Origin of the sequence: Humitalea rosea (assembly GCF_003253705.1) — a bacterium.
GTDB classification, from domain to species: Bacteria; Pseudomonadota; Alphaproteobacteria; order Acetobacterales; family Acetobacteraceae; genus Humitalea; species Humitalea rosea.
The window spans coordinates 1-56684 of the sequence record NZ_QKYU01000023.1 but is presented as its reverse complement, the minus strand read 5'-3'; the positions used below and the strand labels follow the sequence as shown (position 1 = coordinate 56684).

Genomic DNA, 56684 nt, shown 5'->3' with positions numbered 1-56684 from the left:
CGACGCGACCCGGCTCTCCTACACCCCGGACCCGGGCTTCATCGGGGATGACGCCTTCGCCATCCGCCTGATGCCCGACAGCCGCCAGGTGCAGGTCGCGGTCACGGTGCAGGCCGGCCCCGCCGCGGTGGTCACCCCGCCGCCGCCCCCGGCCGCCGCCCCGGCGGCGCCGACGCGCCCCCGCCGCCGCTCCTGATCGCATCTGGGAGGGCTGCGGCCCTCCCGGATGCCGCTCACACCACCCGGATGTTGCTGAACTGCCAGGGATCGGCGTCCAGCGCCTCGGGGAACAGCGCGCCGCGGCCGGCAAGTGGCGTCCAGTCGGAATAGACGCCGACCATCTCGCCCAGATAGGGCGCCGCCACCTCCAGCACCCGCGCGTGATCCAGGGCATCGGCCTCGCGCAGCCCGGCGCGCGGATTCTCGATCGCCCAGACCATGCCGCCCAGCACCGCCGCCGCGACCTGCAAGCTCGTCGCATTGTTGTGGGGCGCGAGTGCGCGGGCCTTGGCGATGGTGAGCCGCGAGCCATACCAATAGGCCCCGCGCGCATGGCCGAGCAGCAGCACGCCCAGCTCATCCATGCCGGTTTCGATCTCCGCCATCATCAGCCGCTTCTGCGGCTGCATCCGCCAGGTCTTGCCGGCCAGCTCATGGATCGAGAGCACCGCATCGTCGCAGGGGTGGTAGGCGTAATGCGCGGTCGGGCGGTAGCGCACGGCGCCTGAGTCGTCCCGCACAGTGTAATAATCGGCCAGCGAGATCGCCTCGTTGTGGGTGATCAGGAAGCCGTGGAACGGGCCCTCCAGCGGCGTCCAGCTCCGCACCCGGGTCGCGGCGCCGGGGCGCATCAGATAGATCGCGGCATCGCAGCCGAAGTCGTGGCGGTGGCCATCGGCGGGCAGGGCCGTCTCATGCGTGCCCCAGCCGAGTTCGGCCGGCTGGCAGCCCTCGCCGACGAAGCCGTCGATCGACCAGGTGTTCACGAATTCGCCGCGCTGCTTGGGGAAGCCGGCCGACTGGGTGTCGCGCTCGGCAATGTGGATCGCCTTGACGCCCAGGGTCTCGGCCAAAGCGGCCCAGCCCTCCCGCGCCTCGGGGACCGCCACCGGCAGCCCGGCATCGGCGGCGAGGTTCAGCAGCGCCTGCTTCACGAAATGGCTGACCAGCCCCGGATTGGCGCCATGGGTCAGCACCGCCGTCGCCCCGCCGGGGGCCAGCGCCAGCGCGCTCTCCCGCAGCGCGTAGTTGGAGCGTTGCGAGGGCGAGAGCGCGGGGTCGGTATAGCCCCCCGCCCAGGGCTCGATGCAGGTGTCGAGGTAGAGCGCCTCCTGCTCCTGCGCCAGGCGGATCAGCGCCACCGAGGACACATCGACCGAGAGGTTCAGCAGGAAATCCCCAGGGCCCAGCAGCGGCCGCAGCAGCCGGTCCAGGTTCTCCCGCGTTACCGCCTCCTGCACGAAGGCGAGGCCATAGTCCTGCGCGACCTCCTGCCCCCGCGGCTCGGCGGTGACGATGGTGATCGCCGAGCGCGGCAGGTCGATGTGGCGCAGGATCAGCGGGACCACCCCCTGCCCGATGCTGCCGAAGCCGAGGATGACCAGCCGGCCGTGGAAGGGGATCTGTGAGGTCATGCGGCGCGGACTCCAAGGGGCGGCCCGGGCCTGCCACCGGGGCCGGTCGCGGTCCACCATCAAATCAAGACAAATGGCGTCGGCGCGCGAGCGGCCCCGTCACCAGCGCCAGATATTCCCAGACCACGGTCGCCGCGGCCAAGGCGGTGATTTCGGCGACGTCATAGGCGGGCGAGACCTCCACCACATCCATCCCCCGGAAATCCAGCCCACCCAGCCCGCGCAGAATCGCCTGCGCCTGCCAGCTTGCGAGGCCGCCGATCTCGGGCGTGCCGGTGCCGGGGGCGAAGGCGGGGTCCAGCGCGTCGATGTCGAAGGAGAGGTAGGCGGGCACCTCCCCAAGCACGGCCCGCGCCCGTTCCGCCACGGCCTCGGGACCCATGGCATGGACCTGCTGCGCGGTCAGGATCGTCACCCCCCGCTCCAGCGTCCAGTCCCAGGTGTCGCGCTGCATCGGCGCGCGGATGCCGATCTGGATGCAGCGGGCGGGGTCCACCAGCCCTTCCTCGATGGCGTGGAACAGGAAGCAGCCATGGCCGAAGACCTGGCCGAAATTGTCGGGCGCGGTATCGGGATGCGCATCGAACTGCACGAGGCCAAGCGGCCCGCCCACCCGCTTGGACAGCGCCCGCAGCAGCGGCAGGGTGATGCCATGCTCGCCGCCCAGCGCCAGCAGGTGCTGGATGCCCCCGGCCTGCCGCTCGATCAGCTTATGCGTGTTGGGGATGTCGCCCAGCGCGATGGCGAAATCGCCAAGGTCGGCGATGGGCATGTCGGCGGGCTCGCGCCAGCTCACGGGATGGGCGCCATCCACCAGCATGCGGCTGGCGGCGCGGATGGCGCGGGGGGCATCCCGGGCCCCGGCGCGATTGGTGGTCCCCACGTCCAACGGCACGCCCGCGACCGCAAAGGCCCCCGCCTGATCGCGGCGGGAGACACCCAGAAAGCTGGGAGGCAGGGAGAATGTCGGCGGCGTGGTCATCGGCAGTCCTTCAACGCGGGGCGGGATCGCAACGCGCTGGACCAAGGCAATGTTGCGGTAGGCAGGATCATCGGTGACCTCGGTGCCCGCCCAGGGGGGGATTTCGACCGGCTGATCGGCGCTGGACAGCTCTACCTCGGCCAGCACCAGCCCGGCCAAGGCGCCCTCGAAGACATCGACAGTCCACTCCAGCCCTGCATGGCGCAGCCCGTGGCGCCGTTTGCCCAGCACCGGCCCGCAGAGGGTCGCGAGCATCTCCTCCGCCTCGGCGACCGGGATCACATATTCGTATTCCGCGCGGGTCAGCCCGCCCGGGCCCTTCACGGTCAGGCTGCCGCGATCCCCCTCCCGCCGCACCCGCGCCGAGGCGCGATCCTCTGCCCCGCTCAGATAACCCTGGCGGATCGGGACGCCGGGGCCGGCCTCCAGGCGCCAGGCGTCGTCCCGCACCAGGAACTTCCGTTCGATCTCGACGCCCAAGCTGCCCTCCCTTTGTCGTGTTGCCGCGCTCATGCCCCGTGGCGTGGAATCCGCCCGTTCATGCCTGACGGCATGAAATTCGCCCCCGTTCATGCCTGACGGCATGAAATTCGCCAGGGTCCTCGCACATTCGCGGAGAACGCCCTCATGAATATCGCCCGTCGATCCCTCGCGGCCCTGCTGGCCGCGCCCTTCGTCGCGCACGCGCAAGGCCTGGAGCGGCTGCGCCTCGTGCTGAATTTCCACCCCGATGGCGGCACCGCTGCCTTCTTCCTCGCCAAGGAGCGTGGCTACTACCGCGAGGCGGGCATTGATCTGACGCTGGATGGCTCCTCCGGTTCGGGCGATGCGATCACACGGGTGGCCTCGGGCGCCTATCAGGTCGGGGTCGGCGACATGGCGACGCTGGCGCAATTCCTGGTCCGCAACCCCGATACGGCGCCGCGCGCGGTGATGCCGCTGCATGACAGCTCGCCCCAGGCCGTGGTCAGCCTCGCCCGCTCCGGCATCGGCAAGCCGTCGGATCTGGTCGGGCATGTGATCGGCCAGGGCCCCTCGGATGGTGCCTCGCGCATGTTCCCGGCCTTCTGCCGGCTCAACGGCGTCGATATCAGCAAGGTGAACCTGCGTCAGGTGACATCGCAGCTGCGCGACAGCCTGTTGCTGACGCAGCAGGTGGATGGCGTCACCGGCTATGACTACACGGTCTTTTTCAACCTCAAGGCCAATGGCACCAAGCCCGAGGACATCCGCATCATGCGCTATGGCGATCATGGGATGGATTTCTACGGCAATGCGATCCTGGCCTCGCAGTCGATGATCGCGGAGCGGCCGGATGTGCTGCGCCGCTTCCTCGCCGCCAGCGCCCGCGGCTGGCGCGAGACCCTGGCCGATCCCGCCGCCGGCGCCGCCATCATCAAGAAGGAAGTGCCGCTGCTGGATGAGGCGATCGAGACCGAGCGCATCACCTTCCTGCGCGACAATCTGATCTGGACGCCGCGCACCCGGCTGGAGGGGATCGGCACCATGGACCTCGCCCGGCTGCGGGAAGGGCTGGCCGTGGTCAAGGAAGGCTTCGGGCTGCCCCGCGCGCCGACCGAGGCGGAGATTTTCGACGGGCGGTTCCTGCCGCCGATCGCGGAACGCCGGGTGGGGTGAGACGGCCGAGGGGCGTCGGCCCTCGGGCACCCCAGCGGAAACAAGGCGCGTCCGCACCTCCCTATGGAGGGCGCGGGAGGGCCGAGCCCTCCCGCCGTTACGCCGTGAGCCGCCGCACCTCCTCCCGCTTCTCCAGCCACCAGGCATAGGAGGGCGGCAGCAGCGCCAGCGGGTCCGCCCCGAGGGCGGCGGCGGCATGCGCCGGCCAGTTCGGGTTCCACATCATCTCCCGCGCCAGCGCCACCAGATCGCAGGCGCCGGCCTGGAGGTAGCCCTCCGCCTGCTGCGCCTCGGTGATCAGCCCCACGGCCATGGTCGGCACCCCGGTCTCGGCCTTGATCCGCGCGGCATAGGGCACGTGGTAGCCGGGCACGCGCGGCACCACCGCGAGCGTCAGCGGCCCCTCGATCCCACCCGAGGAGCAGTCGATCATGTCGATGCCGCGCGGCTTCAGCGCATGGGCGAAGGCGATGCTGTCCTCCATGCTCCAGGCGCCGCCGCGGCCGTCGGTGCAGGACAGCCGCAGCAGCAGCGGCTTGTCGGCGGGCCAGGCCTCGCGCACCGCCTCGGTCAGTTCCAGCCCGAAGCGCATCCGCGCCTCCAGCCCGCCGCCATAGCCATCGGTGCGGTGATTGGTGATGGGGGAGAGGAACTGCTGGATGATGTAGCCATGCGCGGCATGGATCTCCAGCACGTCGAAGCCCGCATCCAGGCTACGTTTGGCGGCATCGGCATGCAGGCGGATGACGTGGCGGATGTCGTCCTGGTCCATCTCCTTCGGCAGCATCGCGCCGGGCTTGAAGGCGACCGGCGAGGGGGCGAGGCCCGACCACGGTGGGCGGCCCATCGCCGCATCGGCCTCGGTCAGCGGCGAAAACCCGTCCCAGGGGGCCCGCGTCGCGACCTTGCGGCCCGCATGGCCGATCTGCATCGCCATCACCGTGCCCTGGGCGTGGCAGAAATCGGTGATGCGGCGCCAGGCGCGGGCCTGTTCATCGGTCCAGATGCCGGGGCAGTCATAGGTCTTGCGGCTGCGCTCGCTGACCGAGGTTTCCTCGCAGAACACCATCCCCGCCCCGCCCATGGCGAACTTGCCCAAGTGCACGAGGTGCCAGTCCCCCGGCAGCCCGCCGGGGTCGGAGCGGTATTGTGACATCGGCGAAACGACGATCCGGTTGCGCAGCGTGACGCCACGCAATGCATAGGGGGTGAACAACAGCGGCGTCGGCGTGGCGGTCACAGAGGCTTCTCCTGGGGGGGGCGGCTTCGCGCGGGCCGCATGCGATGCAAGATACGTGCATGAAGCAGGATCATGCCGGTTGGATCGGCGCCAGCCCCTTGCGGCGCGAGGATGCGCGCCATCTGCGCGGCCAGGGCGAATTCGTCGCCGATGTCGTGCCCCCCGGCACGCTGGAGGTGGTCTTCCTCCGCAGCCCCGTCGCGCATGGCCTGCTGCGCGGCGTCACCCGCGCGGCGGGGGTGGTGCGGGCCGCCGATTTGCCGCCGCTGACCCTGCCCCCGGCGGGGCCGGACATGCCGGGCTTCCGCCAGGCAGCCTTGCCGCCGCTGGCGACCGACCGGGTGCGCTTCGTGGGCCAGCCGATCGCCGCCTGCCTCGGCGCCACGCGCCATGCCGCGCAGGACCTGGCGGCCAGTCTGGCGCTGGAGATCGAGGAGCTGCCCGCCATCACCGATGCGCGCGCGGCCCTCGCCCCCGGGGCCACGCTGCTGCACCCGGCCTGGGCCGACAACCGCTATGCCGAGGGCCAAGTACGGGCCGGCGACCCCGCCGGGCTGGACGCCCCCATCCGCCTGACCCGCCGCCTGCGCCTCGGCCGGCAGTCGGTCGCGCCGATGGAGACGCGCGGGGTCATCGCCTGGCCCGACCATCGCACCGGGGAGCTGGTGGTGCGGATCTCCAGCCAGGGGCCGCATACGCTGCGCCACGCCTTGGCCGCGACTCTGGGGATGCGGGAGGCCGATCTGCGCGTCATCGCCCCCGATGTCGGCGGCGGCTTCGGCGCCAAGAACCGGCTGATGCCGGAGGAGATCGTGGTCGCCGCCCTCGCCCGCCGCCTCGGCCGGCCGGTGCGCTGGATCGAGGAGCGGAGCGAGCATTTCCTCGCCTCCCCCCAGGCGCGGGAGCATGACTATGACCTCACTGTGCTGGCGGCGCGGGACGGCACCATCCTCGGGCTGACCGGGGAGCTTTGGGTCGATGCCGGCGCCTATGCGCTCTGGCCGACCGGCGCCTTCGCCGAGGCGGCGATGGCCGCGCGCAACCTGCCCGGCCCCTATGCCATCCGGCACCTGGACATCCGCCACCACACCGTCGCGACCAACAAGCCGCCGATGGGGCCGTATCGCGGGGTCGGGCGCACCGGGGCCTGTTTCGCGATCGAGCGCATGGTCGATGTGCTGGCGGGCGAGCTGGGGCTGGACCCGCTGGTGGTCCGCGCCCGCAACCTGATCCCGCCCAGCGCCATGCCCTATGAGACGGCGGCGGGGATGCGGCTGGACACCGGGGACTACCCCGCCGCCTTGGCCGCCTGTGCCGCGATGATCGACCGCCCCGCCATCGCCGCGCGGCAGGCGGCGGGCGAGGCGGTGGCGGTGGGCTTCGCGATCTACACCGAGCAATCCGGCCATGGCGTCGCCGAATGGGCCGGGCGCCGCGCCCGCGTGGTGCCGGGGCATGAGACCGCGACGCTGCGCATGCATCCCGATGGCAGCCTGACCCTGCTCACCGGCATCCAGAGCCATGGCCAGGGGCTGGAGACGGTGCTGGCGCAGATCGTGGCGACAGAGCTGGGCCTGCACCCGGATGCGATTGCCGTGCGGCATGGCGATACCGCGCTGTCGCCCTTCGGCTTCGGCACCTTCGCCAGCCGCAGCCTGGTCTTTGCCGGGGGCGCGGCGCAGGCGGCGGCGCGCGAGTTGGGGGCCAAGCTGCGGCGGATCGGCGGGCATCTGCTGCAAGCGGCCGAGACGGTGATCCGCGATGGCGCGGTGCATGCCGGTGCGGCCAGCATCGGGTTTGCCGCCATCGCCGAGGCAGCCCATCTGCGCGCCGAACGCCTGCCCCCCGGCGAGGCGCCGGGGCTGGACGTGACCAGCAGCTACGCGCCCCCCGAGGGCGGCGGTGTCTTCTCCTATGCCGCCCATGCCGCGACCGTGCATGTGGATCGCGACACCGGCGCGGTGACCTTGCTCGATTACGCCGTCGCCGAGGATTGCGGCACGGTCATCAACCCCACCATCGTCGATGGCCAGGTCCGGGGTGGGATCGTGCAGGGCATCGGCACGGCGCTGGCCGAGCATCTGGTCTTCGATGCCACCGGCCAGCCGCTGGCGACCACCTTCGCGGAGTATGCGATGCCGCGCGCCGCCGACCTGCCGCCCATCCGCATCGCGCATCTGGTGACGCCCGCCCTCGGCACCGTGCATGGCGCCAAGGGCATGGGCGAGGGCGGCGCCATCGCGCCCCCCGCCGCCATCGCCAATGCGATCGGCGCGGCACTGGGGCTGGAGGTCAATATGGTGCCGGCCACGCCGGCGCGGGTCAGGGGCTGGATCGCCGCCCCGAGTCGGTCCCCGAGTCGCCCCCTGATTCGGCCCCCTGTTCGGGCATAGGTCAATTCCCAGGCCGGGCTGAACCGGCTTGGGGCGTGCCGTTCGGTGACAGCTGTGCTAATCCTGGGAGCAGTGGGCCAACTCCCTGGCCCAGAGCGAAACGACGGTATTCGATGCGGAAACCAAACTACAACTTCGAGCGGCAGGAACGCGAGCGCGCCAAGGACGCCAAGGCCCAGGCCAAGGCTGAGAAGAAGAAGGCCGAGCAGGCCGAGGCCGCGGCCTCGGCCGAACGCGAAACCGCCCCGGCACCGCGCCCCGAGGGCGAGGACGCCTGACCGACCGGCGCCCTCCCGGGGCGCCGCTCCCGGAGTATCCCTGAGGGCACCGGCGAAGCGATCCGCGTGATCGCTTCGCCGCCCGGCCTTGCCATGCGGGGAGCGTCAGGCCGTGGGGTGTTCCGCGGCCGCATGCCTCCGCCTCAGCGCGGCCCCGAGCCGACCTCCCCCATCAGCGCGTTCGACGCGAGGCGCCCGGGGGCGCGTTGCCGTCACGCCTCACGCGTTTTTTCTCGCGCGGGCTTCAGGCTTTGGTCATCCGTTCCTGCAAGCCTTGGGCACGCGCGCGGAGGCAGCAATGGACAGCATCGGATCGGCCGGCAGCACCCTGGCCACGGATCAGGCAGCGGCCAAGGAGGCGCGGGCGGCGGCCAAGCGCGCGACGGCCCAACTCGCCACGGATGAGCAGGCCAAGGCCGCCGCGGATACCATCCAGCGCGACGAGCAGTTGGTGAAGACCACGACGGCGGCAGCGGAGAAGGCGGAGGCGGAGGCGGAGGCGAAGGTGCAGGCAGGTCAGGGGAGCGGGGTAGATATCACGGTGTGAGCGGAGCTCGGGCCTTCAGCTACCAACTGAAAAATACCGCGACAGAAAAATACCGCGACAGAAAAATACCGCGACAGAAAAAATTTTTCTGTCGATTATTTTTACTCAGTTAGGCCGGAAATCTTCTCCTACCATTGGTCGTTTGAGCTTGCTCTCATCCGAGCGCCGAGCTGTGCCCTTCCCGAATTCTTAGCGCCAAGTGCCGATCTCTTGACCCCTTTTAAGGACGCTCGGCCCACGCGCGCGGTCGTGGCCTCCTTGGCTCCTTCGATCTGCACCTGCGGGGGGTATGATATCTTTCCTGAGCAACCCTGCGGTGGAGCCTGACGTGGCTGGCCTGACATTCAACGGCAAACCCTTCAATCCTAAGGACTTCGAGGAAACCATGCTCCGTGCAGTACGCGATAAGGTCGCTGCGCAAGTCCAGGCGTCGGTGGGCGCCATCCGCGACCCGGACAACGGCGAGTTCCCGACCGTCGTCACCAGCATCGACGAGGAGGGGAACATCGTCGTCCGCATTGAGGGCTCGCCCACGGTGCTTGCGGTGGTAGAGCGGCGCCTCGCCAAAGCAGGGGAGGAGGAGGAGGAGGAGGACGTATCGGGCAAGGCGGAGGTGGAGCCCTTAGTGCCGAAGGTTTTCCTGAGCTACGGGGGGGAGGATCGCGAGCTTGCCGAGCGCATCGCCCGAGCGCTGATGGACGCCGGAATCGATACTTGGTGGGCTGGATGGTCAATCGGCGCGGGTGACAGCCTGCCGCAGAAAATCAACGAGGGTTTAGGCGACTGCACACATTTCGTTGTGTTGCTCACGCGAACGTCTGTCATGAAGCCGTGGGTAAAGCACGAGATAGATGCAGGACTGATGCGCAGGATTTCCGCACAGGCAAGATTCATCCCGCTACGCCACAAACTCCCGGCGGATGAGTTGCCTCCACTTCTGCGCCCGTTGATGTCGCCTGCAGTCGATGATCCTCCCAGCGATATCCAGCAGTTGATCAATGACATCCATGGTATCGTGCGGAAGCCCGTGTTGGGCAAGCCGCCTGCAGCCAAGATGGGGCCGTTGCACGAGGAATACTCTGCTGCCGCCAATACCGTGGCAAAGGTATTTGTGGAGCGGTCCGAGACAGCTCTATTTACCGACCCTGAGATTTCCCTTGAGGAACTGATCGCTGTTACAGGTCTCACGCGCGACGATGTCGTGGACGCTGCGCACGAACTGCGTGAGGTTCTCAATGAGTCTTCCAGCATCGGGCAGGACAGCTACTACCCGACGGAAGAGATGTTCGTGCGGTTCGATGGAAAATTTGGAGAGTGGAATCCGGCACACGATGCGCTCCGGCTCGCCACTGATCTCGTGAACGATGGTGCCTTTCCTGCCGCCGTGGAGGCTATTGCAGAGCGATATGGCTGGTCGGCGCGAAGGCTCAACCCGGCGCTCGCCTACCTTATGAACCGGAAGCTGATCGATGCAAGGAGTGGCATTGGTCATGCGCCTTGGGCCGCGGCGTGGGTCCAGAAGACCGATACAACACGGCGCTTCGCCCGCAGCCGGACCTGATAAGCGACCTCGCCTGCCTAGGGAGCGCTTGATCCTTGGGCGGCGCGAGGTGGTGCGGTCGAGGATACCACTGGCGGCGTCTGCCAAAGTTCAGTGAAGGCGATCCGTGCTTATCTGCAAATCCGGTGGCATCATCGGAGACGGCGTCCTCCAGAAGGAGCTCTGGAATTTCCTTAAATCAGCCTACCCCTTCCGCTCCCGCTCCCGCGCCACCGTCGCCAACACATCCGCCCGCTCGTTCATCACATCGCCATTGTGCCCGCGCACCCATTTCCACTCGATCTGATGCGGCTTGGCCGCCGCCAGCAGCCGCTGCCACATCTCGTAATTGGCGACCGGCGCCTTGGCCGCGTTGCGCCAGTTGTTCCGCACCCAGCCCTGGATCCAGCGGGTGATGCCGTTGCGGACGTATTCGCTGTCGGTATGCAGCACCACGCGGCAGGGCTTCTTCAGCGCCTCCAGCGCCTCGGCCGCCGCGGTCAGTTCCATGCGGTTGTTGGTGGTGGCGGGGTGGTAGCCGGACAGTTCCTTCACCACCGTGCCCGAGCGCAGCACCGCGGCCCAGCCGCCCGGCCCCGGATTGGGCTTGCAGCCGCCATCGGTCCAGATCTCGACCAGCTGTTCAGAGGCCGTCTGTTCAGAGTCCAAGTGCCGAATCCCCCTCGATGCCGGCGAAGAAGCGCAGCCGCCGCAGGTAGTCCAGCGGGTCCTTGCGCGTGACCAGCGCGCCCGGCGGCGTATGGGTCCAGTCGAACAGCCGGGTCAGCAGGAAGCGGATCGCCGCCCCCCGGCACAGCACCGGCAGCGCCGCCCGCTCCTGCGCCGACATCGGCCGCCGCGCGACATAGGCGGCCAGCACCGCCCGCGCCTTGGTCGCATTGAAGGAGAAATCCGGCTCGAAGCACCAGGCGTTCAGGCAGACCGCGACGTCATAGGCAAGCAGATCGGAGCAGGCGAAATAGAAATCGATGATCCCCGACACCCGCGGCCGCCCCTGCGGCCCATCCAGGAAGAAGACATTGTCGGGGAACAGATCGGCATGGATCTGCCCGACCGGCAGCGTCCCCGGCGCCGGCCATTGCGCCAGGATCCCGGCCAGGGTCGCATCCAGCTCGGCGATCAGCCCGGGCCGCACCTCATCCCCCGAATCGCGGCAGGCCTCCAGCAGCGGCCGCCAGCCGGCGGGGCCGAGGGTGTTGGGCCGCGATCCCGCGAAATCCATGCCCGCCAGATGCAGTTCCGCCAGCGCGGTGCCGAGCGGGGCGCAATGCTCCGGCCGCACCCGCCGCGGCCAGACGCCCGGCAGGAAAGTGCAGATCGCCGCCGGCCGCCCGGCCAATTCCCGCAGCGCCTGGCCATCCCGCCCCGCCACCGGCTCCGGGCAAGCGAGGCCCCGCCCCGCCAGATGCCGCATCAGCCCGAGGAAATATGGCAGTTCCGCCGGCTCCACCCGCTTCTCGTAGAGCGTGAGGATCCAGTCGCCCTTGGTCGTCTTCAGCGCGTAGTTGCTGTTCTCGACCCCCTCGGCGATGCCGCGGAAGGCCACGAGCTCGCCCAGGTCGTAATCGGCGAGATACGCGCGCAGCGCCTCGTCCTGGACGTCGGTATAGACCGCCATGCATGTGCCTAATCGGGGGAATGAAGCGCTGCTTCTAGCCGTCGGCGCGCGCGCCGCAACCCCACTATCCGGCGATAGGCGCCGGCCGGCGCAGGGTGGCGGGGAGTTGGAAGACGACATCCTCGGTCGCCACCGTCACCTCCTCGACCGTGACGCTGAACCGCTCGCGCAGCCGCTCCACCACCTCCTCGACCAGGATCTCCGGCGCGCTGGCGCCAGCGGTGATGCCGATGACGCGGCAGCCATCGGCCAGCGCCGGGTCCAGATCCGCCCCGCGCTGCACCAGCACCGCGCGGGGTGAGCCGTTGCGCTCCGCGACCTCGCGCAGCCGCACGCTGTTGGAGGAATTGGGCGCGCCCACCACGACCACCAGCTCGGCCCGCGCCGCCACCGCCTTCACCGCCGCCTGGCGGTTGGTGGTGGCGTAGCAGATGTTCTCCTTCTGCGGCGCCTCGATCGCGGGGAAGCGCTCCCGCAGGATCGCCACCACCTCGGCCGTGTCATCGACCGAAAGCGTCGTCTGGGTGGTGTAGGACAGCCCCACGCCCCCGGGCACGGCCACGAGCCGCGCCTGGGCCGCGTTCTCGACCAGGGTGACCGCGCCCTGCGGCAACTGCCCCATGGTGCCGATCACCTCGGGGTGGCCGGCATGGCCGATCATCAGGATATGCAGCCCGCGGGCGAAATGGCGCTCCGTCTCCCGATGCACCTTGCTGACCAGCGGGCAGGTCGCATCAAGGTAGGGCATGGCGCGCTCCCGCGCCGCCTCCGGCACCGATTTCGGCACGCCATGGGCCGAGAAGATCACCGGCTGGCCATCATCAGGGACCTCATCCAGCTCCTCGACGAAGATGGCGCCGAGCGCCTCCAGCCGTTCCACCACGAAGCGGTTGTGCACGATCTCATGCCGCACATAGACCGGGCGGCCGTGGCGGCGCAGCGCTTCCTCGACGATCTTGATCGCGCGATCCACCCCGGCGCAGAAGCCGCGCGGGCCGGCGAGCAGAACGGTCAGCGGCGGCAGGTCCAAGACGATCACTCCATTTCCCGCCGCGGCCGGGCGGCCGGAAGCGCGGCCCCCTTGCCCCACGGCGATGCGGCTGCGATGACGCAACCCACGGGGCACCGCCCGAAACTAGGCATTCGCGCGGGGTCCTGGAAGGCCGGATCGAAAAAGGGGCACGGGGTTATGAGCATGCGCATCGCAGGGCGCCCGATGGGCCGACTGGCCCGCCCCGCTTTGGCCGCGGCCGTGCTGGCGCTCGCCGCCTGCGGTGGTGAGCCCTCGCAGAACCCGCTGAACCTCACCGCCCCCTGCCCACGCATCGGGCTGATCGGGGATGCGGCCGACCTGACCCGCCACGCGGGACCGGGGCGGGACCTCACCACCCTGGTGCTGGATGCGCGAATCGCCGGCTTCAACGCCAAATGCGACTTCGCCTCGCGCAATTCCGGGATCGATGTCACGCTGAGCCCGATCTTCGAGGTCGAGCGCGGCCCGGCCGCCCAGTCCCGCACGGCGGAGTTCACCTATATCGTCGCCGTGATGGATGCCTCGGGCCAGGCCATCCAGTCGCGTGAGGCCTTCCCGATCCGCGCCTCCTTCCCGCCCAACGCGCCCCGCGTGCGGGACGACAGCGAGCGCATCACCATCCGCATCCCCGGCAACCCGGCCGAGGTCCGCAACCGGCGCGTGCTGATCGGCTTCCAGCTGACCGAGGCGGAGCTGGCGTTGAACCGGGCGCGCGGGCCGCGCTGAGGGCGCTCAGCCCCGCTCGCCCGCGCTGACCGGCACCGCATCGATCAGCCGCACGGCCCCGAGTCGCGCGGCACCCAGCACCACCTCCCCGCCCGGCGACAGGTCCCGCCGGCGCAGCGCCACGTAATCGACGCTGTCGAACCCGGCCTCCAGCAATTCCGCCTCGGCCCGCACCGGCGCGCGGCCCTCGGCGATCCCGGAGAGCACCCGGTACAGCGCCGGCGCGATCGCCCGCGCCCGGGCATCGAGGAAGCGGTTGCGCGAGGACATCGCCAGCCCATCCGCCTCGCGCACCGTCGCCACCGTCATGATCCGCAGCGGCAGGTCGAGGTCGGCGACCACCCGGCGCACCACCTGCACCTGCTGCCAGTCCTTCTCCCCGAAGATGGCCAGATCCGGCCCGCATTGGGTGAAGAGCTTGGTGCAGACCAGCGCCACGCCGCCATACATCTGCGGGCGGAACGCCGCCTCCAGCCCCAGCGCCGGCCCCCCGGGCAGGATCGCGGTGCAAAAGCCCGGCGGGTAGATCGCCTCCGGCCCCGGCGCGTAGAGCAGGTCGCAGCCCGCCGCGACCAGCGCCGCCACATCCCCCGCCTCGTCGCGCGGATAGCGGGCCAGATCCTCGGTCGGCGCGAATTGCGTGGGGTTGACGAAGATGCTGGTGACCACCCGGTCCGCCAGCTCCCGCCCCCGCGCCAGCAGCGCCAGATGCCCCGCATGCAGCGCGCCCATGGTCGGCACCAGCGCCACACTCTGCCCGGCGTCCCGCCAGCCGGCGATGGTGGCGCGCAAGGTGGCGACGTCGCGCGCGATCGGAAGCGTCATGGCCCTGTTTTCTCCCCGGTATCGCAGGGCGGGTTAGACCGGCGCCGCGCCATGCGCCAGCATCGCCAGGCCTGATCCCCCCTGGCGGCCCGGCGCTTGCTGGGCAATCCTCTCCAACCTCCACGGAGCGCCCGCCATGACCACGACCCGTCGCACCTTGCTCACCGCCGCCGCGCTGGGCCTGCCCGCGCTGCACAATGCCCGCGCGCAGACAGCACTCCGCTTCTCGCTGGACTGGGCGTTGCAAGGCAACCACGCGATGTGGGCGCTGGCCGAGGACCGTGGCCTGTTCGGGCGCGAAGGCCTTGGCGTGCGGATGGATCGCGGCTTCGGCTCGGGCGACACCATCGTGAAGGTCGCCTCCGGCGCCTATGACATCGGCTTCACCGACATCAGCGGCGTTGTGAAGTTCAATGCCGAGAACCCGGACAAGCGCCTCGTCTCGATCTACCAGGTCTTCGACCGCACCGCCGCCGCCGTCGTGACCATGAAGGGCCGCGGGATCGAGAAGGCGACCGATATCGCCGGCAAGTCGCTGGGCGCGCCCGAGGGCGAGGGCTCGCGCATGCTCTTCCCCGCCTTCGCCAAGGTCGCCGGCATCGACACCAGCGCCATCCGCTGGACCAGCATGGCCGCCAATCTGCGCGACACCATGCTGGCGCAGCGCCGGGTGGATGCGGTGACGGGCTTCCTCTTCACCGTCCACTTCAACCTCGTCGCCGCCGGCGTGCCGGAGGCGGATATCGTCTCCTTCCCCTATGCCGAGAACGGGCTGGACATCTATGGCAGCGCCCTCGTCGCCCGCGCCGACTGGCTGGCGGCGAATGGCGAGACGGCGAAGAAATTCGTCCGCGCCTCGATGGGCGGGCTCAGGCTGCTGATCGCCGATCCGACCGGGGGCATGGCCGCGCTGAAGAAGCGCGAGGCGTTGTTCGACGAGCCGTTGGAGGCCCGCCGCTGGGCCATGACGCGGGACCGCTCGATCATCACCCCGAATGTCCGCGCCGGCGGCTTCGGCGTGGTCGATCTGGCCCGCGCCCAGACGCTGATCGCGGCCAATGCCGAGGCCTATGGCATCGCCAACCCGCCGACCGCGGCCAGCCTCTGGACCGACGCCTATCTGCCGCCCCTGGCAGATCGTACCGTCTGATGCGCCAGATCCTGCGTGGCGGGCGGGTGCTCGCGGCCGATGCGCTCTCCGCCCCCCGGCAGGATGTGCTGATCGAGGGGGGGCGGATCACCGCCCTCCTTCCGCCCGGCACCGAGGTCGCCGATGCGAAGCCGCATGACGCCCCGGACCGGCTGATCATGCCCGGCCTCGTGAACACCCATACCCATGGCCATGGCGGGCTGGCCAAGGGCCTGGGCGACAAATGGGACCTCGCGGTGCTGCTGGCCCATGGCGCCTGGGCCAATGGCGGGCGCGGGCTGGAGGACAAGCGCCTCGCCACCACGCTCACCGCCGTGGAGATGCTGAAGAAGGGCTGCACCGCGGCCTATGACCTGCCGAGCGAGATCCCCGGGCCCACGCCGGACGGGCTGGACGCGATGGCCGAGGCCTATATCGCCGTGGGTCTGCGCGCGATCCTGGCGCCGATGATCGGCAACCTCACCTTCTACGAGGCGACGCCGGGGCTGATCGAGGCGCTGCCCGAGGGCATGCGCGAACAGGCCGCAGCACTGCGGGCGCAGCCAGGCGAGGTGACGCTCGCGGCCATCGGGGCCGCGGCCGAATCCTGGTCGCATGACCGCCACAACATCCGCCTCGGCATCGCGCCGACCATCCCGCTCTTCGGCACCGATGGGTTCTTGCGCGCCTGCCGGGCGCTGGCGCGCGACCAGGGTCTGCCGATGCAGACCCATGTCGCCGAGGGCCGCTTCCAATGCGGCGGCGCCGAGGAACGCTATGGCACGACCCTGCTCGCCCATATGGACGCCATGGGCTGCGTCGGCCCCTGGTTCAGCGTCGCCCATGGCGTCTGGCTGACCGATGCCGACCTCGCCCTGCTGGCCGAGCGCGGCGCGGCGCTGGCGCATAACCCCGGCTCCAACATGCGCCTCGCCTCCGGCATCGCGCCGATCCGCCGCGCCTTGCGGGCCGGGGTGACGGTGGGGCTCGGCACCGATGGCAGCGGCTCCAGCGACAACCAGAACATGTTCGAGGCGATGCGGCTGGCCGCCTTCGCCTCCCGCCTGATCGAGAGCGAGAGCGAGGAGGACTGGCTCGGCACCGCCGAGACGGTGCTGCTGGGCACGGCGGGCTCCTCGCGGCTGATGGGGCTCGGCGGCTCCGGGCGGATCGAGGCGGGAGCCTCGGCCGATCTGGTGTTCCTGGATCTCGGGCACATCAACTGGATGCCCTTCAACAACGCCGCCAACCAGATGGTCTGGACCGAGGATGGCAGCGCCGTGCGCGACGTCATGATCGGCGGCGACTGGAAGCTGCGCGACGGCCGCGTGCTGGGGGTGGATGAGGCGAAGCTCTACCAGGACGCCCAGGCGGCGGCGGACCGGCTCTGGTCCACGAATGCCGCGACGCGGGCCTGGTGCGAGGCGGTGGCGCCGCATGTGGCCTGCCATTGCCGCGGGCTGGCGAAGAAATTCACGGGTGCCACCAGGCTTTTGCCGGCGCACTGACAGGGGCGCTGCCCCCGTCACCCCCGCCGGGGCCAGAGCCTGGCCCCGGACCCCGCCGAACTTTGGGAAACGCCAAGCAATGAACGGTCTGCTCAACGGGAAAGTCGTTGTCGTCACCGGGCCGGCCAAAGGCATGGGCGCGGCCTGCACGCTGCTGCTGGCGGAACAGGGGGCGGATCTGGCGCTGGTCGGGCGCGACATCGCGGCGATCGAGCCGGTCGCGGCCGAGGCCCGCGCCAAGGGGCGGCGGGCGGAGATCTTCCCGGTCGATCTGATGGATGCGGGATCGGTGGACCGCATGGCCCGCGCGGTGCTGGCGAGCTTCGGGCGCTGCGACGTGCTGGTGAACATCGCCGGCGGCCGCGGCCCCTTGGGAAAATCCTTCTGGGAGACCACGCCGGAGGAATTCGACGAAATCCTGCGGCTGAACGTCACCGGCTGCTTCCTGACCATGCGCGCCTTCGCGCCGGGGATGATCGCGCAAGGCTCGGGCAAGATCGTCAATGTCGGCGGCACCTTCGGGCTGCGCGGGCGGGCGGGGCGGGCGGCCTATTCGGCCAGCAAATGGGGCCTGCGCGGGATCACGAAATCCGCCGCACTGGAACTCGGGCCGCACGACATCAACGTGAACTGCCTCTGCCCCGGCATGGTCGAGGGGCCGCGCTTCGAGCAGGTCCGCGCCACCATGGCCGCGAAGGACGGCATCAGCGCCGAGGAGGCGCGGCGCAAACATGCCTCCGAATACGCGCTGAAGCGGATCAGCACGGATCAGGATGTGGCCAATGGCGTGCTGTTCCTGGCGACCGACCTCTCGCGCCAGACCACCGGGCAGGATCTGGCGGTGGATGGCGGCTGGGTGATCTGAGATGGAGCTGACCGAGGACCTGCTGGCGATCCGCGAGGGCATCGCCGCACTCTGCGCCGACTTCCCGGATGAATGGTGGCAGGCGCAGGATTCCGCACATAAATTCCCGCACTTGTTTTATGATGCGATCGCCAAGGCGGGGTTCCTCGGCATCTGCGTGCCGGAAGAGTTTGGCGGCAGCGGCCTCGGCATCACTGAAGCGGCGGTGATGATGGAGGCGATCTCGGGCTCCGGCGCCGGGCTTTCGGGCGCCTCGGCCATCCATATGAACATCTTTGGCCTGAACCCGGTGATCGTCTTCGGGAACCAGGCCCAGAAGGAACGCGCCTTGCCGCCGCTGGTGGCGGGGCGGGAGAAGGCGTGTTTCGGCGTGACGGAACCGGGCAGCGGGCTCGACACCACGCGCCTGACCACCCGCGCCGAGCGGGTCGAGGGCGGCTGGAGCGTCACCGGCCAAAAGATCTGGATCAGCACGGCGCAGGTCGCCGATCGCATCTTGCTACTGGCCCGCACCGCCCCGCGGGACGAGGGCAAGCCCACCCACGGCCTGTCGCTGTTCTACACCGCGCTGGACCGGAGCCGCTGCTCGGTGCGGGAGATCGAGAAGATGGGCCGCGCCGCGGTGGATTCGAACGAGATCTTCTTCGATGGCTACGCGATTCCCGCCGAGGATCTGGTCGGCGCGGAAGGCCAGGGTTTTCGTCAAATTCTGCACGGGCTGAACCCCGAGCGCATCCTGATCGCCGCCGAGGCGGTGGGGCTTGGCCGCGCCGCGCTGCGCCGGGCCACCGCCTATGCCAAGGAGCGTGTGGTCTTCGGCCGCCCGATCGGGATGAACCAGAGCATCCAGCACCCGCTCGCAGAGGATTGGATGGCGCTGGAGGCCGCCTGGCTCATGGTGCTGCATGCCGCGCGCCTCTACGACGCGGGGCGGCCCTGCGGGGTCGAGGCGAATGCCGCGAAGTATCTGGCCGCCGAGGCCGCGACCAAGACCTGCCGCGATGCCATCGCGACCCATGGCGGCATGGGCTATGCCCGGGAGTATCATGTCGAACGCTATCTGCGGGAGGCGATGATCCCCTGGCTGGCGCCGGTCAGCCCGAATTTGATTCTCTGCCATGTCGCGGAAAAGGCCCTGGGCCTGCCGCGATCCTACTGAGGGAGTACCCACCCATGCCGCATGACGGCCACCACAGCCACGAAATCCCGCCCGATGGCTGGAAATACACCGGCGTCCGCGTCATCCCCGGCGGCAGCCTGGATGTGAACACCGCCCAGACCCCGGGCATGAACCGCGCCGCGGCGATCAATTTCGCCCGCGTCGGCGCCCAAAAAATCTGGGCCGGCACCGTGCATATCCACCCCGATGCCAAGACCGGGGTGCATCACCATGGCGCGCTGGAAAGCGTGATCTATGTCGTGAAGGGCCGCGCCCGGCTGCGTTGGGGCGAGAAGCTGGAATATGTCGCCGAGGCAGGCCCCGGCGACTTCATCTTCGTGCCCCCCTATGTGCCGCACCAGGAGATCAACGCCTCGACCGACGAGACCTTGGAATGCGTCCTGGTCCGCAGCGACAATGAGGCCGTCGTCGTGAACCTGGATATCGAGCCGATCGAGAAGCCGGAAAACGTGCTCTGGATCGACCCGACGCACAAAGCCTAAGCGGCGGTGTGGGGCACGCCCTTCTCTTCCAGCAGGCCGGCCAGTTCGCCGGCCTGGAACATCTCCATCACGATGTCGCAGCCGCCGATGAACTCGCCCTGCACGTAAAGCTGCGGGATCGTCGGCCAGTTGGAGAAGCTCTTGATCCCGTCGCGGATCTCGGGGTCTTCCAGCACGTTCACGCCTTTGAACGGCACCTGGAGATGCGACAGGATCTGGACGACGCGGGCGGAAAACCCGCATTGCGGGAAGACCGGCGTGCCCTTCATGAACAGCACGACGGGGTTGGCGTCGATCTCGGCCTGGATGGTGGCGTGGACGGGGTCGGACATGGTCAGTCTCCTTTCTTGGAGCAACTGGTCAGGGAGCGGCAGTGGTGAGGGCCAGGGCATGCAACTCGCCGCCCATGCGCCCCTGCAACGCGGCATAGACGATCTGATGCTGCCTCACCCGGGGCAGGCCGCGAAAGGCCTCTGACACCACCGTCGCGGCATAATGGTCGCCATCGCCGGCAAGGTCGGTGATCGTGACCTTCGCATCGGGCAGGGCTGCCTGGATGAGGGCTTCGATCGCCTCGGATTGCATCGCCATCGTCTGTCCTCTCAGCCGGCCATCAGGGCAGGCAGCGTCGCCTCATGGGCGGCGGTCAACTCGGCCAGGGATATGGCCGCGCCATCGGGGCAAACCAAGACCCCCTGCCCGTTCGCAACACCCAGCCGCGCGGCCGGCACCCCCGCCGCCGCGGCGGCGGCCAGGATTGCCACGGCATCGCGCACGGCGACGACGTAGCGCGCCTGATCCTCACCGAAGCAGAAGGCGTGGGGCGCGATGCCCGCGGGCACCGGCAACAGCGCCGCCCCCTGCCCGCTGGCCATCGCCATCTCGGCGACCGCGACCAGCACGCCGCCATCGGCGCAGTCGTGGCAGGCCAGCACCTCGCCCGCCAGAATCCGCGCCCGGATGAAATCGCCATTGGCGCGTTCGGCCGCGAGGTCCACGGGCGGCGGCGGGCCGGCCTCCTGGCCCGCGATCTCGCGCAGCCACAGGCTCTGGCCGAGCCAACCCCGCGTGGCGCCGATCAGCACCAGATCGGCCGCGGCCGGCATGGCGAGGCCCATGGCCAGATGCGCATCGGCGATCACCCCCACCCCGCCGATCGCCGGCGTCGGCAGGATCGCCTGGCCGTCGGTCTCGTTGTAGAGGCTCACATTGCCGCTCACGACCGGGAAATCCAGCGCGATGCAGGCCGCCGCCATCCCGCGCACGGCGGCGGCGAACTGGCCCATGATCTCGGGCTTTTCCGGATTGCCGAAGTTCATGTTGTCGGTGATCGCGAGCGGGGTCGCCCCGGTCGCGGTGATGTTGCGCCAGGCCTCGGCCACGGCCTGGGCACCACCCGCCTCGGGGTCCGCGAGGCAATAGCGCGGGGTGCAGTCGGTGGTCAGCGCCAAGGCGCGCGCGGTGCCCTCGATGCCGACGATGGCGGCATCCGCCTGGCCGGGGCGCTTGGAGGTCAGCCCGCCGACCAGCGCGTCATACTGGTCCCAGATCCAGCGGCGCGAACACAGATCCGGACAGGCCACCAGTTTCTGGAGCGCGGGCGCGAGGCCCATCGGGTCGGGCACCTCGCCCAGGGGGGGCAGCTTGGGCGTCTCGGTGGTCGGGCGACGGTAGAGGGGGGCTTCGGATTCCAGCGGGGCCAAGGGGATGTCCGCCTCAAGCGCGCCGTTGTGGAAGATCTCGATCCGGCCGGTATTGGTCAGATGGCCGATGACGGCGAAGTCCAGGTCCCATTTGTGGAAGATCGCCTCGGCGACGCCCTCCTGCCCGGGCTGGAGCACCATGAGCATCCGCTCCTGGCTCTCGGACAGCATCATCTCATAGGCGGACATGCCGGTTTCGCGCTGCGGCACGGCGTCCAGGTTGAGCGAGATGCCAACGCCCCCCTTGCCCGCCATCTCGACGCTGCTGCTGGTCAGGCCGGCGGCCCCCATGTCCTGGATGGCGACGATGGCCTCGGTCGCCATCAGCTCCATGCAGGCCTCGATCAGCAGTTTTTCGGCGTAGGGGTCGCCGATCTGGACGGTGGGGCGCTTGTCCTCATTCTCGGCCGAGAATTCGGCCGAGGCCATGGTGGCGCCATGGATGCCGTCCCGCCCCGTCTTGCTGCCGACATAGACGACGGAATTCCCGACGCCGGCGGCGGCGGCATAGAAGATGCGGTCGGCGCGGGCGATGCCCACGGTCATGGCATTGACCAGCGGATTGCCATTGTAGGCGGGGTGGAAATTCACCTCGCCGCCCACGGTCGGCACGCCGACGCAATTGCCATAGCCACCGATGCCGCGGACCACGCCATCGACGATGCGCCTGGTGCCGGGATGGTCCGCGGCACCGAAGCGCAGCGCGTTGAGGTTGGCGATGGGCCGCGCCCCCATGGTGAAGACATCGCGTAAAATGCCGCCGACGCCGGTGGCGGCACCCTGGTAGGGCTCGATGAAGCTCGGGTGGTTGTGGGATTCCATCTTGAAGACGGCGGCCAGCCCATCGCCGATGTCGATGACGCCGGCATTCTCGCCCGGGCCCTGGATGACCCAGGGGGCAGAGGTCGGCAGCGTCTTGAGCCAGATGCGCGAGGATTTGTAGGAGCAATGCTCCGACCACATCACGGAGAAGATGCCGAGTTCGGTCATCGACGGCGAACGGCCGAGGATGCCGAGCACGCGGTCGTATTCATCGGGCTTCAGGCCGAATTGCGCGGCCAGTTGCAGGGCGCGATCGGGGGGCAGCAGGGTGAGTGTGGACATGCCCGCCTTGTCGGCAGGGTTGCCGGGATTGTCCAGTGCGGGATTGGTCATGGTGGGCAGAGGGGCATGCAGCATGGCCTGGCGTTGGCTTTCACGGGGCGGCGAGCCGGGCCGGCGGTGGAGCGTGGCCAGAGCGCAGAGGGGAAAATTCCGGCAGGTCAGTTGCCTTTTATTCTCGTAATGACAGGACGGATTTTAGCGCATAATCTGCTAAAATTCTGCTCTAGTGAGGATTCAATGAGGTTTTTTATTTCATCTGTTGCTGTACTCATTGTTATTGTTTCGTCATAGATCGCTTGGGCAAAATATTCTGTAAATGCCGTGGGGTGGTTTATTGCTGGGAGTGGCATTTCAGACGCTGGTACATGGGGGGATTCTTTTGGGGCCTTCAACGCCTTATTTGGAGCTTTAGGTTTCGCTGCAATTTTTGCGACTTTATTAGTGCAGGGACGAGCAATCAAAGCGCAACAAGACGAACAGAATAGAGAAAATTTCGAAAGAAAATTCTTCGAGCTTCTGGCAATTTTTCAGAGAATTCGTGAAGATGTACGATTTATGCATACACCGGAGTATCAGGCATCTCTGCCCGATAGCCCACGTTCTGTTTCTAGATATAGCAATGGAATTGATGCAATTCAGGCGGCAGTTCTTGAAATAAAATTCTGGGAAAATCGAGACCTTCAACATTTACGGGAAAATCCAGAAGAAACCCTTCGCGAAATCTATAGCACTAAAATTTTGCGGCGCCACGAAAGCCGCCTGTCGCCATATTTTCGAACTGCGTATATTATTTTGAATCGAATAAAATACAGCTCGGCACTCAATGACGAGGAAAGAATAGAATATGCCAATCTGTTCAGAGGTCAACTAACAAGTTACGAGATTATTTTAATGGCTGTAAATGGCCTGGCCCCGGTATCTAGAGATTTTTCCGAATTACTCACTCATTTTCATATGCTGAAGTATTTAAGTCGAGGTCGAATGCAAAGAAATCTGGAACGCATCTATCCTAAGCAAGCTTTTTCACCTCGATCATGACGCTTTGTCACTTCGAGGGTCCGCGAGGCGAGATGGAGCCGCTCAGCGAAGGTGTTGCAGGGAGCGAATTCAGAGATTCCTGCCGGGGTGCAGGTGCAGCTCTTTAACCCCTCCTCAAACCCCCACCAACGCTTCCGCCATGCTCGTAAACAGTGGCAACCCATCCACCCCGCCCATCAGCGGGTCCACCAGATCTTCCGGATGCGGCATCAGCCCCAGCACCCGCAGGTTCGGCGACAGGATGCCGGCGATGTCGCGGGCGGCCCCATTCCGATTGGCGTCGGCGTACCGAAAAGCGACCAGCCCCTCGCCTTCCAGCCGGTCCAGCGTCGCCTCATCCGCAAAGTAGTTCCCATCCCCATGCGCCATCGGCGCGCGGAAGGTCGCGCCCTTCTGCCAATGGCTGGTGAAGGCGGTCCCCGCCCGTTCCACCCGCAGCACGCAGTCCATGGAGAGGAAGCGCAGCCCGGCATTGCGCAGCAGCACCCCCGGCAGCAGCCCGGCCTCGCACAGGATCTGGAAGCCGTTGCACACGCCCAGCACATGCCCGCCGCCCATCGCGAATTCCCGCACCGCGGCCATGATGGGGGAGAGCGCGGCCATCGCGCCGCAGCGCAAATAGTCGCCATGGCTGAAGCCGCCCGGCAGCACCACCAGATCCGTCCCCGCCGGCAGCGCCGTCTCGCGGTGGAAGACCATGGCGGGCTTGCGCCCCGTCACGCGGGTCAGGGCCAGCGCCATGTCGCGTTCGCGATTGGTGCCGGGGAAGACGATGATGGCGGCGTTCATGCGCGGTGCATTCCCGAAAAAAGAAGGGCCCGAGAAAAGAAAGGGCGCTCACTCGGCCCAGACATTGATCCAGTGCAGCCCGCCCAGGATGGCCAGGGTCAGGATGACGGCCAGCGCCGCCGCCGTCACCCAGCGATTGGCCTTGGCCTTCACCCCGGCCACCAGGCCGAGCCGCGCCGGCCGGCGCGGCGCCATGCGCGCCATCCGTTCGTCCCGCCAGCGCAGCCCGGTCGAGATCAGGACCGTCAGCACCAGCATGACAAGAACGGAGGTCTTGATCACGCCTCAGACCAGTTCGACGCGGAAGGCCTCGATGACGGTATTGGCCAGCAGCCGGCGCGCCATCGCCTCGGCGGCACTGCGCGCGGCCTCGGGGTCGGTCTCGGCCAGGTCCAGCTCGATCACCTTGCCGGTCAGCACCTCCCCCACCCCGGAGAACCCGAGTTCGCCGAGCGCGTGGGAGATGGCCTTGCCCTGCGGGTCCAGCACGCCCGTCTTGGGCATGACGGTCACCCGCACCTTCATGGCGCCCACCGATTCAGCTTTTTCCGCGCAAGCGCGCGGCGGGAGGTCGTCATTGCATCAGCTCCGGCCCCTTGAGGTCGCGGACGCCGGCTTCGGGCAGGATGCCGAGGCGGCGCGCGACTTCCTGGTAGCCTTCCTCGACCTTGCCGAGATCGCGCCGAAAACGGTCCTTGTCCATCTTCTCGCCGGTCTTGGAATCCCAGAGGCGGCAATTGTCCGGGCTGATCTCATCGGCCAGGACGATGCGCATCTCCTCATTCTCATAGAGCCGGCCGAACTCCACCTTGAAGTCCACCAGCACGATGCCGACGCCGAGGAACAGCCCGGTCAGGAAGTCGTTGATGCGCAAGGTCAGGGCGACGATGTCGTCCAGATCCTGGGTGCTGGCCCAGCCGAAGCAGGTGACGTGCTCCTCCGAGACCATCGGGTCGCTCAGCGCGTCGTTCTTGTAGTAATATTCGACGATGCTGCGCGGCAGGCGCGTGCCTTCCTGGATGCCGAGCCGCGTGGCCAGGCTGCCGGCCGCGACATTGCGGACGACGATTTCCAGCGGGATGATCTCGACTTCCCGGATCAGCTGCTCGCGCATGTTCAGCCGGCGGATGAAATGCGTCGGTATGCCGATCTCGGCGAGGCGCACCATCAGATATTCGCTGATGCGATTGTTCAGAACACCCTTGCCGGTGATCGTGCCCTTCTTCTGGGCATTGAAAGCGGTGGCGTCGTCCTTGAAATACTGCACCAGGGTGCCGGGTTCCGGCCCCTCGAACAAAATCTTGGCCTTGCCTTCATAGACTTGGCGGCGGCGTGCCATAGCGCGCGAATCCTTGACCGCGCCGAAGGAGGACCCCTCAGCCAGCCGGGCGCCTATAGCAGCCGTGCCGCGATACCGCCACACGTGGACTCATCAGGGCTGGGATGGCGGCAGCGGGACCTCGGCCCAGGGCTCGCCGGTCTTGTGGAAGCGCCAGGCCCGGCCGCCCTCGGCGCCAAGGGCGAGCAGGCTGGAGGAGACGGTGCCGAAGCCCTCCCGCGGCAGGACGTGAAGCTGTGCGCCCGGCGCGCCCCTCGAATCGGCCAGCAGGCGAGGCCAGGCGCCCCAGTCGGGCGGCTCGGGCGGGGCGGCGGTGGTGAAGCGGGGCAGATGCCGGGCGATGCGCGGGTTGGTGGTGTCATTGGGCCCGGCGCTGGTGACCATGGTCAGCCCCTCCGCCAGTTCGGTGACGACCGGGTGGCCGTGGCCGAGGCCGGCGACGAAGAAGGCCCGCATGCGATCGGCGACCAGCGCGTTGAAGGGGCGGTAGGCGCCCGCATCCAGCGCGGCCAGCGCCGCCGCACCTGCCTCCGCGCTGTCCACATCAGCGGCCAGCAGCGGCAGCCCGCCCCGGCTCGCCTTGCCCGGCGCGGGGCCAAGGCTGCCCGGCCGGTTCAGCACCGCCGCGACCACGCCGGCGGGCCCGATCGCCATCCAGGAGCCGCCGGCGCTGCGGTCACGCCCGCCGATGACGCCGGGGCGGTCCGCCCACCAGGGGCCGGGCGGGTCGGCGATGCGGTCGATGCGCTCGTCGCGATTGGCGGCGAGCAGGAGGGGCCAGGGGGCGCCGGGCCGGCGCAGAATCAGGACGGTGCACACCGCCCAAAACTGCGGCCCCCGGCGCCGGTCGGCAATATCAGTACGGGCGATAATATCCCGGCGGTGGGGCGTAGTAGCGCGGCGGCGGCGCGTAGTAGCGCGGCGGCGGCGCGTAATAGTACGGCGCCACATACACCTGTGCCCGCGGTGGCGCGTAATACATCGGTGGCGGCGCGTAACGCAGCGGCGGCGGGCCGCGCCAATAGCCGGGCGGCGGGCCATGGCGGTAATGGCCGCCGCGATAGCCATAGTCGCGGTCGCGGTCGCCACGCGCCTCGGCCGGACCGAATCCCACCAGGGCCAGGACCGCCGCGATACCCAGGATGCGAAGGCTATGCATTTGGAATTCCTCATCTTCCATCTGCATAGGAAACGCCCGCAATCAGGCTGAAACGCGGCGCGCCCGATCACGAACCCGGGAGGCTACCCCGCGGCGAAGACCCGCGCGAAGATGGTATCGACATGGGTGAAGTCCCGCGCCGGGTCCATCGCCGCATCCAGCGCCGCCGCATCCAGCACCGCCGAGACCGGCCCATCGGCCAGGAGATTGGCGCGGAAATCGCGGGCCCCCGGCGTGCCCAGCGCCTGCCAGGTCGCCATGGCGGCGGATTGCACGGCGCGATAGGCATCCTCGCGCGCCATGCCCGCCTGGGTCAGCGCCAGCAGCACCTTCTGGCTATGGACCACGCCGCCGAGCGATTCGAGGTTGGCGCGCATCCGCTCGGGGTAGATCGTCAGCCGCTCCATCATCCCCGCCGCCCGCATCAGCGCGAAGTCGAGGGTCACGGTCGCATCCGGGCCGATCACCCGCTCCACGCTGGAATGGCTGATGTCGCGCTCATGCCACAGCGCCACATTCTCCAGCGCCGGCACCACATAGCCGCGCACCAGCCGGGCGAGGCCGGTCAGGTTCTCCGACAGCACCGGGTTGCGCTTGTGCGGCATGGCGGAGGAGCCCTTCTGGCCGGGGAAGAAGAATTCCTCGGCCTCCCGCACTTCGCTGCGCTGGAGGTGGCGGACCTCGGTCGCCAGGCGCTCGATGCTGCTGGCGACCACGGCGAGCGCGCAGAAGAAGGCCGCATGGCGGTCGCGCGGGATCACCTGGCTGCTCACCGGCTCGACCCGCAGGCCCAGGCGGGCGGCGACCGAGGTTTCCACGCGGGGATCGACGCTGGCGAAGGTGCCGACGGGGCCGGAGATCGCGCAGGTCGCGATCTCGGCCCGCGCCGCCACCAGCCGCGCGCGGCCACGGAAGAACTCGGCGTAATGCCCGGCGAGCTTCAACCCAAAAGTCGTCGGCTCGGCATGGATGCCGTGGCTGCGGCCGATGGTCGGTGTGTGGCGGTGCTCCTCGGCGCGGCGCTTCAGGGCGGCGAGCAGCGCATCCATATCGGCGATGAGCAGGTCGGCGGCGCGGACCATCTGCAGGTTCAGGCAGGTGTCCAGCACGTCGGAGCTGGTCATGCCCTGGTGCATGAAGCGCGCCTCGGGCCCGATTCCCTCACCGAGCCAGGTCAGGAAGGCGATGACGTCATGCCGCGTCTCACGCTCGATCTCGTCGATCCGGGCCAGGTCGGCGGCGGAGATCGCGGCGACGCGGGCGCCGCCCTTGGCGCGGATCGCCTGGGCGGCCTCCTTGGGGATGGTGCCGAGTTCGGCCATCGCCTCGGCGGCGGCGGCCTCGATCTCGAACCAGATGCGGAAGCGGGTTTCGGGCGACCAGATCGCGGCCATCTCGGGGCGGGAATAACGGGGGACCATGGCACGCGGCTCCGGATACGGTAGACGGGCGGCTTCTCGCGCCCCCGGCCCCCCATGGCAAGCGGTGTGACCCGAAGATGGGCTACGGGTTGCCGTTTCATTGCATCCGGCTTATTCGCCGGACACCACCAGCAGCCGGAAGCCCGTCATGGACCTCGCCGCCTATATGCCTGAGCTGATCGCGCTCGGGCAGGTTCTGCTCATCGACATCGTGCTGGCGGGCGACAACGCCATTGTCGTCGGCATGGCCGCGGCCGGCCTGCCGACGGATCAGCGCCGCAAGGCCATCCTCTGGGGCATCGGTGCCGCGACGATCATGCGGATCGGCTTCGCCACCATCACCGTGCAGTTGCTCGCCATCGTCGGCATCACGCTGGCGGGCGGTGTGCTGCTGCTCTGGGTCTGCTGGAAGATGTACCGCGAGCTGCGCGCATCGGCGCATGAGGCCGATGCCGCCGAGGCCGGTGGCACCATCGCCGAACCGCCGCGGAAGACCATGCGCCAGGCGGTGACGCAGATCCTGGTCGCCGACATCTCCATGAGCCTGGACAACGTCCTGGCCGTGGCCGGGGCGGCCAAGGACCACCCCTATATCCTGATCTTCGGCCTCGCCATCTCGGTCGTGCTGATGGGCGTCGCCGCCAGCCTGATCGCGCGCATCCTGGAGAGGTTCAGCTGGGTCGCCTGGATCGGGTTGCTGGTGATCCTCTACGTCGCCGGTGCGATGATCTTCGAGGGCACGCATGAGGTCGCCGATGCGGTTCCCGGCGCCTATGCCTATCTGCTGCTGCCGCTCGGCTTCCTGGCCAGCCCCGGAACCTTTCCGGCCTGGCTCTGGGTGGGTGCGACCCTGGCGCAGTTCGTGGTGCTGACCGCCCTCGGCACCGCGATCTCGACCGCGGTGAAGGATGCGATGCGCGCCCCGGCGCGGCACGACTAGCCTTATGTTTTGAGTGGCCGGCTTGCCCCCGAGACTCGCCGCTCTTCGCGGCGAGTCTCGGGGGCAGGACACCAGCAGCCCTTTCTTCGAGCGGGTTCATCGGCCTTGGGGAGCCGCGCGCGCCTGCCTTGTGCCCTCGGCAGATTGCATCCTGCGGCACGCTCGCCTAGCGTGCCGCGCATCAATCAAGTGGGGCGTGCGCCGCAACGGGCAACACTCGACCCGACTCGCGGAGACGTACATGGAAGCACTATCGGCCGCCCTGCCTGGCCTCATGCAGATCATCTGGCTCAACGCCATCCTGTCCGGCGACAATGCCGTGGTCATCGGCCTTGCGGCGGCGGGGCTGCCCGCGGCCCAGCGCGGCAAGGCCGTGCTTTTCGGCGTGGCCGCGGCGGCGGTGCTGCGCGTCGTCTTCTCGATCTTCGCGACCAAGCTGCTCGAATTGTGGTGGATCGATCTCGTCGGCGGCCTGGCGCTGATCTGGATCGCCTATGGCTTCGCCAAGGAACTGCTCGAGGGCGGCCATGATTCGGGTGAACCCGGCTCGGTCGTGAAGCACGACAAGACGCTGGCGCAGGCGCTGCGCCAGATCGTCATCGCCGATGTTTCCATGAGCCTCGACAATGTGCTTGCCGTTGCCGCGGTCGCCCGTGGCAATATTCCCCTGCTCACCATCGGCCTTGGCATCTCCATCATCATGATGGGGCTTCTGGGTGGGGCGCTTGCGAATCTGCTGCAGCGCTTCCGCTGGATCGCCTGGGTCGGGCTCGCGCTCATCATCTGGATTGCCGGGGGGCTGCTCTGGGAAGGGCTGCTCAACGCCAATGCCGAACTGGCGCTTGGCCTGCCGGTGCCGGCGGTGACCCACCATTGAGGAACGCCATGCGATCTGTCATCGGAACGGGGCTTCTGCTCCTCCTGCTCACCGGCTGCGGCCTGCCAAATACGCCGCGGGTCGCGGCGCAAGGCGGGGCGGGGGCGGATGCGGAGAGCCCGGGCGGACGCCCCGACCTGCCGGAACAGATCGCGCGGCTGCCTGCGGCCCTGGCCGGTTTCCGCCGCGGCCCGGTGACCAACTTCGAGGCCCGCGCCCCGGGCTTCGGCCAGGGCGTCGAATACACCGCCTCCAGCCGCAGCGCGGTCGCGACCGTCGCGGTCTATGACCGTGGCTATGCCCGGGTCCCGGCCAATCCGGCCGACCCGGCCCAGGTCGCGGAGCTCGACCTCGCGGTACGCGATGCGACCGTGCTGCCGCCGCGGACCACCGGCCGCACGCTCGCCGAGGAATCCCGCGCGCCGCTGCCCGCGGCCGGCGGGCCGGACCTGACCTGCGCCGATCTGGCCGGCACCTTCGGCCGCACCCCGATCCGCCGGACCGTCTGCGTCGGCGGCGCGGCCGGCCGCTTCGTGACCATCCAGGTCACCATGCCGGACCGCACGCCGAGCATCGCCGATGCCCGTGCCTTCGCGGCGGCGGCGGCGGCGGCGGTTCGCGGCGGCTGATCACTCGCGCCTGATCACTCGCGCCTGATCCCCGGCGTCTGGTCTCTTGCCCCGATCGGGGCAGGCCCATCCCCGGGATTGCCCCGATCCGAGGCCAAAGCCGCGCCGGGGCCGCATTTGACCGGCCGGGGGCGGGTTTTCCGCCGGGGCGCGGCTGGCAGTCTGCATGGCTCATCGCAGGAGCCATCGCCCATGCCCGGCCCATCCCGCCGCCAGCTTCTCGCGGCCCTCGCCACCCTGCCAGCGGCCCCGGCCCAGGCCCAGGCGCTGCCCCCCGTGGCCCAGCCCCCCATGGCCCAGCCCCTGACCTGGCGGCCGGACCGGCCGCTGCGGCTGGTGCTGCCCTTCTCCCCCGGCGGGCTGACCGACATCCTGACCCGCAGCCTCGCGCCGCTGCTGGCCGCGCGGCTCGGCCAGACCGCGGTGGTCGAGAACCGCGCCGGGGCTGCGGGCAACCTCGCGGCCGATGCCGTGGTCAAGGCGCCCGCCGATGGCCATGCGCTGCTGATCGCGACCCAGGGCATCATCGCGATGAACCCGGCGCTGTTCTCCGCCCTGCCCTACGACCCGGACGCCGATCTGGTGCCGCTCGGCATGCTCGGACGGCAGCCGAACCTGCTGGTGGTCTCACCCAGGGTGCTGCCCGAGGGCGGCATCCCCGAGCTTCTCGCCGCCGCGCGCCAAAAACCGGGCGGGCTGTCCTATGGCTCCAACGGGGTCGGTTCCTTCACGCATCTGTCGATGGCGCTCTTCGCCTCGATGGCCGGGGTGCCGATGACGCATGTGCCCTATCGCGGCAGCGCGCCGATGCTGGCCGATCTGGTCGCGGGCACCCTCGATTGCGCCTTCGATGCGCTGGGCACCTCGGCGCCGCAGGTGCGGGAGGGGACGTTGCGGGCACTGGCGGTCTCCTCCGCCACGCGCAGCCCGGCGCTGCCCGACCTGCCGGCGGTGGCCGAGAGCCTGCCCGGCTTCGCCGCCACCCCCTGGTATGGCGTCTTCGGCACCACCAGGACCCCGGCGCCGGTGCTGGCGGCGCTGGAGGCCGCGGTGCAGGGCGTGCTGGCCGACCCGGCCTGGGCGGCGGTGCTGGCCGCGCGCCAGGTCGATGCCTATCCCGGCGACCGCGCCACCCTGGCCGCCGAGATCGCCGCCGAGCGGGCGCAGTGGCGGGCGATCGTGCGCACCACCGGGGCCCGCGCGGATTGAGCGGGCCGGCCCTCGGCGCCGCGCTGGAGGCCGCCTGGGGCGGCCCGCCGCCGGCGGTCGCGGCCCAAGGCCGGCTGCTGCTGCTGGACAGCCTGGGCTGCGCCCTGGCGGGGCTCATGCAGGAGCGGCCGAGGGCGATGGCGGCCGCCCTTGCGGCGACCATGCCGGGCGGGCTGCGGCTGGCCGGGCTGCGGCAGGCCGGGGGGCCGGGGCTCGGCCCCGCCGGGGCGGCCGCGGTGCTGGCCACGGCGATGTGCTGGGATGAGGCGAATGACGGTCTGGCCCGCGCCCATGGCCGGCCCGGGCTTGCCGTCGCACCGCTGGCGCTGGCCGCGATCGCGGGCGGGCTGCCGGTCGCGGAGGCGGTGCGCGCCTTTTCGCTGGGCTACGAAATCGGCGGCCGCGCCGGCGAGGCCTGGCGGCTGCGGCCGGGGATGCATGTGGACGGGTCCTGGCACAGCCTGGGCGCCGCCGTGGCGGCGGTGCGGCTGGCGGGCGGGGATGTGGCGGCGGCGGGGCGGGCGCTGCGGCTGGCGGCCTGCCAGATCCCCTTCGCGCTCTATGCCCCGATCGCGGCGGGGATGGATGGGCGGAACAGCTACCCTGCGCATGCGGTGCTGCTGGGCCAGCTTTGCGCCGCCGCCGCGATGGCGGGGATGGATGCGCCCGAATCGGGTTTTGCCACGGCGCGCGCGCTGGCGCTCGGGCTGGAAACTCCCGCCGAAATCGCGCCGCCCGGCGAATGGCTGCTGGCCGAGGCCTATATCAAGCCCTTTGCCGGGGTGCGTCACGCGCATTACGCCGCGGCGGCCGCGCTGCGGTTGCGGCCCGCCCAGCCGGTGGTGGCGGTGGCGCTGCACACCTATGCCGAGGCGCTGCGCTACGCCGGCAACCGCGCGCCCGAGGCTGCCATCGCCGCGCAGTTCAGCCTGTCCTGGGCGGTGGCGGCGGCGCTGGTGCAGGGCGACCTCGGCCCCGCCGCCTATACCGCCGCGGCCCTGGCGGACCCCCGGATGCGGCGAATCGAGGCGCTGGTGACCCTGCACGAGGACCCTGCCCTGCCCGGCCGCGCCGCGCGGCTGGTCGTGACCCTGGCCGATGGCCAGGTGCTGGAGGCCCGATGCGACAGCGTGCCCGGCGATGCCGCGCACCCGATGGGCGAGGCGGCGGTGCGGGCGAAGTTCGCCGCCTATGCCGGGGCGGCGCTGGGGCCCGCGGGCGTGGCGCGGGTGGTGGCGGGGCTGCTCGATCCGGGCGCGCCCGGACCGGGGGCGGAGATGTTCGGGGGGAATCTCGCCGGACCCTGTTGACTTGATCCCCGCCGCTGCGGATAAGGCCGACCTCGCATCCGAGAGGATGGGGCTGTAGCTCAGTTGGTAGAGCGCGTCGTTCGCAATGACGAGGTCTGGGGTTCGATTCCCCACAGCTCCACCACCGCGACCCTTTCATCACATTGAGTTCGTTTGGTTTTCTTACGTCATCTTTCGGATGGCCCCAAGATTTTCCTCAACAGCTTCGCTATGTTGGATCGTCGGACTTCGCCACCTGGAGCAAGCCGCAGACCTCCCGCAGCCGCGCCACCAGCTCCTCGCGCCGCGCCGCCACCGCCTCGCAGGTCGTGCCCAGGCCGATCGCCAGCGGCGGCTGGCCCGGCAGCGGCGGCAGCGGCATGGCCAGCACGCTCTGGCCCGTCACCATGGTGCCGCCGCTCTCGGTCCATCCGCGCGCCCGGCTGGTGCGCTGATCGGCCAGGAACGCGGCGGGAACCACCCGCCGGGCGGGGTCGGGCTCCTCGGCATTGGCACGGCGCAGCAGCCGCTCCACCTCCTCCAGTGGCTTCAGCATCAGCAGCGCCTTGCCGACCGCCGCGCGGGTGATGGGGCGCATCATCCCTGCGCGCATCTTCTCCTGCTCCACCACGGCGGGGCCGCGCAGGGTCAGGATGTATTGCACCGCGGCCTGGCGTTGCAGGCCGATCAGCACCGTCATGCCGGTGCGGGCGCGCAAATCATTCATCAGCCGCAGCAGGCTGCTCTCGCCCAGCAGCTGATCCTGCAGCCAGCCGCCCAGCAGCATGACGCGCAGGGTGGGGCGGTAGCGGCGGTCGATCGTGTCCTGTTCCAGGTAGCCGAGGCGCGCCAGCCCGGCGAGCAGCACGGAGGTGCTGGACAGCGGTGCGCCCAGGTGCCGCGCCATCTCCGCCACCCCCGCCGGGCGATGGGTCTCCGCGAAGAATTCCAGCGCCTCGATGGTGCGCTGGGCGGATTTGACCGCCGTGCCCTCCGCCACTTCGCCCTCCGACGACTTCACATATGTGAAGGGACACCGATCCGCCTGTCGTGGCAAGCATGGGGCAAGCGCGCCGGGCAGGAACCAGGCGCGGACCACGCTCGGAGGAGGTCCCCCCATGAAATCCTTGCCATTCGGCCGTCGAACCGTCTTGGGCACCGGCATCGCGACACTCGGCCTTGCCGCGCCCGGCATCGCCCGCGCCGAATTTCCCGACCGCCCCATCCGCCTCGTCGTGCCCTATGGCGGCGGCGGCCAGACGGATGTCGTCTCCCGCATCATCGCCGCGGCCATGGCCCAGCGGCTGGGCCAGGGCATGCTGGTGGACAATCGCCCCGGTGCGGCCGGTAATCTGGCCGCCGATATCACCGCCCGCGCCGCCCCCGATGGCTATACCATCATGGTCGGCTCCACCGGCGCGATGGGGGGCGTGAATGCGGCGCTCTACCGCAACCTCAGCTACGATTGGCAGAAGGATTTCGCGGCGATCGGCCTGTTCTGCACCACGCCCAATGTGGTGCTGATCAACTCGGAGACGATCCCGGTCCGCACCCTGGCCGAGTTCATCGAATTCGTCCGCGCCCGGCCGAATGTGCTGAACTTCGCCTCCTCCGGCATCGGCGCCACCACGCATCTGTCGATGGAGCTGCTGCTGGAAAAGGCGAATATCCAGATGGTGCACGTGCCCTATCGCCAGAGCACCCAGGGCATGACCGACCTGCTGGCCGGCCGCGTGCAGGCCCGCACCCTGGGCCTGCCGGAGGCCGAGCCGGTGAAGGACGATCCGCGCATCCGCGCGCTGGCCGTCACCAGCGTCGAACGCAACCCGAACTGGCCCAATGTGCCGACCGTGGCGGAGACCCTGCCAGGCTATGTCGGCGTCAATGAATTCGCCCTCGCCGCCCCCGCCGGCACGCCGCCCGCGATCATCGCCCGGCTGAACCAGGCGTTGAACGATGCCCTCGGCAGCCAGGCGGTGAAGGATGGTTTTGCGCGTGTCGGTGCCGAGGCCGCCGCCCCCAATACCCCCGAAAGCACGGCCACCTTCCTCCGGGAGCGTGGCGATGTGTGGGTCACGCTGATCCGCCGCCTGGGGCTCTCCGCGGAATGAGCGCCGCCGAGGACATTGCCGCCGCCATGCCGGAACTCTCCGGCTGGATCGGCCGTTCGCGCCTGGTGCCGGAGGAGATTGCCCTCGGCGCCGTGCGCCGCATCGCCTCGACCTTCGACCTTGATCCGTATGGCTTCGAGCCCGGCGATGTGCTGCCGCCGCATTGGTACGGGCTGTTCTTCGGCGACATGCCGCGGCAATCGGTGATCGGCGTGGATGGGCATCCGAAGAAGGGCGCCTTCCTGCCGCCCATCCCGCTGCCGCGCCGCATGGGCGCGGGGCGGCGCGTGCAGATCATGGGGAACCTTCGCGTCGGCGACGCGGCGGCGAAGAAGGTGGAGGTCGCGGCCATCACGCCGAAGTCCGGGCGGACCGGGCAGATCGTGGTGCTGACCATGCGACACACCATCCTGGTGGGCGACAGGACCATCGCGGTGGACGACTTCGACGCGATCTATCGCGAAGGCGTCACCCCCGGCGCGGCCAGCCCCAGCACCCAGCCGGCCCGCGCGCCCACGGATGGCATCTGGGCGGAGGAGGTCTTCCTCGATCCCGTGCTGGTCTTCCGCTACGGCGCCATCACCTGGAACGCGCATCGCATCCACTACGACGCCGATTACGCGCGGGGGCAGGAAGGCTATCCGGGCGTGGTGCAGAACGGCGGGCTGACCATGCATCTGCTGCTGGATGCGGCGCTGAAGCGCGCGCCGGGGCCGCTGCGGCACTACTCGGCGCGGCTCGCCCGCCCGCTGTTCGTCGGCGACAGCGTCACCTTCCACGGGGCCGCGCCCGAGGGCGGGACCCTGCGCGTCTGGGCCGCCGACAAGGACGGGCTGCTGGCGGCCGAGATGACCCTGGACTGCGGCGCATGAGCGGCGGCCCGCTGGCGGGCGTGCGCGTCATCGACCTCACCTCCATCGTCGTGGGGCCGATCTGCACGCGCACCCTGGCCGACCAGGGGGCCGATGTCATCAAGGTCGAAGCCCCGGGCGGCGACCTGCTGCGCTTCATGGCGCAGGGCAGCCGCACGCCCGGCATGTCGGGCAAGTTCATCAACTTCAACCGCAACAAGCGCTCCGCCTGCCTGGACCTGAAACACCCCGAGGGCATGGCGGCGATGCGGCGCCTGCTGGCCACCGCCGATGTCTTCGTCAGCAATGTCCGCCCCGTGGCGCTGGAGCGGCTGGGGCTGGACCACGCGAGCCTGACGGCGGCCAACCCCCGGCTGATCCATTGCGGCATCCTCGCCTTCGGCAGCGACGGGCGCTACGCGAACCGCCCCGCCTATGACCCGGTGATCCAGAGCCTGTCGGGTGTCGCCGCCACCTTCGAGCGCGCGGTGGGCGAGCCGCGTTTCGTGCCGATGGTGATGACCGACCACATCAGCGGGCTGATCGCCGCCCAGAGCATCGGCTTCGCCCTGTTCCGCCGCGCCAGCACCGGCAAGGGCGAGGCGATCGAGGTGCCGATGTTCGAGAATATGGCGAGCTTCGTGATGAGCGAGCACATGGGGGCCGCGACCTTCGAGCCCCCCGTGGGGCCGACCGGCGACAACCGCCTGCTGAGCCCGGACTACCGGCCGCTGGCGACCAAGGACGGCTACATCACCGTCGGCCCCAACACCGACGCCCAGGCCTTCGCCTTCTTCGAGGCGATCGGCCAGCCCGAGCTGCGCCACGACCCGCGTTTCTGCTCCGCCGCCATGCGCACCGCCAATGCGCGCGCCTATTTTTCCGTGCGCGCCGAGGGGCTGGCGCAGCGCACGACCGACGAATGGCTGGAGATCCTGGGGAAACGCGACGTGCCCGCCGCCCGCTACAACTCGCTGGAGGATCTGATGATCGACCCGCATCTGCAGGATGCCGGCTTTTTCACCCTGGAGGAGCATCCCTCCGAAGGGCGGCTGCGCCGCACCCGCACGCCCAACCGCTTCAGCGGCGGCATGCGCGAGGATGCGCTGCATGCCCCGCGCCTGGGCGAACACACGCGCGAGGTGCTGCGCGGCGCGGGCTATGGGGAGGCGGAGCTGGACCGGCTGGTCGCCGCCGGCGCCATCCTCGAACCCGCGGCCCAACCGGAGGTCGCCGCATGAGCCGCCCGCAGCCCGCCTGGCGCTCCCTGCTCTTCGTCCCCGTGACGGCGGAACGCTTCCTCGCCAAGGCGCATACCCGCGGCGCTGACGGCATCATCCTGGACCTGGAGGATGCCATCCTGCCCGAGCACAAGGCCGAGGCGCGCGCGGCGGTCGCCGCCGCCGTGCCGCGCGTGGCCCAGGGTGGGGCCGATGTCGTCGTGCGCATCAACCGGCCGCTCGATCTCGCCATCGCCGATATCGCCGCCGCCGTGATGCCGGGGGTCGCCGCACTGATGCTGCCGAAGGTGATGGGGGCGGACCATGTCCGCCTGCTGTCGGAGCTGGTGGCGGGGTGCGAGGCGGCCCAGGGCATGGCGGAGGGGCACACCCGCTTCATCGCCTTGGTCGAAACGCCGGCCGCCCTGCCGCATCTTTTCGCCATTGCCGCCGCCGATCCGCGCATGGCGGCGATGTCGGTGGGCGGCGAGGATATGGCCACCGAGCTCGGCGCCATCCCCTCGGCCGATTCCATGTATCCCTTCGCCATGCTGGGGCTAGCCGCGTCGCGCGCGGCGGGCATCCTGCCGATGGGCTCGATGGGCAAGTTCGCCGAGCTGAACGACCTCGACGCCTATCGCGCCGGGCTGCGGCGCGCCCGGGGCCTAGGCTTCGGCACGACCTCCTGCATCCATCCCGCGCATGTGCCGATCATCAACGAGGAATACGGCACCTCGGCAGAGGAGTTGGACAAGGCGCGGCGGCTACTGGCGGCCTTCGACGCCGCGGCGGCCAAGGGGCTGGGCGCCGTCGCCTTCGAAGGCAGCATGATCGACCTGCCCATCGTGATCCGTGCGCGGCGGTTGCTGGAGCGGGCGAAGGCCTGGGAGGGAAAGGCTTAGGGGGCGGGACATGTCACCGGCCGTGGCGCGAAGCATGGAGGAGGCTCGCGTCACGCCCTCAGGGGATGGGCGGTGCGGCGAGCGCGGCGTGGATGGCACGGATAAGGTCGGGTTCCTGAAAAGGCTTTTGCAGCACGATGGCATGTGGGTGCTGCGCCTTGATGCTTGGAACATCGCCACTGACGAAAACATGCGGCACGAAGCCACCGCGGAGGATCTCCTCGACCGCCGCGATGCCGCTTCCCTTCCCCAACCGCCCGTCCGCGATCACCAGCTCCGGCCTGATCCGAGCCGCGGCGGCGATCCCCCCTGCCTCGGTGGACTCGATCGCATACACGTCGTGACCCAGCTCCTTGAGGATTTCGGCAAACAGCAGCCCGATCAGGACCTCGTCCTCCATGACCAGAACGCGCAGTGCTTTCATCCTTCCTCTCTCCTTCCGGCAACGTCCAAAGCACAAGCACCCCGAAGAGGCAAAGGGCCAGGGGGCGAGACCGATCGCCAGGCCCCGGCCGGCGGCGTGCACCCCGAACTGACATGCCCGGCTGGACCATGTTGACCAGGACGTTCATGGCGATCGTCGAATTGATCGCCAGAACCCGCATAAATACTCAATGAAATCAGCCCCCAAGCCGCCGAGGTGCGGCCTGAACCAGGGGGGCGCGCGTCAAGTAGACGCCCAATCACCCAACCGCCAAGGTTATGGTATCATTCCCTTCCCTCCCCGTCTGCGGAGGTCGTCTCCGGGAGCAGATGCGGCAATGCCACCAATTTGCTCACCCAAATCGAGTGCCGCGCGCAAGCGCTCCCCCTCTCACGGCCCGTCCCACGGCCCGAGCGATCTGCAGATCGTCGGGATCGGCGCCTCGGCCGGGGGCCTTGATGCGTGCAGGAAACTGCTCGATGCCTTGCCCGCCGAAACGGGCATGGCCTACATCCTGGTGCAACACCTCGATCCGACCCATGAAAGCATGATGGTGGATCTGCTCGCGGGCCATACGTCGATGGCCGTGCGGCAGGCGACCGACGGCGCGCGAATCGAGCCCGACCACATCTATGTCATTCCCCCGGGAACCTATCTCTCGGTCGGCGACGGCATGCTGCATCTGTCGCAGCCGGAGGCCCGTCACGGTGCGCGCATGCCGTTCGACTTCCTGTTGCATTCGCTCGCCAAGGAATGTGGCGATCGCGCCATCTGCGTCATCCTGTCCGGAACCGGCGCCGATGGCAGTCTCGGCCTGAAGGCCGTCAAGGAAAAACGCGGCCTCGTCATCGTCCAGCATCCCGACGAGGCGGGGTATGACGGCATGCCGCGCAGCGCGATCATGACAGGCGCCGTCGATCTGGTGCTTTACGTCGCCGAGATCCCCGCCGCCATCGCCAGCTACGACCGCCACATGGCCGTCGCCCCGCCGCCTGCCGGCTTGCTGCCACAGGAAGGCGCATCCGATGGGGTGCCCGGGATCATCGAACTCCTGCGCGCGAGAACCTCGCACGACTTCAGGCTCTACAAACAGGGAACGCTCGAGCGCCGGATCGAGCGGCGCATGGCGATGGCGGGCATCGAGACCGATCGGATGGACCAATACCTCGCCAAGCTGCGGGACGATGCGAATGAACTGGAGCTTCTCGCCAAGGACCTGCTGATCAACATCACCAGCTTCTTCCGCGATCCAAAGGTCTTCGACTATCTGGCCGAGCAGATCATTCCCGATCTGGTGCGCAAGCAGGCGACCGATCACCCGCTGCGCATCTGGATCACGGGATGCAGCACGGGGGAGGAAGCCTATTCCCTCGCCATGCTGTTCAAGGAGGAGATCACCGCCGCCAGGCGCAACGTCAAGCTGCAGGTCTTCGCATCGGATGTTGATGCCGACGCCGTCACCAGCGCGCGGGATGGGCTCTACCCCGATACGATCGAGGCCGACGTGTCGACGGCACGCCTGGCACATTTCTTCACCAAGGATGAGCATGGCTACCGGGTCTCGGCCGACCTTCGCGCCATGGTCGTCTTCACCGTCCAGGATGTTCTCAGCGATCCGCCCTTCTCGCGCATCGACCTGATTTCCTGCCGAAACCTTCTCATCTATCTGCAGCCTGAGGCGCAGGCGAAGGTCATCTCGCTGTTCCATTTCGCGCTTCGCGAGGGCGGGGTCCTGCTGCTCGGCAGTTCCGAGACGATCGGCAATGCCGACGGCCGCTTCGAGGTGATCTCGAAGGTCGAGCGCCTCTATCGCCACGTCGCACGCAGCCGACCGGGCGATCTCACTTTCCTGCGGGCCTCACCCGGCGACGGTCCGCGCCCCCCCATGCGCCGGGACGCCGGACCGGCCCCATCGCGCCAGACCGCACTCGCAGACCTGTGCCGCCGGCTGGTGATGGAGAGCTATGCGCCGGCGGCCGTGCTCATCAACCGCAAACACGAGTGTCTCTTTCACTTGGGCGCGACCGACCGTTTCCTGAGTGTGGCGCCGGGACATCCCTCGCATGACCTGCTCGCCATGGCGCGAGGAGGCCTGCGCACCAAGCTCCGCTCGGCCATTCAGCGGGCCTCGCAGGGGAACGAACGCATCGCCGCGGCTGGCGGGCAGACGAAGCGCGATGGCAGGACGCTTCCCTTCAGCATCTCGGTCCAGCCCGTCCGCAGCGACGGCGAGGACCTGCTGCTGGTCTGCTTCGTTGATGAGCCAAAGCTCGCGCCTGAGCTGGGACGGGCGGCAGTCCCCGCCGATGGCGCAAGGCTTGCGGGGCTCGAGCAGGAACTCGAAGCCACCAGGACCGAACTCCAGGGCGCGATCAGCGACCTCGAGACCTCGAGCGAAGAGCAGAAGGCGATCAACGAGGAAGCTTTGTCCATCAACGAGGAATATCAGTCGACGAACGAGGAGCTGCTGACCTCGAAGGAGGAGTTGCAGTCGCTCAACGAGGAGCTGACCGCCCTGAACAGCCAGCTTCAAGAGACCTTGGAGCGCCAGCGTACGACCTCCAATGACCTGCAGAATGTGCTGAACAGCACGGATGTGGCGACCCTCTTCCTCGACACCGACCTCAACATCCGCCTCTTCACGCCGGCGACGAGGTCACTCTTCAACATCATCCCCGGCGACATCGGACGTCCCCTCGCCGACCTGCATCCCCTGGCCGAGGACAGCTCGCTTCTTACCGATGCGCGGATCGTGCTCACAAGCCACACGCCTCTCGAACGCGAGATCGAAACCGAGGGCGGTGCCTGGTATGTCCGTCGCATCTTGCCGTACCGAACGCATGACAATGGGATTGAAGGCGTCGTCATCACCTTCGCCGACATCACCGAGCGCAGGAATACGGCGGACGCCCTGGACTCCGCCAAGCGACAGGCCGAGCAGGCGACGGCCGCGAAGTCACGCTTCCTCAGCGCCGCAAGCCATGACCTTCGCCAACCCTTGCAGGCGCTCAGCCTGATGGGAGGCATTCTGGCGCGGAAGATCGCCGCCAAGAAGACCGACGAGGCGCTGGAACTGGTTTCCCGGCTTGAGCAGACCTCGGCCACCATGGCCGGCATGCTGAATGCTCTGCTCGACATCAACCAGATCGACGCCGGCACCGTCCACGCCGATATCATCAACTTTCCCGTCAACGAGATGTTCGAGCGGTTGCGACAGGAATTCGCCTATCAGGCGCAGGCGCGGGGGCTCGTCCTGCGCGTCGTCCCGTGCAGCCTGTCCATCGACAGCGATCCGCGTCTCCTTGAGCAGATGATCCGGAACATCCTTTCGAATGCGCTGAAGTACACCAAGCGCGGCAAGGTGTTGCTCGGGTGTCGTCGCCGCAGCGAAATGCTGAGCATCGAGATCTGGGACACCGGCATCGGCATCCCGAAGGGGCAGCTGAACGCGATCTTCGAGGAGTATCATCAGCTCAACAATGCGGCGCGGGAACGCAGCCGCGGCTTCGGGCTCGGCCTGGCCATCGTGAAGCGCCTGGGCGATCTGATGGGATATCGGATCGCCGTGCGGTCCCGGCCGGGCATAGGCTCTCTCTTCGCCATCGAGGTCGGGCGTTCAAGGCAGGTGACGGCGCCACTGCTGGAACAACAGCGCCCCGGGCATGGTGACTATCCTCACCGTGCCGGCTCAATATTGGTCGTGGAGGACGATCCCGACGTGCGCGACCTCCTCGAGCGCTTGCTTGAAGACGAGGGGCACGTGGTCGGGACCGCGCCCGATGGCACCGCGGCACTGGAGTTGATCGCACAAGGCACGATCAGCCCCGACCTCATTCTCGCCGATTACAATCTTCCCAATGGTCCGAACGGGATAAGGCTCGCGACGAGGCTGCGTGAGAAGCTTCGAGAGCAGATCCCGGTCATCATCCTCACCGGCGATATTTCGACGATGACCTTGCGTGAGATCGCCCACTACGATTGTGTGCAGCTTAACAAGCCGGTCAAGCCGATAGAACTCGCGCAGGTGGTGCAACGCCTCCTCGCCGTCCCGCACGACATAGCCGCCAACGGTCAGCCAGCCACGTCCGCAGCCTCCATCGGGCTTGCCACGCCGGTCATCTTTGTCGTCGATGGCGAGCTGGAGATCCGCAAAGGGCTGCGTGGGCTGCTTGAGGGCAACGGCTGGCACGTCGAGGATTTTGCGACCTGCGAGGCGTTCCTGGAGGCGTATCATCCGGATCGGGAGGGCTGCATCCTCATCGACGCGCATCTGCCCGGAGGGATGAGTGGACTGGAATTGCTGAAGTCGCTGAACACCGCGGGGCATCCGTTGCCCGCCATCATGATCACCGGACGCTGCGACCTGCCGACGGCGGTGCAGGCCATGAAGGCGGGGGCTATGGACTTCATCGAGAAGCCGGTCGATCGCCGGGACCTGATCTCCAGCGTCGAGCGCGCGCTCGAGCGGGCACGGGATTCAAGCAAGCTGGTTGCCTGGCAGGAGGCCGCGGCGTCCCACGTCACCAGCCTCACCCCGCGGCAGCGTCAGATCATGGCGATGATCCTGGCCGGCCATCCGAGCAAGACGATCGCAGCCGATCTCGGCATCGGCCAACGCATGGTCGAGAACCATCGCGCCGCCATCATGAAGAAGACGGGCTCCAGTTCCCTGGCCGCATTGGCGCGGCTGGCGTTTGCCGCTGCTCCGGCAGGCGATGACGAACCGCCCCATTGACCGCACAGGTGAAGAAATTGCTGGCAGGGCGAGCAACTCATCGGCTGCCAGGCCAGCACCGATGATGACGGCACGCAGGAACGCATGACCGCCGCCGTAGCGCCTAGGTCCAGCGCAGGTCTGGCCCGAGGCGCTGTTCGGCCAGCAGCGCCGACACCATGTTGAGGCGAATCATCTTGGCCGAGCCGCGAAACGCGGCGTCGTCGAAGCCAATGCCGCGCAGCCCCGTGACGAGGCCGGCAATGGACTCGCCAAGGTCGCAGCGCGGTTGGTGCTCCGGCGCCAATGCGCGGAACAGGCCAAAATCCACGCGGTAGGAGCGCGGATCGAAGGGGGCCGCGGTGTTGATCTCCGTGGTCGTCCCGGGCACGGCCTGCGCCACGGCCACGGCGAGGTCGCGCACCTGGTGGTTGCGCTCGTCCGAGCCCGCATTCACCACCAGCATGCGCCCGCCGCGCGCCGGGTCGCGGGTCGCCGCCCATTCAATGGCGCGCGCCATGTCGCGCACGTCGATCAGCGGGCGCCAGGGCGTCCCGTCGCTCAGCACCGTGATGCGTCCCGAGGCCAGGGCACAGGCAACGAAATCATTCAGCACCAGATCCAGCCGCAAACGTTCGCTGTAACCGCATGCCGTGGCGAAGCGCAGGCAGGTCACGGTCATGCCGTTGAGGTCCATCTGCCGCAGACCTTCCTCCGTGCCGATCTTGGAGCGGGCATAGGCGGTCAGCGGCGCCGTCGCATCCGTCTCGCGCCGCGCCTGCGCATCGGCGAAGCCATAGACGCTGCAACTCGACGCAAAGACGAAGTGCCCGACGCCGGCCTCACGCGCGCAGGCTGCCAGATGCAGGCTGGCCGCGCGGTTCACGGCGTCGGTCACCTCCTCGAACCGCGTGCCGATGGGATCGTTCGAAAGGGCGGCGAGATGGATCACCACGTCGCATTCGCGCAGATCTTCCACGGTCACATCACGCACATCGCCGAAGCGCTGTGCGTCCAGGCGCGTCTCGGGCGCCCGGCCCGGCGTCGTCAGGCAGGTCGCGAACAGGCCGGAATCAAGCCCGATCAGCTCGGCCTCCGGGAAGCGGGCGCGCAGATGCGCCACCACGCCGGGTCCGACATAACCCATGCTGCCAGTCACGAGAATGCGCACGGAACGGTCCTTTCCTGATGGTGGCGCGCGGCAGAGCGCGATGATGATGGGTGTGACAGGGATGACCCTGCGTCCGGCACGCATGTTCCTGAGCCCTGGACAACGAGCCCCGCTGCCACCAGCCGCTCCGTCGCATCCGCCACCTCGGCAAACGCCAGCCCCGATCGCTGTGCCACATCCAGCAGCGAATGCCGCCCATCGGCCAGGTTGAGGGACCACAGCAACGCCAGCCGCGACGCCGCTGTGGCCGCACCGTCATACAGCCCACGGCGGCCAAGTTGCGGTTCGCCATAAGGCGCCTTGCTTGCGAAGATACCGTCCCGCTCGATCAGCGTCGCGATGCGGTCGAGCACACGCAGCGAATCCGCCAGAGCCGCGGGTCGAACGAAATCGGGGGTATCGGCCGAGGTGTGATACTCCGGGAAACTGCCCCCCGGGGATCGCATCAGACACCCCATCGGCAAGTCGAAGCCCGGCGAACAGAATTGGCGCTCATCATAGCCGGTGGGGGTGAACGGCAGGATGCGCTCGCCAAAGCCTTCATCCCGCAACACATGCTCAACATAGCGGTCGATCGGTGCATCCTGTCGGCGGCTGCGCTTGTAGCTTGGAGGCGCCGGATCACCGAGGCAGGTCAGCACCAGGCCGTGGCGGATGCGGGCCGCCGCGTCACGGTTGGCGGCAAGCCAGCAGATCGCACCGATGGTGCCTGGCGCGAAGAGGAAGCGCCATGTGAAGCGCCGTCGCCGCGCGCTCAGGATCCGTGCCAGATCGATCGCCACGGCGATGGATGAGAGGTTGTCATTGGCCAGCGAGGGATGGCAGCTATGAGCGGAAATCAGCACCTCGCCCTCCTCCTCGCCGGGCAGCACACATTCGCCGTAACTCAGGCTCCCAGGAGCGAGTTCCGTGTCGATCCGGACGCGGTATCGCGCATCCCCCAGTGCCAGGCGATCGCGATGCGCGAGGCAGAATCCCCAATCCCGGCGATAGTAGGAGGTGACGTAGGGGATGAGGTCGGGCTGCGCCGGAAGGCTGTGCAAATGCGCCTCAAGGTCCAGGCGCGAGACCTCCCCCTCGAAGGGCGCGCTGTAGTTCAGCAGATGAAGAGTGTGACGGTCGAAATCGATGATCGTGGATCCATCCATCGCCAAAATCGAGGCGCCGCGCACGGTCCACTCGGGCGGCACCACCCAGTCCAATACCGCGGTGCCGCTCGGCACCTCGGTCACGGTCAGCGGGATATGGCGGGCGATATAGCCGAGCGTGTCACGCAAGCCCGCGCCCGTGATGCTGCGGCACAGCGGGAACAGCGCCCGCACATGCGCGTGGAGTTCTTCACCGGGATCCGACATGCTGCCCCCATTGCGGTGAAGGCGGGAGGTCGCGCGGATGCGCTTCGAATCGACGGAGATAGATGGGCTCTTCGGACTCCGCCTGGACTGGCATGGCGATGCCCGTGGCGCCTTCGCCCGCCTCTTCTGCCGCGAGACCTTCGCCGCGCAGGGCCTTGCGGGGGATTTCGTTCAGGCGAGCCTTTCGGTCTCCACCACGGCGGGCACGCTGCGGGGCATGCATTTTCAACGTGCGCCGCATGCCGAGGCAAAGCTCGTGCGCTGCGTGCGCGGCGCCATCCATGATGTCATCGCCGACCTGCGCCCCGACAGCCCGACCAAGGGCCGATGGCAGGCGTTCGAACTGCGTCAGGATGGCGATCTTGCGCTCTACATCCCGAAGGGATGCGCGCATGGCTTTCAGACGCTCGTCGATGATTGCGAGGTGCTCTACCAGATGGACACCGCCTATGCCCCCGGTTTCGCTGATGGCCTTCGCCACGACGATCCCGCCCTCGGCATCACCTGGCCGCGCCCGGTCACTGTGATATCGGACAAGGACCGGAGCTGGCCGCCGTTCAGGCCGCCGGGTGCGGTGGGGTGATGGCGGGGTCAACACAGCCAAAGCTTCGGACCATGGAACGCCTCCGCCATCCCGGATTGCGCCGCCGCCTGTAGGCCACGCAATCGCATCAGGGCGTGGAACGTCTCCGGGGTGAACCAGCCCCGCGCATGCTGGGTTTTGAAATGCCGCATGAGGGCGGCAACCTTCCGTTCCGCGACCTCGCTGGAAAGCGGCATGAACAGGTTGGGATTGCCGAGATCCGGGTCGTATTTGGGGATCTCGTAGCCCAGGATGAGGTGCTTCCGGAAGGTATTCCAGGTCAGTTCAGCCAGGCAACGGTGGTCCTGATGATGATCGTCGCGCGTATGGGTCAGGATCAGGTCGGGACGCGACGCCTGTTTCAGCACCTCGAACCTTTCCTTCACGCGGAGGAATTCCGCGGGGAAGAATCCGTCGCGCATATCCTCGACCTCGATCAGCGCGGCATCCGCACCGGTCAGGAATTCCGCGGCGCTCGCCCGCGCCTCCTGCGCTCGTTGGGGGGAGGCGGAAAATACGATCCAATGCACCCGCACCGGCCGCGGCTGTGCCAGCAGCGCCAGGATCGTGCCGCCCGCCCCGATCTCGATGTCATCGGAATGGGCGCCGATGCACAGGATGTTCAACGGCTGGCCGGGAGGTAGATTAAACGTCAATCGCAACATTATTTGGCTGCCGCATGGTCGAAGGTGAAGACCTCCATCGGCGGCGGGCGCAGGACAGGATGCCGCCAGACCTCCCAGGGCGCCGGACCGCAGGCCGCCAGTGCCGCGAGGTTCTGCAGATCCTTGAAGGTATCGCAGCAACGCCAGAATCCACTGTACGGGTAGGCCGCAAGCTTGCCCGTTGCGATCAACCGCCTGAACGGTTCAAGGACGAGTTCCTCACCAGGGCGGATGTAGTCGAAGATCTCACGACGAAAGGCGAAGAAGCCGGCGTTGATCCACATGTTCGCCTCCTCCGCATCGAGCACGGCATGCACCAGCCCATCGGAGGCATGTTCGACGAGATGCACCGAGATGTTCGGCCGCGCCACCATGCAGGCCGCCACGGCATCCGTCTGGATCAGACGGTCGATGACGGGCTGCACCGGGCAATCGGACAGGCCATCGCTGTAGTTGGCGAGGAACATCTCCTCGTCCTGAAGGAAGCGCCGCACCGCCATCAGCCGCTCGCCGATGTTGGACTCGATGCCGGTATCCACAAGGGTGATGCGCCAGTCATCGATATCACTCTTCAATAGGTCGAGCCGGCGACCTCCCCCCTCCAGGACGAAGTCATTGGAGATCCATTCCTGATAGTTCGCGAAGAACTCTTTGATGGTCGCGCCCTTGTAGCCGAGGCAAAGGATAAAATCCTTATGACCAAAGTGCGCGTAGTACTTCATCAGGTGCCAAAGAATGGGGCGTGGACCGAGTGGCACCATCGGCTTGGGCAGGTCATTGCCGTTGCTGTCCGAGCGCATGCGCAGGCCCTGGCCCCCGCAGAACAGCACCACCTTCATAGCATCGCTTCCTTATCGACAGGCCAAGGGAGAATCTCCGGGTGGGGAATCGGCACGATGAGTTGCCCCCCCCACTCACGGATCGGGGCGAGTTGCCGCGCGATCTCATCCTTCAGGTTCCACGGCAGGATCAGCACGTAATCCGGCCGCTCTTCCTGGATGGCCGTGGGCGGCAGCACCGGGATGTGCGTCCCCGGGAGGAACCGGCCCCATTTGTAGGGGTTGCGATCGACGGTGAAAGCCAGAAGATCGCCGCGTATGCCGCAGTAGTTGAGAAGCGTGTTGCCCTTGCCGGGCGCGCCATACCCCGCCACCCGGGCGCCCTGGCGCTTCAAGCCGATCAGCAGGGTCAGCAGCGCGTCCTTGGTCTCCTCGACCCGTCGCGCGAAGGCCGCGTAGCTCGCGAGATCGCGCACGCCGCCCGCCGCTTCCCGCACCCGCAGCTTGCCGACCGCGTCACGTTCGACATGGGCGCTGCCCTCCAGCGCCGCGTAAATCCGCAACGATCCGCCATGCGTCCACACCTCCTCCACATCGAAGACGCGCAGACCATGCGCCGCGAACAGATGATCGATCGAAGCGAGCGAGAAATACGAGAAATGCTCGTGATAGATGGTGTCGAACTGGTTGCCCTCGATCAGCCTGGCCAGATGCGGGAATTCGAGCGTCAGCACGCCCTCTGGCTTCAGAACATGGCGCAGTCCGGCGGTGAAGTCGTTCAGATCCGGCACCTGCGCCAGCACATTGTTGCCGATCACCAGATCGGCGCGCAAGCCCTCGTCGGCCAGGCTGGCCGCAAGGGTCGTGCCGAAGTAGGCGACGCGTGTCGGAACACCCGCGGCCTCGGCGGCGATCGCGACATTCCGGGCGGGCTCGATCCCGAGGCACGGGATGCCACGCGCCACGAAGTTGCGCAGCAGGTAGCCATCATTGCTGGCGACCTCGATGACCTGGCTCTGCGCGTCCAACCCGTAGCGTGCGACAACCGCGCCCACATAATCCGCGGCATGCGCCATCCATGCCTCCGAATAGGAGGAGAAGTAGGCATATTCATCAAAGATGGTTTCTGGCGAAACATATTCGCCAAGCTGGGCCAGCCAGCAGGTGTCACAGACCTGCGCCTTCAGCGGATAGAATATCTCGGCGGCGTCACGTTGCTCGGCGCTCAGGAAGCTTTCGCACAAGGGCGACATGCCGAGGTCCACCCAGGGATGCAGCGTGCCGCCGCAGGCGCGGCAACGGCTCGTTCCCGCAGGCCTTCGCGCGGGCCTCGTGGCCGCAGGGGCCACCTCCCCGCCGGGCAGGCTGGACCAGTCTTGCATGGCGTCGAATCCTTTCATGACGCTGATGGCGGATGCGGCGTCATTGACGGGCCGGGTTCGGGGTCATTCGGGCGTTTCAGCCAGGCCTCGCGCCAGTACGGATAGATTTCGCGCGAACAGAACCAACGGCCGGCCGAGCGGTCACCGGTGCAGACCAGCCCTTCCAGCGTGATGCAGTCATGCTTCATCTCGAGCATCCGCCCGGTCGGCTCATCGATGATGCGGTTGACGCGCGCGCGTACACGAAACCGTTTGCCACAGGCGGGCAGCATCTCGGGGCCGGAGAAGGACAGGCCGCGGTTGAAGCCGCGCGCGTCCAGCGTCCGCCTGATCTCGGCCGCCGAACGCACCTCCACCCATTCCCCCGCTTGCAGCCCCAGCGGCGCGGGCCGTTCGCGTTGCGCGGCCGAGGGATGCATCCGCGCCCGCAATCCGCGGGCCATCGGGCGCAGCGCGGCCGGGGTCGCGCTGCGGGCCAGCCGCACGAGTTCCTGCGGCATGGCGCGCAAGCCGACGCGCAGCACGTGGCCGGGCGTTGTATTGCCGCTGGTGACCTCGCGTAGGTATTGCCGCAGATCCCAATCGGGAAGCGCCGTCGTCGCGCGGCGTGCTTCGGTCACCTGGCAACGGAACAGGCCAGGCGCGCCGGGCGGATGGATGTTGGCCTCGATTGCGGCACGCAAGGCCGCCACCTCCGCATCATCGGGCCTGCGCGGCGATGCGTCCGGGTTCAGGCGCGCCAGCCACTCCTCCCGCCAATAGAGGCGGCACTCGGCCTGGCATCCACCATGCGCGCTGCCATCGCAGCGCAGCTCCTCCAGATAGACGGTGCCCTGCATGCGCCGGCTGGCAACGGGGCAGATGGTGTCGCAGATCTTCTCGACCCGTTTGGCGACGGTGAAGGCCCGTCCATAGAACTGCAGCATCTCGGGCATGAACGGCATGTCCTGCCGCGTCGCCAGGCCCGCCAGGATCTCCGCCGGCGGACGCAGCGTGACGCGGTCGCCGGGCCGCAGCCGGCCAGCGCCCGGCGAGCCGCGCACCTCCGCAGTGTGGACGTCACGCGGTAGTGCCGTAGCGATGTGGCTGTCCATTCCTATGTCCCTTGATCGCACGCCCGGCGGCGTTGAGCAGGTGTATCCGGGGGACACTGGTTGCTGCTTCTTCTCTCGGCCCCATGGGCATTATGCGCTGGCTGGGACGTCGATGAATTCGGCATCGGGGGTAGCCCATTCGCGCCGATCGGGACTATCGGGGTCGCGCGGGCAATAGGGCGTCGGCGTTCAGAAATGCAGGACGTGTTGGGAGCGCGGACGCAGGCCGCAGCGTTCGGCGAGCTTGCAGGCCAGCCATTCGGGATTGCTCAGGTTGAGCCAAAGCTTCATGCCATAGCGCCAGCCTTGGCGCTCCAGCTCCGACTTCGGGCGGAACCGCGACAGGATCATCTGGTTTTCCTGCATGCCCCGGACATGGCGCACCGCGCTGAGATTCAACCCGGTCCTTCGGAAGCAGGCCACGGGTACGGCGAGCCGTGTGTAGGGTGCGCTCGACAGGGCACGGGCGAGCATCTCGTAATCGCCGCTCACCTGGTAATCGACGTCATATCCGCCAAGCTGCGCAAAAAAATCACGCGAGAAGTAAGTCCCTATCAGCATGATCGGATTCCAGCCGAGGCTGACATGCATGCGCGGCGTGATCCAGCTCGGGGGTGCCGCGAGTCCGCCGAGGCTTCGCCCCTCCTCATCGATCCAGCGGATGCCGCCGACGACCCAGCGCCGGCTGCCGCGGGCATAGGCGCCAACGACCGCGGCCAGGGCGCCGGGCAACATCACATCATCGGCGCCCAGGTAGCCGATCAACTCTCCCGACGCCATCATGGAGGCTTGGTTGATCCGTTCGAACAGGCCGCTGCCTGGCCGGCTCAGCACCCGCACGCCGCAGGCCGCCGCCTGTTCCGGCGTGCCGTCGGTGCTGCCGCCATCGGCGATGATGTGTTCGACCTCGATCCCGCCGGAGGCGTTCCCACGCACGGATTCAATGCATTCCTTCAGATAGGCGACGGCATTCAACGTCGGTGTCACCACGGTCACGATCATGTCGAATGTCCGCGGCCGGGTTCGGCCCGGCCGTAGCGGCCGAGTTCCGCCGTGGCCTGGGTCAATACGTAATGCGCCGCGACCAGCCGCGCGGCACTCCCCCCGATGAGGGCAAGGCAGCTTCCGGTCAGCCCGAGATCGGCGATCAGCACCACGGCGAGCACCAGCGTCGCCACTGTACCAATGGCATTGATCGCGAGCGCCGATGGCACCTCGCCGATGCCATGCAGGAAGGCGATCACGACTTCGGTCAGTGTCGCCGCGAGGCCCGCGATGACCAGCAGCCGCACCGCCTCGGTCAGGCCCAGATACTCGGACTGCGCACCGTACAGCAGCCGCAGGCTCAGTTCGGGGGCGACAAGCACCGCGCCGGAATACAGCGCGAGCGGCAGGATGGTGAGCACCACATAGACCCGCGTGGCCCGCCAGGCATGGGCGTTGCCCTTCACCCTGGCCTGCGCCGCCGTCTGCGGAATGATATTCGCAAGGCCCACGATGATCGGATTGCACAGGTTCGCCACATTCATCGCCGCCTGAAACGAGGCAGCCGCGGCCGAGCCCGCGCCGATCGCCAAGGCCCAGAGCGGGATCTGCAGGCGCAGCGATGACAGCAGCGCATTGCCCAGCGACCAAAGGCCACCCAAGGACCAATACTCCGCCAGGGTCGTGCCCAGCCGGAAGGGTCCGCGGCGCCGCAGATCGAGCTGGAACGCCTGCACCAATGCCGCGATCCCGGACGCCGCGGCCATGCTGATCAGCGCATCCTCAAGCGTCAGCGCATCGGCCAAGGCGAGGCCGAGGATCAGGAGAGTCCTGCCACCCACGCTGATGCTGTCGCCCAGCACCGCCGCCCGGTGCCGGAAGGTCGCATGCAGGCCCCGCCGCAGCGCTTCCTGGATCTGGCCGAGCAGGAAACAGATCATCGCGGGCAGCAGAAGGTCGCTGCGGCCGATCCAGAACAGGCTGACGAACAGCACCGCGCCAAGCCCGAGCGAGAGGATGGTGAGCAGGATCAGGCTGGCGCTCAGCAGCCGTGCCTGATCTTCCGGCCTGGTGATGACGAGCCTGACCTGAAGCGGATGGAACAACAGCGAATTGGTGAACAGCTGCAAGGTGAAGATGCCGCTGAACACCAGCGCGAAGGTCCCGTAATCCGGCTGGGACAGCCATCGCGCCAGGATCACGTTGATGACGAAGGTGCCGGCGCTGACGATCCCCTGGTCGATCAACGTCCAGGAGGCCCGTGCCAGATGAAGCTTGGTCCACACTGCTGCATCTCTCCTGAACATGGGCGCCAGACAGCCCCGATCTCCTCTGCAGCCAGCAGGAAAGGTTTCAGCGGCAAACCATCCGGTCGAATGCGGCGCGTGTAACGGCGCGGCCATGGTGGCAGGTCGGGGCCGGTTGCCTAATGGGGTTTTGGGAGTACCCCTTTTCCTCCGCCGGGGCCCGAATGGGAGGCTTTACTCCGATGATCGGCGGTCGGCGGCGCTAGCGCGGCAGGTAGCCTTGCAGCGCCGGACGGAACCGCGCACGGCCGATGATGTCCACCACCGCCTCGGCAGGCGGCGTCATCCGAGATATTGAAAGACGTTGACCGGCTCATCGGCAAAGCGCGCCGGGCGCTGCAGCCGGTCCAGCATCGCGCGCATCAGCGGTGCCGCCGAACACAGATGCCGAAAATTGCGGTCGTTCAGCTTGGTCACCCCGGCGCGCGCGCAGAGCAGGCGCAGCTCATCCTGCTCCGCCTGGCCGATCGTCACCGGCTCGGGGTCCGGCACCGGCGGCAGCGCGGTGGAAAATTCCGCCTTGGGGTCCAGCATCGGGCGCGTCGCGCGCCAGGGCGTGGCGCGCTCATAGGCATCGGCGACGCGCAGCACCATCGTCTCGTCGAAGGGCCGGCCCACGATCTGCATGGCGATCGGCAGCCCCTGCTCATAGCCGATGCATTGCACCAGCGCGGGGCCGGCGGAGACATTGAAGGCGGTGACCAGCGAGGAATGGCTGCGCCAGAAATGGATCGGCCGCCAGGCGTCCAATCGCGGCGCGATGCTGGGTGCCGCGGTGACCAGCACATCGTAGCGCGCGTAAAGCGCCTCGAACTCCGCCAGCATGACGCGGCGCAGGCGCTGGGCCGCAACGTAATCGGTGCCGCGGATCATCACCGCCGGCAGGATGCGGGCGAGGAAATCCTCGCCGAAATCATTCGGGCGTTCGCGCAGGGCCTTTTCATGGACGGAGAAGATCTCGCTTTCGGCGGCGACGACCTTCACGTCGAAGTATTCGCCCATGGGGCGGATGCGCGCGTCCTCCAGCACGGCGCCGAGGCCGCGCAGCACGTCGAAGGCGGCTTCCAGCGCCGCCTTGGTGGCGGGGGCGGGCTTGGTGTCCTCCTCGAACACATGGCGCAGCACGCCGATGCGCAGGCCCCTGATGTCGCCGGTCAGCGCCGCGCGATAATCGGGGATGGGGCGGCTGGCGCTGCCCGGGTCGCGCGGATCGTGGCCGGCGATCGCCTGCAACACGATGGCGCAATCCTCCACGGTCCAGGTCATCGGGCCGGCGTGGTCATAGCTGAAGGAATTCGGCATCACCCCGCGCCGGCTGACCAGCCCATAGCTGGGCTTCAGCCCAACCAGCCCGCAGAGCGCGGCGGGGTTGCGGATCGAGCCACCGGTGTCGGTGCCGAGCGCGAAGGGCATCAGCCCCGCCGCCACCGCCGCCCCGGAACCGGAGGAGGAGCCGCCGGTGAAATGCTCGCGGTTCCAGGGATTGCGCGCCGGGGGCCAGGCGAGGTCGAAGCTCGGCCCGCCATGCGCGCCCTCATGCGTCGAGAGCTTGCCCAGCAGCACCGCGCCGGCGGCACCCAGGCTGGCCGTGGTGGCGGCGTCTTCCTCGGGCACGTAATCGGCGTAGCAGCGCGAATGCCCGGTGGTCGGCAGTCCCGCCGCGTCATAGACATCCTTGAGCCCATAAGGGATGCCGTGCAGTGCGCCACGCGGGCCATCGGCCATGATCGCCGCCTCGGCCGCGCGGGCCTGGTCCATCGCCGCATCGAAGCAGGGGCGGAGATAGGCGTTGATCTGCGGATCGATCGCCTCGGCGCGGGCGACGAGCCCGGCGGTCAGTTCCACCGGGGACAGCCTGCGCGCGGCGATCAGATCGGCGGCCGCGGCAATGGTCAGGAATTCGGTCATGCAGCCACGGTCGCCCGCGCGCGGCTCTTCATCAAGGGCTGGATGCGGCTGCCGAACTGCTCCATGCCGATGACAAAATCATCGAAGGTCAGCATCACGCCGGTGAGGCCGGGGATCTCCGACATCTCGTCCAGCAGCGCCGCGACGGTGGCGTAGGAGCCGACGAAGACGCCCTGGTTGGTCGGGAAGACGTCGCTGTTCTGCTTCATGCGGTTGGCGGTGGCGAAGGGATCGGCGCTTTTGTCCGCACCCGCCTGTTCGTTGCGCCAGGCCAGCGCCTCCAGATCCACGCCGTCGCAATAGAGCTGCCACTTCGCCATCGCGGCCTCGTCGGTCTCATCGGCGATGATCATCTGCATCACCAGCGCGCCGACCTCGCGCCCCGTCTCCTCCCGCGCCTTGACCAGCCGGGCGATGGAGGGCGCGACCCGCTGCGGCTCATTCACGCCGAAGCCGACGCAGAAATTGTAGTCGCCGTATTCGGCGGCGAAGCGGGTGCCCTTGTCGCTCTGCGCCGCGCAGATGATCGGAATCTCGGCGCTTGGCAGCGGCAGGAGCTGGCACTCGTCCATCTGGAAGAATTCGCCCTTGTGGTTCGACACCCCGGTCTCCCACAGTTCGCGCATGATGGTGACGTATTCGGCACAGAAGCCGTAGCGGTTGGCGAAATGCTTCTCGCCCGGCCAGATGCCCATCTGGGCATATTCGGCCTTCTGCCAGCCCGAGACGATGTTCACGCCGAAGCGGCCGGGGGCGATGCTGTCGATGGTCACCGCCATGCGGGCGGCGATCGGCGGCGGCATGGTCAGCACGGCGATGGAGGCGAAGAGCTTGATCCGCGTCGTCACCGCCGCGAGCCCGGCCATCAAGGTGAAGCTGTCCAGCCCATAATCCCAGAAGCGGCTGGGGCCACCGAAGCCATGCAGCTTGATCATCGAGAGAGCAAAATCGAGCCCGTAGTGTTCGGCACGCTGCACGATGGTCTGGTTCAAGGCGAAGCTTGGCTTGTACTGCGGTGAGGTGGTGGAGGTCAGCCAGCCATTGTTGTTGATCGGAATGAAGACGCCAACCTGCATAGCCCAACTCCCTGGCCACCGAAGATAGCAAGGCAGGGCAGCAAACGCCGTGCCATGGGTCACCGCCCTCCCGGAGCCGCATGACCGCCACGCTGGAACTGCGCTACACCGCCGCCATGGCGCTGCCGCGCGAGGCCGGCCGAGCCCGGTTCACTTCGCAGCCAGCGCCTGGATCGGGGCGGGATCGCCGCCCATGGCGCGGGTCATCGCGATCGCCTCGCGCAGCACCAGCGGCGCGCAGAGCGTCTCCGCGGCGGCATCGAAGCGATAGAGCGGCACCGAGATCCCGACCGAGCCCACCACCGCGCCAGTCGCATCCAGCACCGGGGCGGCGATGGCCGCGATCTCCCGCAGGCGCTCGCCCCGGCTGATGATCGGCAGCCGCGGCGGCGGGGTGTCCTCGAACACGATCAGCGCGCGGCCATGCGCGCCACGGCCGAGGGGCTGCACCTCCCCCACCCGCGCGTGGTCGCGCACAAGCTGGGGGGAATCCAGGCGGAACAGGCAGCGGCGCTGGTCGCCCTCGCGCACGAAGAAGGTCGCACTTTCCCGGCTTTCGGCGCGCAGCCGGTCGAGTGCCGGCATCACATGATCCTCCAGCCGCAGCGAGCGGCGGAAGACATCGCCAAGCAGCAGCAGGGTCGGACCCAGCAGGTAGCCGCCGGCCGGCAGGCGGGTGATGAAGCCATGCCCCTCCAGCGTCCCGAGCAGCCGCAGCGCCGTCGTCAGATGCAGCCCGGCGCGGCGCGCGACCTCGGCCAAAGTGAGCGCGCCATCCTCCTCGTGGAAGGCCTTGAGGATCACCAGCGCCCGATCGACGGCGCGCACCGTGCCTTCCATCCCGGCGGCATCGCCCGGACCGGGCAGGGTGGTGGCGGGAAGGTCGTGAACCGGGGCGCTCCGGGCGGGTTTTCGCATAGGGGTCAACCTAGCAGCCTGTCGGATTCACGTCATGGATGTGGTTGCCTGGTCGGGTCTGGGTGGGTTCATGGCTGCATCAGGCGATGCAGCCTGCGGCAGTT

Annotated in this window: 53 protein-coding genes, 1 tRNA gene and 1 pseudogene (1 of these 55 running past the window's edge); 25 read left to right on the top strand and 30 right to left on the bottom strand. The window is 68.4% G+C overall.

Translation table 11 applies throughout. From position 1 onward, the window contains the following. Positions 1–196, top strand: partial view of a hypothetical protein gene (locus tag C8P66_RS18180; protein ID WP_111399707.1) — the 3' portion only. Its footprint begins 320 nt before the window's first position; the window shows 196 of its 516 coding nt (coding positions 321–516); its start codon lies beyond the left edge, outside the window; its stop codon occupies positions 194–196. Positions 197–233: 37 nt separating this feature from the next. Here the strand turns inward: C8P66_RS18180 and C8P66_RS18175 are convergent, their stop codons facing one another. Both C8P66_RS18175 and speB read right to left on the bottom strand, forming a co-directional pair. Further along, entirely contained in the window at positions 234–1634 is a 1401-nt protein-coding gene (locus C8P66_RS18175) for a homospermidine synthase (protein ID WP_111399706.1), read from the bottom strand. Between the two features lie 64 nt (positions 1635–1698). After that, positions 1699–3096, bottom strand: coding sequence for an agmatinase (gene speB / locus C8P66_RS18170; RefSeq protein ID WP_158537298.1), 1398 nt, complete (start codon positions 3094–3096; stop codon positions 1699–1701). A gap of 147 nt (positions 3097–3243) precedes the next feature. On the opposite strand from speB, the gene C8P66_RS18165 reads away from it, so the two are divergent. Further along, a complete protein-coding gene (locus C8P66_RS18165) occupies positions 3244–4254 on the top strand; it encodes an ABC transporter substrate-binding protein (RefSeq protein WP_111399704.1) in 1011 nt (336 codons plus the stop codon). A gap of 97 nt (positions 4255–4351) precedes the next feature. On the opposite strand, the gene C8P66_RS18160 is transcribed toward C8P66_RS18165, so the two are convergent. Next, positions 4352–5494: an NADH:flavin oxidoreductase/NADH oxidase gene (locus tag C8P66_RS18160; protein WP_111399703.1), complete on the bottom strand. Its 1143-nt coding sequence runs from the start codon at positions 5492–5494 to the stop codon at positions 4352–4354. A 59-nt stretch (positions 5495–5553) separates the two neighbouring features. Here C8P66_RS18160 and C8P66_RS18155 point away from each other — a divergent pair, with 59 nt between their 5' ends. From C8P66_RS18155 to C8P66_RS18145, 4 genes are all read left to right on the top strand, one after another. Next, positions 5554–7887: a xanthine dehydrogenase family protein molybdopterin-binding subunit gene (locus tag C8P66_RS18155; RefSeq protein ID WP_158537297.1), complete on the top strand. Its 2334-nt coding sequence runs from the start codon at positions 5554–5556 to the stop codon at positions 7885–7887. Between the two features lie 113 nt (positions 7888–8000). After that, positions 8001–8165 (top strand): hypothetical protein, encoded by a 165-nt coding sequence (locus C8P66_RS23920; protein ID WP_158537296.1) that lies wholly within the window; start codon positions 8001–8003, stop codon positions 8163–8165. Between the two features lie 298 nt (positions 8166–8463). After that, positions 8464–8712, top strand: coding sequence for a hypothetical protein (locus tag C8P66_RS18150; protein ID WP_111399701.1), 249 nt, complete (start codon positions 8464–8466; stop codon positions 8710–8712). 328 nt (positions 8713–9040) lie between these two features. Beyond that, positions 9041–10273, top strand: coding sequence for a toll/interleukin-1 receptor domain-containing protein (locus C8P66_RS18145; RefSeq protein WP_211314195.1), 1233 nt, complete (start codon positions 9041–9043; stop codon positions 10271–10273). A 183-nt stretch (positions 10274–10456) separates the two neighbouring features. On the opposite strand, the gene rnhA is transcribed toward C8P66_RS18145, so the two are convergent. The 3 genes from rnhA to ispH all read right to left on the bottom strand — a co-directional run bounded on the left by rnhA (position 10457) and on the right by ispH (position 12930). Then, complete coding sequence (gene rnhA, locus C8P66_RS18140; protein WP_111399700.1) at positions 10457–10921, bottom strand: ribonuclease HI; 465 nt, start codon at positions 10919–10921, stop codon at positions 10457–10459. Beyond that, on the bottom strand, positions 10911–11891 hold the full coding sequence (locus C8P66_RS18135) for a homoserine kinase (RefSeq protein ID WP_111399699.1): 981 nt from the start codon (positions 11889–11891) through the stop codon (positions 10911–10913). The genes rnhA and C8P66_RS18135 overlap by 11 nt, the downstream gene beginning before the upstream one ends. A gap of 64 nt (positions 11892–11955) precedes the next feature. Next, a complete protein-coding gene (ispH, locus tag C8P66_RS18130) occupies positions 11956–12930 on the bottom strand; it encodes a 4-hydroxy-3-methylbut-2-enyl diphosphate reductase (RefSeq protein WP_111399698.1) in 975 nt (324 codons plus the stop codon). 150 nt (positions 12931–13080) lie between these two features. Here ispH and C8P66_RS18125 point away from each other — a divergent pair, with 150 nt between their 5' ends. Beyond that, positions 13081–13650, top strand: a complete 570-nt coding sequence (locus tag C8P66_RS18125) for a hypothetical protein (protein WP_111399697.1) — start codon at positions 13081–13083, stop codon at positions 13648–13650. A 6-nt stretch (positions 13651–13656) separates the two neighbouring features. Here C8P66_RS18125 and panC read toward each other — a convergent pair whose 3' ends face one another. After that, positions 13657–14475 (bottom strand): pantoate--beta-alanine ligase, encoded by an 819-nt coding sequence (gene panC, locus C8P66_RS18120; RefSeq protein WP_111399696.1) that lies wholly within the window; start codon positions 14473–14475, stop codon positions 13657–13659. Positions 14476–14611: 136 nt separating this feature from the next. Here panC and C8P66_RS18115 point away from each other — a divergent pair, with 136 nt between their 5' ends. From C8P66_RS18115 to C8P66_RS18095, 5 genes are all read left to right on the top strand, one after another. Next, the gene (locus C8P66_RS18115) at positions 14612–15625 is read left to right on the top strand and encodes an ABC transporter substrate-binding protein (RefSeq protein WP_111399695.1); all 1014 of its coding nucleotides are present in this window, start codon (positions 14612–14614) and stop codon (positions 15623–15625) included. Next, entirely contained in the window at positions 15625–17112 is a 1488-nt protein-coding gene (locus C8P66_RS18110) for an amidohydrolase family protein (protein WP_111399694.1), read from the top strand. The genes C8P66_RS18115 and C8P66_RS18110 overlap by 1 nt, the downstream gene beginning before the upstream one ends. Positions 17113–17191: 79 nt before the next feature. After that, positions 17192–17977, top strand: a complete 786-nt coding sequence (locus tag C8P66_RS18105; RefSeq protein ID WP_111399693.1) for an SDR family NAD(P)-dependent oxidoreductase — start codon at positions 17192–17194, stop codon at positions 17975–17977. Between the two features lies 1 nt (position 17978). Continuing rightward, positions 17979–19136 (top strand): acyl-CoA dehydrogenase family protein, encoded by a 1158-nt coding sequence (locus C8P66_RS18100; RefSeq protein WP_111399692.1) that lies wholly within the window; start codon positions 17979–17981, stop codon positions 19134–19136. Between the two features lie 14 nt (positions 19137–19150). After that, a complete protein-coding gene (locus C8P66_RS18095; protein ID WP_111399691.1) occupies positions 19151–19639 on the top strand; it encodes a cupin domain-containing protein in 489 nt (162 codons plus the stop codon). Here the strand turns inward: C8P66_RS18095 and grxD are convergent. Genes grxD through purL form a run of 3 tightly spaced genes read right to left on the bottom strand, consistent with a single transcriptional unit; the run spans position 19636 to position 22446 of the window. After that, entirely contained in the window at positions 19636–19971 is a 336-nt protein-coding gene (gene grxD, locus C8P66_RS18090; RefSeq protein ID WP_111399690.1) for a Grx4 family monothiol glutaredoxin, read from the bottom strand. The two genes, C8P66_RS18095 and grxD, sit on opposite strands and share 4 nt — an antisense overlap. A gap of 28 nt (positions 19972–19999) precedes the next feature. Beyond that, positions 20000–20230 (bottom strand): BolA family protein, encoded by a 231-nt coding sequence (locus C8P66_RS18085; protein ID WP_111399689.1) that lies wholly within the window; start codon positions 20228–20230, stop codon positions 20000–20002. Positions 20231–20241: 11 nt separating this feature from the next. Then, on the bottom strand, positions 20242–22446 hold the full coding sequence (gene purL, locus C8P66_RS18080) for a phosphoribosylformylglycinamidine synthase subunit PurL (RefSeq protein ID WP_111399721.1): 2205 nt from the start codon (positions 22444–22446) through the stop codon (positions 20242–20244). Between the two features lie 321 nt (positions 22447–22767). Between purL and C8P66_RS18075 the strand changes: the two genes are divergently transcribed. Then, on the top strand, positions 22768–23484 hold the full coding sequence (locus tag C8P66_RS18075; protein WP_146422947.1) for a putative phage abortive infection protein: 717 nt from the start codon (positions 22768–22770) through the stop codon (positions 23482–23484). Between the two features lie 114 nt (positions 23485–23598). Here C8P66_RS18075 and purQ read toward each other — a convergent pair whose 3' ends face one another. The 7 genes from purQ to purB all read right to left on the bottom strand — a co-directional run bounded on the left by purQ (position 23599) and on the right by purB (position 28192). Next, a complete protein-coding gene (gene purQ / locus C8P66_RS18070) occupies positions 23599–24273 on the bottom strand; it encodes a phosphoribosylformylglycinamidine synthase subunit PurQ (RefSeq protein ID WP_111399687.1) in 675 nt (224 codons plus the stop codon). Between the two features lie 48 nt (positions 24274–24321). Continuing rightward, positions 24322–24555: a hypothetical protein gene (locus C8P66_RS18065; protein WP_111399686.1), complete on the bottom strand. Its 234-nt coding sequence runs from the start codon at positions 24553–24555 to the stop codon at positions 24322–24324. 3 nt (positions 24556–24558) lie between these two features. Next, positions 24559–24798, bottom strand: coding sequence for a phosphoribosylformylglycinamidine synthase subunit PurS (purS, locus tag C8P66_RS18060; RefSeq protein WP_111399685.1), 240 nt, complete (start codon positions 24796–24798; stop codon positions 24559–24561). A gap of 49 nt (positions 24799–24847) precedes the next feature. Further along, a complete protein-coding gene (gene purC / locus C8P66_RS18055) occupies positions 24848–25612 on the bottom strand; it encodes a phosphoribosylaminoimidazolesuccinocarboxamide synthase (protein WP_111399684.1) in 765 nt (254 codons plus the stop codon). A 93-nt stretch (positions 25613–25705) separates the two neighbouring features. Then, positions 25706–26431 (bottom strand): NRDE family protein, encoded by a 726-nt coding sequence (locus C8P66_RS18050; protein WP_111399683.1) that lies wholly within the window; start codon positions 26429–26431, stop codon positions 25706–25708. Between the two features lie 37 nt (positions 26432–26468). Further along, positions 26469–26771: a hypothetical protein gene (locus tag C8P66_RS18045; RefSeq protein ID WP_211314194.1), complete on the bottom strand. Its 303-nt coding sequence runs from the start codon at positions 26769–26771 to the stop codon at positions 26469–26471. Positions 26772–26854: 83 nt separating this feature from the next. Further along, entirely contained in the window at positions 26855–28192 is a 1338-nt protein-coding gene (gene purB / locus C8P66_RS18040) for an adenylosuccinate lyase (RefSeq protein ID WP_111399682.1), read from the bottom strand. A 148-nt stretch (positions 28193–28340) separates the two neighbouring features. Here purB and C8P66_RS18035 point away from each other — a divergent pair. The 6 genes and pseudogenes from C8P66_RS18035 to C8P66_RS18010 form a co-directional block, all read left to right on the top strand. Then, a pseudogene (locus tag C8P66_RS18035) lies at positions 28341–28958 on the top strand (TerC family protein); the annotation flags it as partial. Positions 28959–29373: 415 nt separating this feature from the next. After that, positions 29374–30009, top strand: a complete 636-nt coding sequence (locus C8P66_RS18030; protein WP_111399681.1) for a YjbE family putative metal transport protein — start codon at positions 29374–29376, stop codon at positions 30007–30009. An 8-nt stretch (positions 30010–30017) separates the two neighbouring features. After that, positions 30018–30638: a hypothetical protein gene (locus tag C8P66_RS18025; protein ID WP_111399680.1), complete on the top strand. Its 621-nt coding sequence runs from the start codon at positions 30018–30020 to the stop codon at positions 30636–30638. Positions 30639–30830: 192 nt separating this feature from the next. Continuing rightward, the gene (locus C8P66_RS18020) at positions 30831–31847 is read left to right on the top strand and encodes a Bug family tripartite tricarboxylate transporter substrate binding protein (protein ID WP_111399679.1); all 1017 of its coding nucleotides are present in this window, start codon (positions 30831–30833) and stop codon (positions 31845–31847) included. After that, entirely contained in the window at positions 31844–33157 is a 1314-nt protein-coding gene (locus tag C8P66_RS18015; RefSeq protein WP_158537295.1) for an MmgE/PrpD family protein, read from the top strand. Before C8P66_RS18020 ends, C8P66_RS18015 begins: the two co-directional genes overlap by 4 nt. A gap of 48 nt (positions 33158–33205) precedes the next feature. After that, positions 33206–33281, top strand: a tRNA-Ala gene (locus C8P66_RS18010). Positions 33282–33365: 84 nt separating this feature from the next. On the opposite strand, the gene C8P66_RS23630 is transcribed toward C8P66_RS18010, so the two are convergent. Then, complete coding sequence (locus tag C8P66_RS23630; protein WP_158537294.1) at positions 33366–34157, bottom strand: IclR family transcriptional regulator; 792 nt, start codon at positions 34155–34157, stop codon at positions 33366–33368. Between the two features lie 97 nt (positions 34158–34254). Here C8P66_RS23630 and C8P66_RS17995 point away from each other — a divergent pair, with 97 nt between their 5' ends. The 4 genes from C8P66_RS17995 to C8P66_RS17980 are packed head-to-tail and all read left to right on the top strand — an operon-like array spanning position 34255 to position 38220. Next, positions 34255–35247: a Bug family tripartite tricarboxylate transporter substrate binding protein gene (locus C8P66_RS17995; protein ID WP_158537293.1), complete on the top strand. Its 993-nt coding sequence runs from the start codon at positions 34255–34257 to the stop codon at positions 35245–35247. Beyond that, positions 35244–36119, top strand: coding sequence for a hypothetical protein (locus C8P66_RS17990; protein ID WP_111399675.1), 876 nt, complete (start codon positions 35244–35246; stop codon positions 36117–36119). The genes C8P66_RS17995 and C8P66_RS17990 overlap by 4 nt, the downstream gene beginning before the upstream one ends. After that, complete coding sequence (locus C8P66_RS17985; protein ID WP_111399674.1) at positions 36116–37339, top strand: CaiB/BaiF CoA transferase family protein; 1224 nt, start codon at positions 36116–36118, stop codon at positions 37337–37339. Before C8P66_RS17990 ends, C8P66_RS17985 begins: the two co-directional genes overlap by 4 nt. Next, a complete protein-coding gene (locus tag C8P66_RS17980; RefSeq protein ID WP_111399673.1) occupies positions 37336–38220 on the top strand; it encodes an HpcH/HpaI aldolase/citrate lyase family protein in 885 nt (294 codons plus the stop codon). Before C8P66_RS17985 ends, C8P66_RS17980 begins: the two co-directional genes overlap by 4 nt. A gap of 58 nt (positions 38221–38278) precedes the next feature. Here C8P66_RS17980 and C8P66_RS17975 read toward each other — a convergent pair whose 3' ends face one another. Continuing rightward, a complete protein-coding gene (locus C8P66_RS17975; protein ID WP_111399672.1) occupies positions 38279–38644 on the bottom strand; it encodes a response regulator in 366 nt (121 codons plus the stop codon). A gap of 190 nt (positions 38645–38834) precedes the next feature. On the opposite strand from C8P66_RS17975, the gene C8P66_RS17970 reads away from it, so the two are divergent. Beyond that, on the top strand, positions 38835–43379 hold the full coding sequence (locus tag C8P66_RS17970) for a chemotaxis protein CheB (protein ID WP_342768023.1): 4545 nt from the start codon (positions 38835–38837) through the stop codon (positions 43377–43379). A gap of 103 nt (positions 43380–43482) precedes the next feature. Here the strand turns inward: C8P66_RS17970 and C8P66_RS17965 are convergent, their stop codons facing one another. Further along, positions 43483–44529, bottom strand: coding sequence for an NAD-dependent epimerase/dehydratase family protein (locus C8P66_RS17965; RefSeq protein ID WP_111399670.1), 1047 nt, complete (start codon positions 44527–44529; stop codon positions 43483–43485). Continuing rightward, positions 44514–45884, bottom strand: a complete 1371-nt coding sequence (locus C8P66_RS17960; RefSeq protein ID WP_111399669.1) for a DUF4910 domain-containing protein — start codon at positions 45882–45884, stop codon at positions 44514–44516. Before C8P66_RS17960 ends, C8P66_RS17965 begins: the two co-directional genes overlap by 16 nt. Before the next feature lie 37 nt (positions 45885–45921). On the opposite strand from C8P66_RS17960, the gene rfbC reads away from it, so the two are divergent. Continuing rightward, the gene (gene rfbC, locus C8P66_RS17955) at positions 45922–46467 is read left to right on the top strand and encodes a dTDP-4-dehydrorhamnose 3,5-epimerase (protein ID WP_111399668.1); all 546 of its coding nucleotides are present in this window, start codon (positions 45922–45924) and stop codon (positions 46465–46467) included. An 8-nt stretch (positions 46468–46475) separates the two neighbouring features. Here the strand turns inward: rfbC and C8P66_RS17950 are convergent, their stop codons facing one another. From C8P66_RS17950 to C8P66_RS17910, 9 genes are all read right to left on the bottom strand, one after another. Next, positions 46476–47093 carry a PIG-L deacetylase family protein gene (locus C8P66_RS17950; protein WP_245903656.1) on the bottom strand — a complete coding sequence of 206 codons (618 nt, stop codon included), beginning with the start codon at positions 47091–47093 and terminating at the stop codon, positions 46476–46478. A 38-nt stretch (positions 47094–47131) separates the two neighbouring features. Next, on the bottom strand, positions 47132–47971 hold the full coding sequence (locus tag C8P66_RS17945) for a glycosyltransferase family protein (RefSeq protein WP_111399666.1): 840 nt from the start codon (positions 47969–47971) through the stop codon (positions 47132–47134). After that, entirely contained in the window at positions 47968–49293 is a 1326-nt protein-coding gene (locus C8P66_RS17940) for a class I SAM-dependent methyltransferase (protein WP_111399718.1), read from the bottom strand. The genes C8P66_RS17945 and C8P66_RS17940 overlap by 4 nt, the downstream gene beginning before the upstream one ends. A 14-nt stretch (positions 49294–49307) precedes the next feature. Then, entirely contained in the window at positions 49308–50387 is a 1080-nt protein-coding gene (locus C8P66_RS17935) for a hypothetical protein (RefSeq protein ID WP_211314193.1), read from the bottom strand. Positions 50388–50576: 189 nt separating this feature from the next. Continuing rightward, a complete protein-coding gene (locus C8P66_RS17930; protein ID WP_111399664.1) occupies positions 50577–51389 on the bottom strand; it encodes a glycosyltransferase in 813 nt (270 codons plus the stop codon). Next, the gene (locus C8P66_RS17925) at positions 51386–52657 is read right to left on the bottom strand and encodes a lipopolysaccharide biosynthesis protein (RefSeq protein ID WP_111399663.1); all 1272 of its coding nucleotides are present in this window, start codon (positions 52655–52657) and stop codon (positions 51386–51388) included. The genes C8P66_RS17930 and C8P66_RS17925 overlap by 4 nt, the downstream gene beginning before the upstream one ends. 303 nt (positions 52658–52960) lie before the next feature. Further along, positions 52961–54586, bottom strand: coding sequence for an amidase (locus C8P66_RS17920; RefSeq protein WP_111399662.1), 1626 nt, complete (start codon positions 54584–54586; stop codon positions 52961–52963). Then, on the bottom strand, positions 54583–55662 hold the full coding sequence (rutA, locus tag C8P66_RS17915) for a pyrimidine utilization protein A (protein ID WP_111399661.1): 1080 nt from the start codon (positions 55660–55662) through the stop codon (positions 54583–54585). Before rutA ends, C8P66_RS17920 begins: the two co-directional genes overlap by 4 nt. Before the next feature lie 150 nt (positions 55663–55812). After that, positions 55813–56580: an IclR family transcriptional regulator gene (locus tag C8P66_RS17910; protein WP_111399660.1), complete on the bottom strand. Its 768-nt coding sequence runs from the start codon at positions 56578–56580 to the stop codon at positions 55813–55815. Positions 56581–56684: the final 104 nt, after the last annotated feature.

Excerpts from the sequence above, each read along its gene's own strand:
- C8P66_RS18175 (WP_111399706.1), bottom strand. The coding sequence starts at position 1,634 with ATGACCTCACAGATCCCCTTCCACGGCCGGCTGGTCATCCTCGGCTTC.
- C8P66_RS18165 (WP_111399704.1), top strand. The coding sequence starts at position 3,244 with ATGAATATCGCCCGTCGATCCCTCGCGGCCCTGCTGGCCGCGCCCTTC.
- C8P66_RS18155 (WP_158537297.1), top strand. The coding sequence starts at position 5,554 with ATGAAGCAGGATCATGCCGGTTGGATCGGCGCCAGCCCCTTGCGGCGC.
- C8P66_RS23920 (WP_158537296.1), top strand. The coding sequence starts at position 8,001 with ATGCGGAAACCAAACTACAACTTCGAGCGGCAGGAACGCGAGCGCGCC.
- C8P66_RS18150 (WP_111399701.1), top strand. The coding sequence starts at position 8,464 with ATGGACAGCATCGGATCGGCCGGCAGCACCCTGGCCACGGATCAGGCA.
- C8P66_RS18135 (WP_111399699.1), bottom strand. The coding sequence starts at position 11,891 with ATGGCGGTCTATACCGACGTCCAGGACGAGGCGCTGCGCGCGTATCTC.
- C8P66_RS18125 (WP_111399697.1), top strand. The coding sequence starts at position 13,081 with ATGAGCATGCGCATCGCAGGGCGCCCGATGGGCCGACTGGCCCGCCCC.
- panC (WP_111399696.1), bottom strand. The coding sequence starts at position 14,475 with ATGACGCTTCCGATCGCGCGCGACGTCGCCACCTTGCGCGCCACCATC.
- C8P66_RS18115 (WP_111399695.1), top strand. The coding sequence starts at position 14,612 with ATGACCACGACCCGTCGCACCTTGCTCACCGCCGCCGCGCTGGGCCTG.
- C8P66_RS18110 (WP_111399694.1), top strand. The coding sequence starts at position 15,625 with ATGCGCCAGATCCTGCGTGGCGGGCGGGTGCTCGCGGCCGATGCGCTC.
- C8P66_RS18105 (WP_111399693.1), top strand. The coding sequence starts at position 17,192 with ATGAACGGTCTGCTCAACGGGAAAGTCGTTGTCGTCACCGGGCCGGCC.
- C8P66_RS18100 (WP_111399692.1), top strand. The coding sequence starts at position 17,979 with ATGGAGCTGACCGAGGACCTGCTGGCGATCCGCGAGGGCATCGCCGCA.
- C8P66_RS18095 (WP_111399691.1), top strand. The coding sequence starts at position 19,151 with ATGCCGCATGACGGCCACCACAGCCACGAAATCCCGCCCGATGGCTGG.
- grxD (WP_111399690.1), bottom strand. The coding sequence starts at position 19,971 with ATGTCCGACCCCGTCCACGCCACCATCCAGGCCGAGATCGACGCCAAC.
- C8P66_RS18085 (WP_111399689.1), bottom strand. The coding sequence starts at position 20,230 with ATGGCGATGCAATCCGAGGCGATCGAAGCCCTCATCCAGGCAGCCCTG.
- purL (WP_111399721.1), bottom strand. The coding sequence starts at position 22,446 with ATGTCCACACTCACCCTGCTGCCCCCCGATCGCGCCCTGCAACTGGCC.
- purQ (WP_111399687.1), bottom strand. The coding sequence starts at position 24,273 with ATGAACGCCGCCATCATCGTCTTCCCCGGCACCAATCGCGAACGCGAC.
- purS (WP_111399685.1), bottom strand. The coding sequence starts at position 24,798 with ATGAAGGTGCGGGTGACCGTCATGCCCAAGACGGGCGTGCTGGACCCG.
- purC (WP_111399684.1), bottom strand. The coding sequence starts at position 25,612 with ATGGCACGCCGCCGCCAAGTCTATGAAGGCAAGGCCAAGATTTTGTTC.
- C8P66_RS18045 (WP_211314194.1), bottom strand. The coding sequence starts at position 26,771 with ATGCATAGCCTTCGCATCCTGGGTATCGCGGCGGTCCTGGCCCTGGTG.
- purB (WP_111399682.1), bottom strand. The coding sequence starts at position 28,192 with ATGGTCCCCCGTTATTCCCGCCCCGAGATGGCCGCGATCTGGTCGCCC.
- C8P66_RS18030 (WP_111399681.1), top strand. The coding sequence starts at position 29,374 with ATGGAAGCACTATCGGCCGCCCTGCCTGGCCTCATGCAGATCATCTGG.
- C8P66_RS18025 (WP_111399680.1), top strand. The coding sequence starts at position 30,018 with ATGCGATCTGTCATCGGAACGGGGCTTCTGCTCCTCCTGCTCACCGGC.
- C8P66_RS18020 (WP_111399679.1), top strand. The coding sequence starts at position 30,831 with ATGCCCGGCCCATCCCGCCGCCAGCTTCTCGCGGCCCTCGCCACCCTG.
- C8P66_RS17995 (WP_158537293.1), top strand. The coding sequence starts at position 34,255 with ATGAAATCCTTGCCATTCGGCCGTCGAACCGTCTTGGGCACCGGCATC.
- C8P66_RS17990 (WP_111399675.1), top strand. The coding sequence starts at position 35,244 with ATGAGCGCCGCCGAGGACATTGCCGCCGCCATGCCGGAACTCTCCGGC.
- C8P66_RS17985 (WP_111399674.1), top strand. The coding sequence starts at position 36,116 with ATGAGCGGCGGCCCGCTGGCGGGCGTGCGCGTCATCGACCTCACCTCC.
- C8P66_RS17980 (WP_111399673.1), top strand. The coding sequence starts at position 37,336 with ATGAGCCGCCCGCAGCCCGCCTGGCGCTCCCTGCTCTTCGTCCCCGTG.
- C8P66_RS17975 (WP_111399672.1), bottom strand. The coding sequence starts at position 38,644 with ATGAAAGCACTGCGCGTTCTGGTCATGGAGGACGAGGTCCTGATCGGG.
- C8P66_RS17970 (WP_342768023.1), top strand. The coding sequence starts at position 38,835 with ATGAAATCAGCCCCCAAGCCGCCGAGGTGCGGCCTGAACCAGGGGGGC.
- C8P66_RS17960 (WP_111399669.1), bottom strand. The coding sequence starts at position 45,884 with ATGTCGGATCCCGGTGAAGAACTCCACGCGCATGTGCGGGCGCTGTTC.
- rfbC (WP_111399668.1), top strand. The coding sequence starts at position 45,922 with ATGCGCTTCGAATCGACGGAGATAGATGGGCTCTTCGGACTCCGCCTG.
- C8P66_RS17945 (WP_111399666.1), bottom strand. The coding sequence starts at position 47,971 with ATGAAGGTGGTGCTGTTCTGCGGGGGCCAGGGCCTGCGCATGCGCTCG.
- C8P66_RS17940 (WP_111399718.1), bottom strand. The coding sequence starts at position 49,293 with ATGCAAGACTGGTCCAGCCTGCCCGGCGGGGAGGTGGCCCCTGCGGCC.
- C8P66_RS17935 (WP_211314193.1), bottom strand. The coding sequence starts at position 50,387 with ATGGACAGCCACATCGCTACGGCACTACCGCGTGACGTCCACACTGCG.
- C8P66_RS17930 (WP_111399664.1), bottom strand. The coding sequence starts at position 51,389 with ATGATCGTGACCGTGGTGACACCGACGTTGAATGCCGTCGCCTATCTG.
- C8P66_RS17920 (WP_111399662.1), bottom strand. The coding sequence starts at position 54,586 with ATGACCGAATTCCTGACCATTGCCGCGGCCGCCGATCTGATCGCCGCG.
- rutA (WP_111399661.1), bottom strand. The coding sequence starts at position 55,662 with ATGCAGGTTGGCGTCTTCATTCCGATCAACAACAATGGCTGGCTGACC.
- C8P66_RS17910 (WP_111399660.1), bottom strand. The coding sequence starts at position 56,580 with ATGCGAAAACCCGCCCGGAGCGCCCCGGTTCACGACCTTCCCGCCACC.